Here is a 56,852-nt window from a genome sequence, read left to right on the forward strand (position 1 = left end):
CCAGTAGTTATCCAAAGAACAACCGCTGATGCTTTTTTACGCTGTGTATAAGTAGCAAAGTTGATCTCAGCTTATACGGATCAGGATCACCGATCATTCACAGTAAACGATCCTCGCTAATCCCCTGTTGCCACAGCGCTTTTCCGGGTTATCAACAGACAGGGGCGATCCTAATAAGAGATCTAACAGAGAGATCATATAAAAGACTTAAGATCCTTTCTTTTAAACCGCAGGATCCCGCGACTTTCGCCCTGAACAGAATTTCAGTAGAATCCACCGCCCAGGGCAACGATCCCTGTCCGAACACTAACGAGGACCCACTTCATGTTTTATCCAGATCCTTTTGACGTCATCGTAATCGGTGGTGGTCATGCGGGCACAGAAGCCGCGATGGCCGCTGCCCGAATGGGTCAGCAAACCCTGTTACTCACCCATAATATTGATACGCTGGGACAAATGTCCTGTAACCCGGCGATCGGTGGCATCGGGAAAGGACACCTGGTTAAGGAAGTGGATGCCTTAGGCGGTTTGATGGCCAGCGCGATCGATCAGGCCGGTATTCAGTTTAGGATACTAAACGCCAGCAAAGGCCCGGCGGTGCGTGCCACGCGTGCACAGGCAGACCGGGTACTGTATCGCCAGGCGGTACGCACTGCGCTGGAAAACCAGCCGAACCTGATGATCTTCCAGCAGGCGGTTGATGATCTGATTGTGGAGAACGATCGCGTTGTCGGCGCCGTGACCCAGATGGGCCTGAAGTTCCGGGCGAAAACCGTCGTTCTGACGGTGGGCACTTTCCTGGACGGCAAAATCCACATCGGCCTCGATAACTACAGCGGTGGTCGTGCAGGCGATCCTCCGTCGATTCCGCTGGCTAAACGTCTGCGTGCGCTGCCGCTGCGCGTAAACCGCCTGAAAACCGGTACGCCACCGCGTATCGATGCCCGCACCATCGACTTTTCGGTGCTAACGCCGCAGCACGGGGATGACCCGATGCCGGTGTTCTCGTTTATGGGCCATGCCGGACAGCATCCGCAGCAGGTGCCATGCTGGATAACCCACACCAATGAGCAGACACATGAAGTGATCCGCAATAACCTCGATCGCAGCCCGATGTATGCCGGGATCATCGAGGGGATCGGGCCACGCTACTGCCCGTCGATTGAAGACAAAGTGATGCGCTTTGCCGATCGTAACGCACATCAGATTTTCCTTGAGCCGGAAGGGCTGACCAGCAACGAAATCTACCCGAACGGTATCTCCACCAGCCTGCCGTTTGATGTGCAGATGCAGATCGTGCGCTCGATGAAAGGTCTGGAGAACGCGAAGATCGTGCGTCCGGGCTACGCCATCGAGTACGACTTCTTCGATCCGCGCGATCTCAAGCCGACGCTGGAGAGTAAATTTATCCATGGCCTGTTCTTTGCCGGCCAGATCAACGGCACGACCGGTTATGAAGAAGCGGCGGCGCAGGGGCTGCTGGCCGGCCTTAACGCTGCGCGTCAGTCTGCGGACAAAGAGGGCTGGGCGCCGCGTCGCGATCAGGCCTATCTTGGCGTGCTGGTCGACGATCTGTGTACGCTGGGCACCAAAGAGCCGTATCGCATGTTTACCTCGCGCGCCGAGTATCGTCTGATGCTGCGCGAAGACAACGCCGATCTGCGCCTGACCGAAACCGGACGTGAACTCGGCCTGGTCGACGACGCGCGCTGGGCTCGCTATAACCAGAAGCTGGAAGCGATTGAGCAGGAGCGTCAGCGTCTGCGTGACCTGTGGGTGCATCCGAAGTCTGAAAACGTCAGCGAAGTGAACACGGTAATCAGCGCGCCGCTGACCAAAGAGGCCAGCGCGGAAGATCTGCTGCGTCGTCCGGAGATGACCTACGAACTGCTGATGTCGCTGCCGAGCTACGGTCCGGCGCTGGCGGATGAGCAGGCCGCAGAGCAGGTAGAGATTCAGGTGAAGTATGAAGGTTACATCGCGCGTCAGCAGGAGGAGATCGATCGCCAGCAGCGCAATGAAAACACCTTACTCCCGGCCGACCTCGACTATCGCCAGGTGAATGGGCTGTCGAATGAAGTGATCGCCAAACTCAACGACCACAAACCGACCTCCATTGGCCAGGCATCGCGTATTTCCGGCATCACGCCGGCGGCGATTTCAATTCTGCTGATTTACCTGAAAAAACAGGGCCTGCTGCGTAAAAGCGCCTGATCGACCCCCGGGGCGGGCACGCTCGCCCCTGTTAATGGAATTCTCGTCGTGATTAATAAACTCTCCCGGCTGCTGCAAGCGGCAAACATTTCCCTCTCCGATCAGCAAAAACAGCAGCTGGTGGGTTATGTCGAACTGCTGCACAAGTGGAATAAAGCCTACAACCTGACCTCGGTGCGCGATCCGCAGCAGATGCTGGTGCGCCACATTCTCGACAGCATCGTGGTAGAACCCCACCTGCAGGGTGAGCGCTTTATTGATGTCGGTACCGGACCGGGCCTGCCGGGGATCCCGCTGGCGATTGTCCGCCCGCAGGCGCACTTTACGCTGCTGGACAGCCTCGGGAAACGCGTGCGTTTCCTGCGTCAGGTGCAACATGAGTTAGGGCTTACTAACGTCACGCCGGTGCAGAGCCGGGTGGAAGAGTTCCCGGCTGAGCCGCCGTTTGACGGGGTGATCAGCCGCGCCTTTGCGTCGCTGGAGGACATGCTGAACTGGTGTCACCATCTGCCGGGCGCGACAGGCCACTTCTATGCGCTGAAAGGCGTCAGGCCGGATGACGAAATTGCCGCGCTGCCTGCCGGCTTCGCCATCGAAAAAATTGCGCCACTGCGGGTGCCGGAACTGGAAGGTGAGCGTCATCTGGTGGTGATCAGGCGGCAATAGTCGCGCAAACGGTGTGGATTTATCGCGATTCATGCCGTTTGGCTTAGCGCCGCAGCCGGCTAAAAAAACAGCGGTTGAACGCGTCACGATAAACGCTTTTATTCAACAGGGCAGGGGAAGCGGGTTAACATCCGCCGCGGAAATTATCCGAAAATCTCTGTTACATTTAACGAATAATTCACATTTCATTATCAGTTACATCACTTTAACCGCTGTATTTACTGTGCCGAATAGTCACGGCGGAAAATATAACTCTGCAATAAATCGGCGGACGTAATATCAGTTTTACGTTTTTATTGCGGTGGGTGATGTCAATAGAGTGTTTTTATCGAAAATCTGGCGCTAATCCTGGAGCAATAATTCTATCTTACTGATAGAAAAGTAAATTACGGGTTTCATTAATTGCGCGGCAGGGGTTAAAAAGCAAATTATCGCTGCCGGGGGTGCTTATAATGTGATCTGAAGCACGCTTTAAAAGCAAGTCTGCCGGGCAATTTCAAGCCTGTTTCGCCAGGCAGGCCGAAGCGGATGTTTTGAAAAATAGCCCTCCAGAAAGAAATTTAAATAATTGTTCACCTTTTCGCTACTTACCGATTGAAATCGCAGGTGCGGCCCGTATAATTTGCACGGCTTTTGCTGCTTGACTCAAAAGAGTAAAGGCAGTCTTATACGACACGCGACATACCCCGTTCGGGGCAGGAGAGTTAAGCGTCATGTCAGTGTCTCTTTACAGTGTGAAATTAGCCCGAACCGTGCTGGTGATCCAGCTGGTGACCTTTGTCGTAATCGGTGCGCTGTTTGCCCTGAAAGATGTCACCTGGGGCGCCTCTGCCATCGCGGGTGGTGCGGCAGCCTGGCTGCCAAACGTACTATTTATGTTTTTAGCCTGGCGCCTGCAGGATCAAACTCCGGCAAAAGGGCGTGTCGCCTGGAGCTTCGCCTTTGGTGAAGTGCTCAAGGTGTTTGCCACCGTTGTTTTTCTCGTTGTGGCGTTAGGTGGATTTGGAGCGGTCTTCTGGCCACTCGCAATCACCTGGTTATCGGTGCTGGTGGTACAAATCGTCGCGCCGGCTGTAATTAACAACAAAGGGTAAGAGGCATCATGGCCGCAGGAGAGATCTCAACGCCGCAGGAATACATAGGTCATCATCTGACACATCTTCAGATGGACCTGCGTACTTTCGAGCTGGTGAATGCACACGACGCGCCAGCAACGTTCTGGACGTTAAACCTGGACTCCATGTTTTTCTCTGTTGTACTGGGACTGGTGTTCCTGGTGCTGTTCCGTAAAGTGGCGAAAAGTGCCACCAGCGGTGTGCCAGGGAAAATGCAGGCGGCTATCGAGCTGGTCGTTGGTTTTGTTGATAGCAACGTCCGCGACATGTACCACGGTAAGAGTAAAGTTATCGCCCCGCTGGCTCTGACGATTTTCGTCTGGGTCTTCCTGATGAACTTCATGGATCTGCTGCCTATCGATTTGCTGCCGTTTATCGGCGAGCACTATCTGGGCCTGCCGGCGCTGCGCGTCGTGCCGTCTGCAGACGTGAACATCACGCTGTCTATGGCGCTGGGCGTATTTATTTTGATTCTGTTCTACAGCATCAAAATGAAAGGTGTAGGTGGCTTCGCCAAAGAGCTGACGCTGCAGCCTTTTAATCACCCGATCTTCATCCCCATCAACCTGATTCTTGAAGGTGTTAGCCTGCTGTCTAAACCGGTTTCGCTCGGTCTGCGACTGTTCGGCAACATGTATGCGGGTGAGCTGATCTTTATCCTGATTGCCGGTCTGCTGCCGTGGTGGTCGCAGTGGGTGCTGAATGTGCCATGGGCCATTTTCCACATCCTGATTATTTCGCTGCAGGCTTTCATTTTCATGGTCCTCACGATTGTCTATCTGTCGATGGCATCTGAAGAGCATTGATTTTTATCTCAACAACTTAGCTTTTAACTGAAACAAACTGGAGACTGTCATGGAAAACCTGAATATGGATCTGCTGTACATGGCTGCCGCTGTGATGATGGGTCTGGCGGCAATCGGTGCTGCGATCGGTATCGGCATCCTCGGAGGTAAATTCCTGGAAGGCGCAGCGCGTCAGCCGGATCTGATTCCTCTGCTGCGTACGCAGTTCTTTGTTGTAATGGGTCTGGTGGATGCAATCCCAATGATCGCTGTTGGTCTGGGTCTCTACGTGATGTTTGCTGTCGCCTAAAGCCTGTAGCCGTGGTTCACTCATGGCACACAGTGTGATGAGGAACGGATTCTGCCGTTTATCGCTGATAGCGGCAGAGCAAGTTAACTTAATAAGAGGCATTGTGCTGTGAACATTAATGCAACAATCCTCGGCCAGGCCATCGCGTTCATCCTGTTTGTCGCGTTCTGCATGAAGTACGTATGGCCGCCGATTATGGCTGCCATCGAAAAGCGCCAGAAAGAAATTGCTGAAGGCCTTGCTTCTGCTGAACGCGCGAAGAAAGATTTGGATCTCGCGCAGGCCAATGCGACCGACCAGCTGAAAAAAGCCAAAGAAGAAGCTCAGGTCATTATCGAGCAGGCGAACAAACGCCGTGCCCAGATTCTGGACGAAGCCAAAACTGAAGCTGAGACTGAACGTAACCGCATCGTGTCTCAGGCGCAGGCAGAAATCGAAGCCGAGCGCTCACGTGCACGTGAAGAGCTGCGTAAGCAAGTCGCGCTGCTGGCCTTAGCTGGCGCCGAGAAGATCATCGAACGTTCCGTGGATGAAGCTGCTAACAGCGACATCGTTGATAAACTGGTCGCTGAACTGTAAGGAGGGAGGGGCTGATGTCTGATCTGATTACTGTAGCTCGCCCCTACGCCAAAGCAGCTTTTGACTTTGCTGTTGAGCATCAAAGTATCGACCGCTGGCAGACCATGCTGGCGTTTGCCGCAGAAGTGGCTCGCAACGAACAGATGGCAGAACTCCTTTCCGGTGCATTGGCACCGGAAGCCTTGTCTGCTTCTTTCAACGCAGTCTGTGGTGATCAACTTGATGAACACGCTCAGAACCTGATTAAGGTTATGGCGGAGAACGGACGTTTGACAGCGCTTCCAGCGGTACTGGAACAGTTCATTCAACTGCGTGACGCTTATGAAGCGACAGCCGAAGTTGATGTGATCTCCGCCAGTGCGCTGAGTGACAGCCAGCTGAGTAAAATCAGCGCCGCGATGGAAAAACGTCTGTCACGCAAAGTTAAGCTGAATTGCAAAATTGATAAGTCTGTAATGGCAGGTGTGGTTATCCGTGCGGGTGACCTGGTGATTGATGGCAGCGTGCGCGGCCGTCTTGACCGTCTGGCAGACGTCTTGCAGTCTTAAGGGGACTGGAGCATATGCAACTGAATTCCACCGAAATCAGCGAACTGATCAAGCAGCGCATTGCTCAGTTCAATGTCGTGAGCGAAGCTCACAACGAAGGTACTATTGTTTCTGTAAGTGACGGTATCATCCGCGTACACGGCCTGGCCGATGTAATGCAGGGTGAGATGATTGCTCTGCCGGGCAACCGTTACGCTATCGCACTGAACCTCGAGCGTGACTCTGTAGGTGCAGTAGTGATGGGTCCGTACGCTGACCTCGCCGAAGGCATGAAGGTGAAGTGTACTGGCCGTATCCTGGAAGTGCCGGTTGGCCGTGGCCTGCTGGGCCGCGTGGTTAACACCCTGGGTGCACCGATCGACGGTAAAGGCGCTATCGACAACGATGGCTTCTCACCAGTTGAAGTGATTGCACCAGGCGTTATCGACCGTCAGTCAGTCGACCAGCCTGTTCAGACCGGTTACAAATCTGTCGATGCGATGATTCCAATCGGCCGTGGCCAGCGTGAGCTGATCATCGGTGACCGTCAGACCGGTAAAACTGCGATGGCCATCGACGCCATCATCAACCAGCGCGATTCTGGCATCAAGTGTGTCTACGTCGCGATCGGTCAGAAAGCCTCTACCATCTCTAACGTGGTACGTAAGCTGGAAGAGCACGGTGCGCTGTCTAACACCATCGTGGTTGTCGCTTCCGCTTCTGAATCCGCTGCGCTGCAGTACCTGGCTCCGTATGCCGGTTGCGCGATGGGTGAATACTTCCGTGACCGCGGTGAAGATGCGCTGATCGTCTATGATGACCTGTCTAAGCAGGCTGTTGCTTACCGTCAGATTTCTCTGCTGCTGCGCCGTCCGCCGGGTCGTGAAGCATTCCCGGGCGACGTGTTCTACCTCCACTCTCGTCTGCTGGAGCGTGCATCACGCGTAAGCGCTGACTACGTTGAGCGTTTCACCAACGGTGAAGTGAAAGGCCAGACCGGTTCTCTGACCGCGCTGCCGATCATCGAAACCCAGGCGGGTGACGTTTCTGCGTTCGTTCCGACCAACGTAATCTCGATTACCGATGGTCAGATCTTCCTGGAATCGAACCTGTTCAACTCCGGTATTCGTCCAGCCGTTAACCCGGGTATTTCGGTATCCCGTGTTGGTGGTGCTGCACAGACCAAGATCATCAAGAAACTGTCCGGTGGTATCCGTACCGCGCTGGCACAGTATCGTGAACTGGCAGCGTTCTCTCAGTTCGCTTCCGATCTGGACGATGCAACGCGCAAACAGCTGAGCCACGGTCAGAAAGTGACCGAGCTGCTGAAGCAGAAACAGTATGCACCGATGTCTGTTGCACAACAGGGTCTGGTACTGTTCGCTGCCGAGCGCGGCTTCCTGAACGACGTTGAACTGGCGAAAATCGGCAGCTTCGAAGCCGCTCTGCTGGCGTTCGCCGATCGCGAACACGCGGAGCTGATGGCTGAAATCAACCAGGCGGGTAACTACAACAACGAAATCGAAGAGAAGCTGAAAGGCCTCCTCGAAACGTTTAAAGCAACCCAGTCCTGGTAATGTCTGGCGGCTTGTCTGAAAAGGCAGGCCGCAAGGCTTTGAGGAGAAGCTAATGGCCGGCGCAAAAGAAATACGTACCAAGATCGGAAGCGTGAAAAACACGCAGAAGATCACCAAAGCGATGGAAATGGTCGCCGCCTCCAAAATGCGTAAAACGCAGGAACGCATGGCGGCCAGCCGTCCGTATGCAGATACCATGCGCAAAGTGATTGGTCACCTTGCTCTGGGTAATCTGGAATACAAGCACCCTTACCTGGATGAGCGCGACGTTAAGCGCGTCGGCTACCTGGTCGTTTCGACTGACCGCGGGCTTTGTGGTGGTTTGAACGTTAACCTGTTCAAAAAATTGCTGGCAGAAATGAAAGGCTGGTCTGATAAAGGCGTGCAGAGCGATCTGGCGATTATCGGTTCCAAAGGCGTTTCTTTCTTCGGCTCTGTAGGTGGCAACGTCGTGGCTCAGGTTACCGGCATGGGCGATAAGCCTGCGCTGTCCGACCTGATCGGCCCGGTAAAAGTGATGTTGCAGGCTTATGATGAAGGCCGCATCGACAAGCTGTATATCGTCAGCAATAAGTTTAATAACACCATGTCTCAGACTCCGACCATTACCCAACTGCTGCCGTTACCGCCAGCGGAAGGTGAAGAAGAGATGAAGGCGAAGACCTGGGATTACCTGTACGAACCCGATCCGAAAGCGCTGCTGGATACCCTGCTGCGTCGTTATGTCGAATCGCAGGTTTATCAGGGTGTGGTGGAAAACCTGGCCAGTGAGCAGGCTGCACGTATGGTGGCCATGAAAGCGGCAACCGATAACGGCGGAAACCTGATCAAAGAGCTGCAGTTGGTGTACAACAAAGCTCGTCAGGCCAGCATCACTCAGGAACTTACCGAGATCGTCTCGGGAGCCTCCGCGGTTTAACCAGGCATATATCCCGTCGCGCGAGCGCGGCCGGATATTCTCGTATTAGGTAGAGGATTCAAGATGGCAGCTGGAAAGATTGTCCAGATTATCGGCGCCGTAGTTGACGTCGAATTCCCTCAGGACGCGGTACCGCAGGTATACAGCGCTCTCGAGGTAAAAAATGGTGATGCTCGTCTGGTGCTGGAAGTTCAGCAGCAGCTGGGCGGTGGCGTGGTGCGTACCATCGCCATGGGTTCTTCTGACGGCCTGAAGCGCGGTCTGGAAGTCACCGACCTGAAAAAACCTATCCAGGTTCCGGTTGGTAAAGCAACACTCGGCCGTATCATGAACGTGCTGGGTGAGCCAATCGACATGAAAGGCGACCTGAAAGAAGAAGACGGCAGCGCTGTAGAGGTTTCCTCTATTCACCGCGCAGCGCCTTCTTATGAAGATCAGTCAAACTCGCAGGAACTGCTGGAAACCGGCATCAAGGTTATCGACCTGATGTGTCCGTTCGCGAAGGGCGGTAAAGTCGGTCTGTTCGGTGGTGCGGGTGTAGGTAAAACCGTAAACATGATGGAGCTGATCCGTAACATCGCGGCTGAGCACTCAGGTTATTCGGTCTTTGCCGGCGTGGGTGAGCGTACTCGTGAGGGTAACGACTTCTACCACGAAATGACTGACTCCAACGTTATCGATAAAGTAGCGCTGGTGTATGGCCAGATGAACGAGCCGCCGGGTAACCGTCTGCGCGTGGCACTGACCGGTCTGACCATGGCGGAAAAATTCCGTGATGAAGGCCGTGACGTTCTGCTGTTCATCGACAACATCTACCGTTACACCCTGGCCGGTACAGAGGTTTCTGCACTGCTGGGTCGTATGCCATCGGCGGTAGGTTATCAGCCAACGCTGGCTGAAGAGATGGGTGTGCTGCAGGAGCGTATTACCTCCACCAAGACCGGTTCAATCACCTCCGTACAGGCCGTTTACGTTCCTGCGGATGACCTGACTGACCCGTCACCAGCAACCACCTTTGCTCACTTAGACTCAACCGTTACGCTGAGCCGTCAGATCGCGTCACTGGGTATCTACCCGGCCGTTGACCCGCTGGACTCTACCAGCCGTCAGCTGGATCCGCTGATCGTCGGTCAGGAGCACTACGACGTCGCGCGTGGCGTTCAGTCGCTGCTGCAGCGTTACCAGGAGCTGAAAGACATCATCGCCATCCTCGGTATGGACGAGCTGTCTGAAGAAGACAAACTGCTGGTGGCACGTGCGCGTAAGATTCAGCGCTTCCTGTCTCAGCCGTTCTTCGTAGCAGAAGTCTTCACCGGTTCTCCGGGTAAATACGTGACGCTGAAAGACACCATCCGTGGCTTCAAAGGCATCATGGAAGGCGAATTCGACCACCTGCCAGAGCAGGCGTTTTACATGGTCGGCGCGATCGAAGAAGCTGTCGAAAAAGCGAAGAAACTGTAATAACGGTTTCCCAGGAGGAGTGGTATGGCTATGACTTATCATCTGGACGTGGTCAGCGCGGAGCAGCAAATGTTCTCCGGTCTGGTGCAGCGTATCCAGGTGTCAGGTAGCGAAGGTGAGCTGGGTATTTACCCGGGCCACGCCCCGCTGCTGACTGCCATCAAGCCTGGTATGATTCGCATCGTTAAACAGCACGGCGAAGAGGAGTATATCTACCTCTCTGGCGGCGTGCTGGAAGTACAGCCGGGCAGCACGACCGTTCTGGCCGACACTGCAATTCGCGGTGAAGACCTCGACGAAGCGCGCGCGCTGGAAGCGAAACGTAAAGCAGAAGAGCACATGAACAGCAGCCACGGCGACGTGGACTATGCTCAGGCCTCTGCGGAGCTGGCGAAAGCTATCGCGAAACTGCGCGTCATCGAGCTGACCAAAAAAGCGATGTAATCAGGCTTTATGCGTCACGAAATGCCAGCCCCCGGGCTGGCATTTTTTTTGCCTGCTGCCGGTGCGCATAAATGCGCACCCTACGAATAGCTATGCTAGTGGGCGCCATTCATGGCGACCAAATGTCGGTGCGCATAAATACGCACGCTGTCCAAAACCGCACAATTACCCCGCAGGGGCGCCATTTATGGCGACCGAAAATGGCACAACGCCCTTACCTTATGCCCTCCCCGGCGACCCATGCTGACCACTCGCCGCCGCTCATCCTCTTCCGCTAATTTCGCACGGAGAAAAATGTAGTAATCTCAGGGGTAAACCTTACACTTTCGAAAGCTAAATTGAGTCAGGATAGTTATGTCGACAAGCGCAATGAGCGTGGTGATCCTCGCCGCTGGCAAAGGCACCCGCATGTATTCCGATCTGCCTAAGGTGCTGCACAGCCTGGCAGGTAAACCGATGGTGCAACACGTTATTGATGCCGCTACCGGCCTCGGCGCACAGCATGTGCATCTGGTCTACGGCCACGGCGGTGAGTTGCTGCAGGAGAAACTGGCGCATAACCCGCTGAACTGGGTGTTGCAGGCGGAACAGCTCGGCACCGGCCATGCCATGCAGCAGGCGGCACCGTTCTTCGCTGATGACGAAGATATCCTGATGCTGTACGGCGATGTCCCGCTGATCGCCCAGGAAACCCTGCAGCGTCTGCGCGACGCCAAACCCGCTGGCGGCATCGGGCTGCTCACCGTGGTGCTGGATAACCCCACCGGCTACGGACGCATCGTGCGTGAAAACGGCACCATCACCGGCATCGTGGAGCAAAAAGATGCGTCAGCCGAACAGCTGAAGATTCAGGAGATCAACACCGGCATCCTGATCGCCAACGGTGCCGATCTGAAGCGCTGGCTGGCGCAGCTCAACAACCACAATGCGCAGGGTGAGTTCTACATTACCGATATCATCGCCATGGCGCATCAGGAAGGCCGCGTGATCAACGCAGTGCACCCGGCGCGCATCAGCGAAACCGATGGCGTGAACAATCGTCTGCAGCTTTCCACTCTGGAGCGCACTTATCAACGCGAGCAGGCAGAAAAGCTGCTGCTGGCTGGCGTCATGCTGCGCGATCCGGCGCGCTTCGATCTGCGCGGTACGCTGCAGCACGGTCGTGATGTCGATATTGATACCAACGTGATCATTGAAGGCAACGTCACGCTGGGCCATCGGGTAAAAATTGGCGCTGGCTGCATCATCAAAAACAGCGTGATTGCCGATGACTGCGAAATCAGTCCTTATTCGGTGATTGAAGATGCCACGCTGGCCGCCGCCTGCACCGTCGGGCCGTTTGCGCGCCTGCGTCCGGGCAGCGAACTGGCTGAACAGGCGCACGTCGGCAACTTCGTCGAGATGAAGAAAGCGACGCTGGGCAAAGGCTCAAAGGCCGGCCATCTGTCGTATCTCGGGGATGCCGAGATTGGCGCGGGCGTGAATATCGGTGCCGGCACCATCACCTGCAACTACGACGGTGCCAACAAGTTTAAAACCATTATCGGCGACAACGTGTTTGTCGGCTCGGACACCCAGCTGGTGGCTCCGGTCAGCGTGGCGGCGGGCGCCACCATCGCCGCCGGCACAACGGTGATGAAAGATGTTACCGCTGCCGATCTGGTCTATAACCGCAAAGAGCAAAATCAGAAGTCTGGCTGGCAGCGTCCGGTTAAGAAAAAATAAATGTAAGGGCCGGCAAAGATCGGCCCGGTATTAAAAACCCGACATATTCCGGTTTTCAGGCAGCTAACGCACCTGCAACCTGGAATAGGAAGGGATATCCCCCACTCTCTACAAGGCTCGGGGAACAATCAGGTCAGATGACAACGCAATGGCCGAAAGCCATGACGTCAGGAAATTACTATGTGTGGAATTGTTGGTGCAGTAGCGCAGCGTGATATCGCAGAAATTCTGCTGGAAGGGCTGCGTCGTCTTGAGTATCGCGGTTATGACTCTGCCGGTCTGGCGGTTGTCGATCGCCAGGGCCACATGACGCGGTTGCGTCGTCTGGGTAAAGTGGCCAATCTGGCAGAAGCGGCGGAACAGCAGCCGCTGATTGGCGGAACCGGCATCGCGCACACCCGCTGGGCGACGCACGGCGAGCCGTCGGAAGCCAATGCGCATCCGCACGTCTCAGAGCACATTATCATTGTGCACAACGGCATCATTGAGAACCACGAACCGCTGCGTGAGCAGATGATCGCACGCGGTTACCGCTTTGCCTCCGAAACTGACACCGAAGTGGTGGCGCACCTGGTGCACTGGGAGCAGAAACAGGGCGGTACGCTGCGCGAAGTGGTACTGCGGGTGATCCCGCAGCTGCGCGGGGCGTATGGCATGGTGATCATGGACAGCCGCGATCCGTCGGTGCTGGTGGCTGCGCGTTCCGGCAGCCCGCTGGTGATTGGCCGCGGCGTGGGCGAAAACTTTATCGCTTCCGATCAGCTGGCGCTGCTGCCGGTGACCCGCCGCTTTATCTACCTCGAAGAAGGGGATATTGCCGAAATTACCCGTCGCGAAGTGACGATTATCGATCGCCACGGTAACCAGGCACAGCGCGCGGAGATCGAATCCAATGCGCAGTACGATGCCGGCGACAAAGGCGTCTACCGCCATTACATGCAGAAAGAGATCTACGAACAGCCGAACGCCATCAAAAACACGCTGGCCGGCCGCTTTCATGACGGCATTGTTGATCTCAGCGAACTGGGCGCTAACGCGGAAACGCTGCTGAGCCAGGTGGAACATATTCAGATCATCGCCTGCGGCACCTCCTACAACTCCGGCATGGTGTCGCGTTACTGGTTTGAGTCGCTGGCCAACATCCCGTGTGACGTGGAGATCGCCTCCGAATTCCGCTATCGCAAATCTGCGGTGCGTAAAAACAGCCTGCTGATCACCCTGTCGCAATCCGGTGAAACCGCCGATACGCTGGCAGCGCTGCGCCTGTCCAAAGAGCTGGGCTATCTCGGTTCGCTGGCCATCTGCAACGTGGCGGGTTCGTCACTGGTGCGTGAGTCAGATCTTGCGCTGATGACCAAAGCCGGCACCGAAATCGGCGTGGCCTCGACCAAAGCGTTCACCACCCAGCTGACGGTACTGCTGATGCTGGTGGCGAAGCTGGGCCGTCTGCACGGCATGCGCGCTGAAACCGAGCATGAGATTGTTCATGCACTGCAGGCGTTGCCGAGCCGCATTGAACAGATGCTGGCGCAGGATAAAGTGATCGAGAATCTCGCCGAAGGCTTCTCTGACAAGCATCACGCGCTGTTCCTTGGCCGTGGCGATCAGTATCCGATTGCCATGGAAGGGGCGCTGAAGCTGAAAGAGATCTCCTACATCCACGCCGAAGCCTATGCGGCGGGCGAACTGAAGCACGGTCCGCTGGCGCTGATTGATGCCGATATGCCGGTAATTGTGGTGGCACCAAACAACGAACTGCTGGAGAAGCTGAAATCCAACATCGAAGAGGTGCGCGCGCGCGGCGGTCTGCTGTATGTGTTTGCCGACCAGGATGCCGGTTTCAGCGACAGCGAAGGCATGAAAATCATCCCGCTGCCGCACGTTGAAGAGGTGATTGCCCCAATCTTCTACACCGTGCCGCTGCAGCTGCTCTCCTACCACGTGGCGCTGATCAAAGGCACCGACGTCGACCAGCCACGTAACCTGGCGAAATCGGTTACGGTGGAATAAGCGTAGCCCGGTCTGGAAACAGGCCGGTTTTTTTAACTCATTGTTGTTCCGATTAAATTAATCGTGAATTCTGTGAACGTTGTGAATTAATTTTTCCCTGATATGTGAAATCAACTTTCATAATTCTCTGGCTCTCCTTCACTTCTGTTTTGTTTAACTTTAATTTAACCTTTCAGTCATAAGCTTTCTGATGCATGTAGCAAGCCAAACTCGTTCTCTGCATGTAGGAATTTATGGCGCGTTATTTCATATTTACTTTTTTTGTCTGGTGCTTTTATCCGATGCACTGGCATCGTCATTCAGTGTGAATATTTCTGGTAACGTGATGGTACCTGCCGACTGTAAAATAAATAATGGTATGCCGATCAGTGTTAATTTCGGCGATGTGCGCACCGATAAAATAGATGGGAAAGCGTATCAGCAACCTGTGTCATTTACGCTTTCCTGCACTAATCTTCCCTCTAATGCGCTTAAACTCCAGCTACAGGGGAATGCAGCCAGCTTCGATAGCGGCGCGTTACGCGCATCAGTTAGCGGTTTAGGTATTGCGTTTTTTAAGTCTAACGCTGAAAGGTTAAATATTAATACCAGCTGGGTAAACTTTACTTATCCCGCGCTGCCGGTTATTACTGCCGTCCCGGTGAAAGATAAAAGCAGCAGTTTAACGGGCGGAAGTTTTACTTCAGCGGCAACACTGGTAGTGGAACTGCAATAAATGAAACGAACGTGGTTAATGGCACTATTGCTGCCCGCTATGTTGAAGTATAGTGCAGTGGCTGCTTTCAGCGTGCAGGCTAACTTCAGTGGACAGCTAATCGAACCACCGTTATGTCAGATTAACGGCGAAAAGCCAATTATAGTGGAGTTTGGTTCAGTGGTTATTTCCCAAATCAATGGCGACAGCTACAGAAAACCTGTTTCCTGGACGTTAACCTGTAGCAATAATCCCGATAAGAGTATGCGTGTACAAATCAGTGGCACCGGAAGCGCATTTAATGCTGCTTTGCTGGCGACCAGCCAGCGTGATTTGGCGATTCAGATATTAAGCGGTAAAAATGGCGAAAACGCCCTGGCACTGAATAACTGGCTGCCGTTTACCTTTCCTGCGCTGCCCGTCATTCAGGTGGTACCGGTGAAGAAAAACGCCGCGGTCTTAACCAGCGGTGACTTTTCTGCTTTTGCTGCGCTGGTGGTTGAGTACCAGTAGATGATCGGCGTTGACGCAACCACAGGATTAGACCAATGCTAACAGGGCTTGTTTTCCGCTATCTGGCTTTTTTCGCTGGCCTGCTGCTGTTCTTTTCAGCGCAGGCGATGGAAGCCCCGCGCGTGGATGGCATTCGCTGGGTCAACGCAAGCCAGGTTGAAATTACCTGGTCAGTGGTGGATGTCGGTATGATATCAGGCTATGCCCGCTGTAACTCTTCAGAGAGAACCTGCGCAGCAGGCATTGGTGTCAGCGCCTGGTTTATCGGGCATGGCACCGTATTCAGCGCTGCGGGCGGGCCGCAAATTTACGTCGATCAGGGCGAGAGCCTTGCCTCGGTGGCTGAACGTTTTATCCGTTTTAATGGTCGGGGTGGCAAGTTTCTGCGTAACTCAGATACCCGTTATTACAGTTCATACTGCGGCAGCTTTGTGACAGCCTCCGCGACCGTAACTGACTATTCCGGAATGGTTGCGCCCTGGGCACCTTGCGTCAACATTCCGGTGGTGCCGGTATCCTGTTCGGTAAGCGGAGCCGCGCTGAATATTAATCATGGTACGCTGGCCCCGGCCGCCGTTAATGGCGCCAAAGCCAGCGTTAACTTCTCGCTTTTCTGCAACCGTGATGTGAATATCAGTTTTGCGCTTGCCGGTGGGATCAATATCCTCAAACTGAGCAACAACATCAGTACGCTGTTATCACTGGCTGACGGGAGCCTGAATAAACCGCAATTAGTGCGGGCTAACGTGACAACGCCGTTCACGCTGATTTCGACGCTCTCCTCAACAACCCCCAGTCCCGGTAACTTTACTGGCAGCACGGTGGTTTTCATTAATTACCTCTGATTTGCCAGCCGACCCGGTTGTCATATAACTGTCACAATTCGTACATTTCACTGTCATCAAACTGTCCTATTTTGCCTCCAGCAGCAATCAATGACTCTTACTAAAACGGCGTCAAGCCTGATTTTTAATCCCCTGGAGGGAACATGACACTGATGCGTAGCACCGTAGCCCGAATTCTCGCCGCCACCTTCGCAGTAAGCGCGGTTTCTGCTTTTGCAGCCACCGACCTGACAGGCGCAGGCGGGACGTTCCCGGCACCGGTTTATGCCAAGTGGGCAGCAGAGTATCAGCAAGCCACCGGTAGCAAAATCAACTATCAGGGTATTGGTTCCTCGGGTGGCGTGAAGCAAATCATCGCCAAAACCGTGGATTTCGGTGCGTCCGATGCGCCGATGAAAGAAGAAGATCTGCAGAAAAATGGCCTGTTCCAGTTCCCGACGGTGATCGGTGGCGTGGTGCTGGCGGTGAACATTCCCGGCGTTAAATCTGGTGAGCTGACGCTCGACGGTAAAACGGTCGGCGACATCTATCTCGGCACCATCAAAAAGTGGAACGATCCGGCGATCACCAAACTGAACCCGGGCGTGAAGCTGCCAGACACCAACATCAACGTGGTGCGCCGCGCAGATGGTTCCGGCACCTCTTTCGTCTTCACCAGCTACCTGTCTAAAGTGAACGAGACCTGGAACAGCAAAATCGGTAAAGGCAACACCGTTAACTGGCCAACCGGCTTGGGCGGTAAAGGTAACGACGGCGTGGCCGCGTTTGTACAGCGTCTGCCGGGCTCGATTGGCTACGTAGAGTACGCCTACGCCAAACAGAACAACCTGACTTACACCAAACTGGTTGATGCCGATGGTAAGCCAGTGGCACCGAGCGAAGCCAGCTTTGCTAATGCCGCCAAAGGCGCTGACTGGAGCAAAACCTTTGCCCAGGATCTGACCTTCCAGAAAGGCAACGATGCATGGCCGATCACCTCAACCACCTTCATCTTGATCTACAAAGAGCAGGCGAATGCGGAGAAGGGCAGTGAAGTGCTGAAGTTCTTTGACTGGGCGTACAAAGGCGGCAGCAAAACCGCTACGGCGCTGGATTACGCAGCGCTGCCAGAGAGCGTCGCGAATCAGATTCGTGCTGCCTGGAAAGCCAACATCAAAGACAGTTCCGGTAAAGCGCTGTACCAGTAAGTGTATGACTCGGCCAGCGCCCGCGCTGGCCAGCCTGATGGGCGGCCTCGTTGCCGCCCTGATTACCCTCTGAGATCGAGAATTCTATGGCTGCCACTAAGCCGACGTTTAAAGCACCGGGCAAGCAAGGCGACATGATATTCGGCGCGCTGGTGAAGCTCTCCGCGCTGATTGTGTTACTGCTGCTGGGTGGCATTATCGTCTCCCTGATTTTCTCCTCCTGGCCGAGCATCCAGAAATTTGGCTTCTCCTTTCTGTGGAGCAAAACCTGGGATGCGCCAAACGAAGAATTTGGTGCGCTGGTGCCGATTTACGGCACCCTCGTAACCTCACTGATTGCCTTAATCATCGCGGTGCCGGTGAGTTTCGGTATTGCCCTGTTTCTGACCGAGCTGGCACCAAACTGGCTGCGCCGTCCGCTGGGTACCGCGATTGAGCTGCTGGCGGCCATTCCCAGCATCGTGTACGGCATGTGGGGCCTGTTTATCTTTGCTCCGCTGTTCGCGGAGTATTTCCAGACGCCGGTTGGCGACGTGCTGGCAAATATCCCGATCGTCGGCGCGCTGTTCTCCGGTCCGGCCTTCGGCATCGGCATTCTGGCGGCGGGCGTGATCCTCGCCATCATGATTATCCCTTACATCGCCTCGGTGATGCGCGATGTGTTCGAACAGACGCCGGTGATGATGAAAGAGTCGGCCTACGGCATCGGCTGCACCACCTGGGAAGTGATCTGGCGCATCGTGCTGCCGTTTACCAAAAACGGCGTGATCGGCGGCGTGATGCTGGGTCTCGGCCGCGCGCTGGGCGAAACCATGGCGGTCACCTTTATCATCGGTAATACCTACCAGCTGGACAGCGCGTCGCTGTTTATGCCCGGCAATAGTATCACCTCGGCGCTGGCGAACGAGTTCGCCGAAGCCGAATCCGGCGTGCACGTGGCGGCGCTGATGGAGCTTGGCCTGATTCTGTTCGTGATTACCTTTATCGTACTGGCGATCTCCAAACTGATGATCCTGCGTCTGGCGAAGAGTGAAGGAGCCCGTTCATGACAGCAATTGAAATGCAGGCGCGCGCCGAGCTGGAAGCCTCACGCCGTAAAATGCAGGCGTGGCGCAGCACCAAAAACAAAATTGCCCTGACGCTTTCGCTGCTGACCATGGCGTTCGGCCTGTTCTGGCTGATCTGGATTCTGTTCACCACCGTCACGAAAGGGATCGATGGCCTGAGCTGGACGCTGTTTACCGAATCCACGCCGCCGCCCAACACCGCGGGCGGTGGTCTGGCGAACGCCCTGGCGGGCAGCGGCCTGCTGATCTTCTGGTCCACCTTCTTTGGCACGCCGCTGGGCATTCTGGCGGGTATCTACCTGGCAGAATATGGCCGCAAGCACTGGCTGGCGGAAGTGATTCGCTTCATTAACGACATCCTGCTGTCCGCACCGTCAATTGTGGTCGGCCTGTTCGTGTACACCATCGTGGTGGCGCAGATGCAGCACTTCTCCGGCTGGGCCGGTGTGATAGCGCTGGCGCTGCTGCAGGTGCCTATTGTGATTCGTACCACCGAAAATATGCTGCGGCTGGTGCCGGACAGCATGCGTGAAGCGGCATATGCGCTGGGCACGCCGAAGTGGAAGATGATCTCGGCTATTACGCTGAAAGCCTCGGTCTCCGGCATCATTACCGGTGTGCTGCTGGCGATTGCGCGCATTGCCGGTGAAACCGCACCGCTGCTGTTCACCGCGCTGTCGAACCAGTTCTGGAGCACCGACATGATGCAGCCGCTGGCCAACCTGCCGGTGACCATCTTCAAATTCGCCATGAGCCCGTTTGCCGAATGGCAGAGCCTGGCGTGGGCCGGTGTGCTGATTATTACGCTGTGCGTGCTGCTGCTGAACATCGTGGCGCGCGTGATTTTCGCCAAAGGCAAACACTAATTTTCCGGCGCGGCTTCGGCGGCGCTGCACATGAGAGATGAGCAATGAGTATGGCAACTCCTTCTGCCGGTAAAATTCAGGTGCGCAATCTGAACTTCCACTACGGTAAGTTCCACGCGCTGAAGAACATTAATCTGGATATCGCCAAAAACCAGGTGACGGCGTTTATCGGTCCGTCGGGCTGCGGCAAATCCACCCTGCTGCGCACCTTCAACAAAATGTACTCGCTCTATCCGGAGCAGCGTGCTGAGGGTGAAATTCTGCTGGATGGCGACAACATTCTGGCATCGCATCAGGATATCGCCCTGCTGCGCGCGCGCGTCGGCATGGTGTTCCAGAAGCCGACGCCGTTTCCGATGTCGATTTATGACAACATCGCCTTTGGCGTGCGGCTGTTTGAGAAGCTGTCGCGTGCCGATATGGACGAGCGCGTGCAGTGGGCGCTGAGCAAAGCCGCGCTGTGGAATGAAACCAAAGACAAGCTGCACCAGAGCGGTTACAGTCTCTCCGGCGGTCAGCAGCAGCGCCTGTGCATCGCGCGCGGCATCGCGATTCGCCCGGAAGTGCTGCTGCTGGATGAGCCATGTTCGGCGCTGGATCCGATCTCTACCGGACGCATCGAAGAGCTGATCACCGAGCTGAAGCAGGATTACACCGTGGTCATCGTGACCCACAACATGCAACAGGCGGCGCGCTGTTCCGATCACACGGCGTTTATGTATCTGGGCGAGCTGATTGAGTTCAGCGACACCGACACGCTGTTTACCAAGCCAGCGCAGAAGCAGACAGAAGATTACATCACCGGTCGTTACGGCTGATTCAGGAGAGAAACATGGATAATTTAAATCTGAACAAACATATCTCCGGTCAGTTCAACGCGGAGCTGGAGCACATTCGTACTCAGGTGATGATCATGGGTGGCATGGTGGAGCAGCAGCTTACCGATGCCATCACCGCGATGCATAACCAGGATGGCGAACTGGCGCGCCGGGTGATCGATGGTGACCAGAAGGTCAACATGATGGAAGTGGAGATCGATGAAGCCTGTGTGCGCATCATCGCCAAGCGTCAGCCTACCGCCAGCGACCTGCGTCTGGTGATGGCGATCATCAAAACCATTTCGGAGCTGGAACGCATCGGCGACGTGGCGGAGAAGATCAGCCGTACCGCGCTGGAGAAGTTCGGTCAGCAGCACCTGCCGCTGCTGGTGAGCCTTGAGTCGCTCGGGCATCACACCGTGCAGATGCTGCACGACGTGCTGGATGCCTTCGCGCGCATGGATCTCAACGAAGCCATCAAGATCTACCGCGAAGACAAAAAGGTGGATAAAGAGTATGAAGGTATCGTGCGCCAGCTGATGACCTACATGATGGAAGATCCGCGCACCATTCCCAGCGTGCTCACCGCGCTGTTCTGCGCGCGCGCCATCGAGCGCATCGGTGACCGCTGCCAGAACATCTGCGAAATTATCTTCTATTTCGTGAAAGGTCAGGATTTCCGTCACGTTGGCGGTGACAAGCTGGATGAACTGCTGTCGGGCGACGACGGCAGCAATAAACCCTCCTGATTGACGTGATGACTGCCTGTTAGCGCTGAGGCTGACAGGCAGTGCGCTTGATTTCTGCCTGTTCTCAACCTGCCGCTCTCTTTATACTTGGCGCACATTTTTCTGCCAGGTGCTGTTTTATGTCCTCTGCAAATAACAACAAAACCGCCGTTACGCCGGCGAAAGCAATGGTGGCTGCCGTCAGCGGCTATGCCATGGATGGATTTGATCTGCTGATTCTGGGATTTATGCTGCCGGCGATCAGCGTGTCGCTGGCGCTGGATGCGTCGCAGGCCGGTTCGCTGGTGACCTGGACGCTGATCGGCGCGGTGGTCGGCGGCATTGTGTTTGGTCATCTGAGCGATCGCTACGGCCGCATCCGCATTCTGACCGTGACGATCCTGATGTTCTCGCTGTTTACCGGGCTGTGCGCCGTGGCGCAGGGCTACTGGGATCTGCTGGCGTATCGTACGCTGGCCGGCATGGGGCTGGGCGGTGAGTTTGGCATCGGCATGGCGCTGATTGCCGAAGCCTGGCCGAAGGAGAAGCGCAACCGCGCCTCGGCGTGGGTCGGTATCGGCTGGCAGCTCGGCGTATTGCTGGCGGCCTTTATCACGCCGCCGCTGCTGAGCGTGATTGGCTGGCGCGGTATGTTCCTGGTTGGCCTGCTGCCGGCACTGGTGTCGTTTGTGATTCGCCGCAGCATGGGCGAGCCGGAAGCCTTCACCCGCCATGTGGAAAAAGCCCCACAGCTCTCCTTTTCCGCGCGCATTAAACTGCTGTTTGCCGATCGCGCCACCAGCAAAGCCAGCCTCGGCATTTTGATTCTTTGTTCGGTGCAGAATTTTGGCTATTACGGCCTGATGATCTGGATGCCAAGCTATCTCTCTTCCAGCTTCGGCTTCAGCCTGACCAAATCCGGCCTGTGGACGGCCGTTACGGTGGTGGGCATGACGTTCGGCATCTGGCTGTTCGGCGTGCTGGCGGACCGCTTTGCGCGCTGGAAGATTTTCCTGCTGTACCAGTTTGGTGCCGTGGCGATGGTGGTGGTTTACGCCCAGCTGCGCGACCCGACGGTGATGCTGTTTACCGGTGCCATCATGGGGATGTTTGTTAACGGCATGATTGGCGGCTACGGCGCGCTGATCTCGGACACTTTCCCACCGCAGGCGCGCGCCACTGCGCAGAATGTGTTGTTTAACCTCGGCCGCGGCGTCGGCGGTTTCGGCCCGCTGGTGATCGGCATACTGGCCACGCATATTTCGTTCACCGCTGCGATTACGCTGCTGGCGCTGATTTATCTGCTGGATATTGTCGCTACGCTGTTCCTGCTGCCAAAAAGCCAGGGCAATGAGGATTCGCTGGGCGCGATTGGGTGATTTTTTCCCCTCACCCTAACCCTCTCCCGCAAACGGGAGAGGGAACTGTCTGGTGCGGTATGTGGGTGGGCACTTTTGTTCAGCCCCGCCCGATCGGCCCCTTCTTCGGCAAACGGGAGAGGGAACTGTCTGGTGCGGTATGTGGGTGGGCACTTTTGTTCAACCCCGCTCGATCGGCCCCTTCTCCCGCTGGCGGGAGAAGGCTGGGATGAGGGGGCTGCGCGCACTTACCTGACCAAATCCCAGCCACGTGCACGCCATAGCGCTGGCAGCTGCGCCATATCGTCAAAACGCGTCACCAGCGGGTGATCAATCACCGGATTGTGTGCATCGGCACAGTAGTAAAACACCGGTATGCCAGCGGCGATGCCAGCCCGCGCGCCAGCCTCTGAATCATCCACCAGAATGCACTTTTCAATCGGCACCTGCATCTGTTCCGCCGCGTGATACATCAGCTCCGGATCCGGCTTCCAGTGATTAATGTCATAGCCACTGTACAGGTGTCCGCTCAGATACGGCAGCATGCCGGTCAGCCCCAGTGAATGCTCCATCTTCTTCACCGTACCGTTCGACACCACGCACATCGGCACCTTCACGCGCTCCACCAGCGCTCTGGCGCCGGCAATCGGCTGCAGATCAAGATCAAACAGGCGCGCCACTTCCGCGCGGTAGGCACTTTCCACCTCAGCCAGCGGCAGTGTCACCTGATGCTGTGCCGTCACATCGCGGATGATGTCGTAAAGCTTCACCCCTTTGTACTGCTCAAACATCTGCTGCAGCGAGAGTTCGATACCGTAACGGGCAAAGGTGTTGACGTAGGACTGCGTGCAGATCACTTCGCTGTCGACCAGCGTGCCATCGCAATCAAAAAAGATACATTCAACTGACATCGCGCCTCATCCTTTTAGTAAACAATAAGCTGTCACTCTAGCGCACTCAGTGCAGAAAGCGACCCCAGGCAACCGGTTGCGAAAAATCAGTGTTTTGCGGCGCTAAAGTCTATAGGATACGCGGCGATAAATTTTTCATCGGAACAGCGAAATGAACGAGCAGGGCCTTTTGCAGCGTATTTTCAGGCTGCAGGAACACGGAACCACCGCGCGCACTGAAGTGATTGCCGGTTTCACTACTTTCCTGACGATGGTGTATATCGTCTTCGTTAACCCGCAGATTCTTGGTGCCGCAGGCATGGACACCCAGGCGGTGTTTGTCACCACCTGCGTGATTGCTGCGTTCGGCAGCATCCTGATGGGGCTGGTGGCCAATTTGCCGGTGGCGCTGGCACCGGCCATGGGCCTCAACGCCTTCTTTGCCTTTGTGGTGGTGGGTGCGATGGGCTACTCGTGGCAGGTTGGCATGGGCGCGATCTTCTGGGGGGCGCTGGGGCTGCTGATCCTGACGCTGCTGCGCGTACGCTACTGGATGATCGCCAATATTCCGCTCAGCCTGCGCGTGGGCATCACCGCCGGTATCGGTCTGTTCATCGCCATGATGGGGCTGAAAAACGCCGGTATTATTGTGCCCAACGCGGACACCATCGTGACCGTCGGCAACCTGGCCTCGCACAACGTGCTGCTTGGTGCGCTCGGCTTCTTTATCATTGCGATTCTGGCGTCGCGCAACATCCACGCGGCGGTGCTGGTTTCTATCGTAGTGACCACCGCGATCGGTCTGCTGCTGGGCGACGTGAAGTTTACCGGGCTGTTCGCCGCGCCGCCGGCCATCACCTCGGTGGTCGGCCAGGTCGATATCAAAGGCGCGTTCAACGTGAGCATGGCGGGCGTGATCTTCGCCTTCATGCTGGTCAATCTGTTTGATTCATCCGGTACGCTGATTGGCGTAACCGATAAAGCGGGCCTGACCGATGAGAAAGGTACTTTTCCGCGCATGAAACAGGCGCTGTACGTAGATAGCATCAGCTCCGTCACCGGTTCGCTGATCGGCACTTCTTCGGTGACGGCGTACATCGAAAGCTCATCCGGCGTGGCGATTGGTGGCCGTACCGGCCTGATGGCGGTAGTGACCGGTATCCTGTTCCTGCTGGTGATGTTCCTGTCGCCGCTGGCAGCCATGGTGCCCGCCTATGCGGCGGCCGGCGCGCTGATTTATGTCGGCGTACTGATGACGGCTTCGCTGGCGCGCGTGCGCTGGGACGATCTCACCGAAGCGGTGCCGGCGTTTGTCACGGCGGCGATGATGCCGTTCAGCTTCTCGATCACCGAAGGTATTGCGCTCGGTTTTATCTCCTACTGCGTGATGAAACTCGGTACCGGACGCTGGCGTGAAATCAGCCCGTGCGTGGTGGTGGTGGCGTTGCTGTTTGTGCTGAAAATCGCTTTTATCGACGGGCACTAAACGCAACAGGCCGCGGGTGCGGCCTGGTTATCCGGGATGCCTGACTTCCGGCTGACTGGCGACACGCTCGCCGGGCAGGCTGGTGAGGCGCAGGGTGCGCGGCCCGATGTTGGGTTTGCTCATCTCCACATCGCGCAGCGACTGCCACTGCTGCTGCGCATCAATCTCCCACAGCCGTAAACGCTCAGTGCCGGGCGACAGCGCGCAGGACCATACCAGCGTCGGCTCGGCATCACACACTGCCTGAATATCGGGATAGACGCTGGATCGCAGCCGGCCGGCCGCCGGATGCAGCCGCAGTGCATCAATACCGCTGTTGGCTTCGCCGGTCAGTTTGAGGATGCTCTGGCGTAGCGTCCAGATCTGCGTCACCGCTTCCATAAAATCCTGCTGGGCGTTAATCCACGCCTTTTCACCCGATGACAGCCCCTGCGTAAGGGCATCCTGCGCCTGACGGCTATGCGCCCGAACGATTTCCATATCCAGGCCAGCGCGCCCGCCTTCTTCTGCCAGCAGCACGCCGACCATGTTACCGGCATAGGAGATACTGAAGTCAGGCAGATTAGGATCGGCGAAGCAGGGACGACCGCTGCTGCTGGCGATCAGCGGTGGCAGGTCACGAATACCATAGACGCGCAGCATCAGCTGGGCCAGCAGCGCGCGTGCGGCAAGAAAGCGGCCGCGGCGCTTATCAGGCAGGTGCCCGGCGCTGGTCATCACATCCTGTGGAACCCGCATGGTCTCTGGGGTGAGGGGCGGGCTAACCACCCAACGAACAAAATGACTAGCCATCTGTCGCTCCGTGAAAATGGTCGGATAATCATCAGGGCTATTGTAAGAATTTTCTCATGGGTTTGCATCCGGCTTACGCTGGATAGCCAGTAAATTCAGATAAGGACGAGGCGAATCTCATTGCCATGAGCTGCAATTGAATATGAGGCTTTTGCACATTGGTGTCGGATAGGGTGCCGAAGCGGCGGATGTGGTGTAGGATTTGGACAGGAAAGAGCTGCACAATGAAGTGCTTAAATTATTCACCTATCTGCCAATCGTGCGCATCGCAAACCATGCACGTCGGAGTTGTTATGTCTGTTACCTCTCTTGCTCGCCAGGAATCGATCTCGCTGGATGAATTTCGTCACGGCATGCGCCGTCTCACTGCCGGTGTCTCGCTGGTGACCACCTCATCCAGCGGAGAAAAGTTCGGGCTGATCGCCACCTCGGTCAGCTCGCTGGCAGCGGAACCGCCCAGCCTGCTGGTCTGCGTTAACCGCAGCGCATCAAGCCACGATGCCATTCTGCAGGCGGGCTACTTTGCCGTGAACGTTCTGCGCGAGCAGCACGATGACCTGTGCGCGCAGTTCAGCTCGCCGACGCGCCGCGCTGAGCGTTTCCAGAGCGGTGAATGGCAAACCCTGAATACGGGCGCGCCCGTGCTGGCTGATGCGCTGGTGAGCTTCGATTGTCAGCTGGAAAAAACGGTGGAGTGGAACACCCACAGCGTGCTGCTGGCGCGTATCGTGGGTATTGCGCTGCCGGGCGAAGCGACAGCGCCGATGGTCTACTTCAACAGCGGTTTTCACTCGCTGGGCTAAGTCATGGCGCAGCGCGTCGTGCGGCTGCGCTGCTTAACGTATCAGGCAAATTTGCTGGCTTCGTCAAAGCTCAGACGCGGCAGGCGCGGATGCAGCTTACTGGCTTCGCCATAGCCAAGGTTGATCAGTAAGTTGACCTGCCAGTTATTTTCGCTGAAGAACGCGGCGTTAACTTTAGCCGGATCAAAACCGGACATCGGGCCGGCATCCAGTCCCAGCGAGCGGGCCGCCAGAATCAGATAGCCCGCCTGCAGGCTGCTGTTGCGAAACGCGGTCTCTTTGGCCAAATCCGGGCTGCTGGTAAACCAGCTGCGTGCATCGCCATGCGGGAACAGTTTTGGCAGTGCTTCATAAAAGGTCGGATCCCACGCCACAATCACCGTCACCGGTGCCGCCATGGTCTTATCCACATTGCCTGAGGAGAGCGCCGGTTTCAGCTTCTCTTTACCTTCCTGAGACGTCACGAACACAAAGCGGCCCGGCGAGCAGTTGGCTGAGGTCGGCCCCAGAGCCGTCAGCGCATAGAGCTGCTTCAGCACCTCCTGCGAAATCGGTTTATCCTGCCAGTAGCTATGTGTGCGGGCTTCAGTAAACAGCGCGTTCAGCGCCACGCTGTCGAGCGGTGTACTCATGTTTCTCTCCTGTTCAGGCAACAACCTGCGCCTGATTTTTAGCATGAATAATGGATGTGGCCGCTGCGTTTACGCGGCGACCCTCAACCGTTATACGACAAAGGCGAAGGCGCGCCAAATAACAAACACGCATGACAACCGTTGAACGTTTACTGCTTCAGACGCGCGGCCCGCGCCTTAAAGCCATTGAGGATGGTCTGGCTCACGCGTAACGGGAAGGCTGCAGGGATTTGCTCCTGCACGCGTTGGATCACTTCTGGCGTTCTGGCTCTGAACTCATCGAGGATGTGTGCCATCGCCGTCAGGGCAAATTTTGTCGTTTTTGCGGTTTCTATAAAATGGCGGGGAAAAATGTGTTCGATGGCGGCTTTCCGGCCTTTGCTCCCGTTCAGTCCCATTGCCAGCTTTGCATCACGAATGTGTAATCCCGCACCGCCAATCACGGGATAAATGGAAAGAATGTCGTAAAACGGCGTCAGGCGAAAACGTCCTTCCGCTTCGATAAAAATAGAAAAGTTTTTGGCATGGCCATCGGTGGCCGCCAGCAGCCAAAACAGGACCTGAGCTTTCATGAAATCATATCGATCCTGTTCTGCATTAACTGAATTCAGGAGATAATCCATAATCGCAGAAATGCCCGGGCCGCCGTGGCTTTCATATTTTCCTGCTGCGGGCACATTCAGCACCTGACAAAAATCTTCCTGGGGTAACCGCATGATCCACTGTCCATCCGATGCATAACGCCGATCAAACCGCTCCACGGCCAGTGCTTTAATTTTCCCGGTGTTTACGATAAAGCAAGGGGGAACTGCCAGGCCAAATTCTCTGGCAATCAGCGTACAAAGCCACTCATTCTCCACGCTATCTGAAAGATCGATGCGATGCGAATGGCTCTGAATATTGCCAATCGGCAATTTTAAAATGTGGGTGGTGGGCGTATTGCCCTGCGGCAGGCACCACTGTTGATCGATGCGTAACAGCGCCGTTTTCTCCTGCGCGCCAGCCAGTGAAATACGAAAATCCGTCAGCTCTTCCAGCATGCCAAGCGGTGCGCCTGACTGATAGCCTGAAAGGATTTTTTCCAGTTCGCTATCGCTTAACCGGCGGTAATCGATCGTTCGGACAGTGTGCGGTTTACTGTCAGGCGGTAACAATTGCAGCGCACCAATGGTGTCGCTGCCGACTTTTGCGAGTAAGTCAAAGGGCTGGGTGGAGCTGGCCTGATAGCGAGACAGAATACGTGCGCGAATTTCAGGGTTATCAGGCAGCAGGTTATCAAAAAAGTTATAGACCTCCGCGCCCTTGTAAGGCTGGTGGCGCAAAGGCATGGAGAGGGATATCGGTCGGCTACCCGGCTGATTCAGCCAGCTCTCATAATATCTGAAGGTGTGTGCACCGGTTGCTGCCCTGCTGAAAACGCCTGTCCGATAGCCGTTCATGTAGACATCCAGTTCTGTCATCACCACTCCTCCTTCCAGCCGTCCGGGTCCTGTTTGGCCGATAGCAAACCACGGGGTTTTATCTCCATTTCCAGATCCAGAGCAGCGAGAATACGAAACAGTGTGTCCAGTCGGGTGGTTTCTGGCTGTAGCTCGAAGCTCGAGACGGTATCCTGGCGTATACCAATTTTGCTGGCGACTTTCGCTTGCGAGAGTGCCTCTGTGAGTCTTCTATCTTTGAGATATGAACTTAATTGTTTGGCGCTGGTGATTTTCATAGCGGCGCTCCAGTCTGGCAATCGTGATACCATTACACGCTATTGCGTGTGAAGCAAGGTTTACCCGCTATCGCAGGTAAGCCCGGCTTCACGCGCAACTGGCGGTAGTGAACTGGGGTTAACGCGGGTTAATAATACCGGGAAGAACAGCGTGGAGTGGCTGACGAACGGTAAAGACGCCGCCAGCCATTAATATAAAGGTTTGTTTTACTTACCAATACAAAAGCTGGAAAAAATCCGGCCCAGCAGATCGTCGGAGGTAAACTCGCCGGTGATTTCACTCAGCGCCTGCTGCGCCAGCCGTAGCTCTTCGGCCAGCAGTTCGCCCGCCCAGGCTCCCAGCAGCTGATCTTTGCCTTGCTGTAAGTGAGTGGCTGCTAACTCCAGCGCCTGCAGATGGCGGCGACGCGCGAGGAAGCCGCCTTCCATATTGCCGGCGAAGCCCATGCTCTGTTTCAGGTGCTCGCGCAGCGTATCGACGCCAGCGCCGGTGCGCGCCGACAGGCGAATAAGTGAGTGGCCATTTACTTCTGTCAGGCCCAGCGTTTCACCGGTCATGTCCGCTTTATTACGTACCACGGTAATTGGCAACGCGGCCGGTAAGCGCGCCACGAAATCAGGCCAGATGGCGGCGGCTTCAGTGGCGTCAGTCGTGGTGCCATCCACCATGAACAGGACGCGATCCGCCTGCTCAATCTCCTGCCAGGCGCGTTCAATGCCGATACGTTCCACTTCGTCGCTGGCTTCACGCAAACCGGCGGTATCGATGATGTGCAGCGGCATGCCGTCGATGTGGATGTGCTCGCGCAGCACGTCACGCGTGGTGCCGGCGATATCCGTCACAATCGCCGCTTCGCGTCCGGCCAGTGCGTTGAGCAGGCTCGATTTTCCGGCGTTGGGACGACCGGCAATCACCACCTTCATCCCTTCACGCAGCAGGCTGCCCTGACGCGCTTCGGCGCGCACGCCGTTGAGATCGCCGATCACCGCATTCAGCTGCGCTTCGATTTTGCCGTCGGAAAGGAAGTCGATCTCCTCATCCGGAAAATCAATCGCTGCTTCTACATAGATGCGCAGGTGAGTGAGTGCTTCCACTAACGCATTAACGCGCAGTGAAAAGGCACCCTGCAGCGAGTTGACGGCGGAGCGGGCGGCCTGCTCGGAGCTGGCATCAATCAGATCGGCAATCGCTTCTGCCTGCGCCAGGTCGAGCTTGTCATTCAGAAAGGCGCGTTCCGAGAACTCGCCCGGCTGCGCAATACGCACACCCGGCAGCGCCACAATGCGCTTCAGCAGCAGATCGAGAATCACCGGACCGCCGTGGCCCTGCAGTTCCAGCACATCTTCACCGGTGAAAGAGTTAGGACCCGGGAACCACAGCGCGATGCCCTGATCCAGCACGCTGCCATCAGCATCGTTAAAGGGCAGATAGTCGGCGTAGCGCGGCTTCGGCAGCTTGCCCAGCACGGCCTGCGCCACCTCAGCGGCTTTGCCACCGGAAATACGCAGAATACCGACGCCACCACGGCCGGGAGGCGTCGCCTGGGCAACAATAGTGTCACTGTGGCTCATAAGTACCTTCTTCCAAAAAAAACAGGGCGGCATAAATGCCGCCCCTGGAGATGTTGCGTCCTGCTCAGCGTTGCCGGGCGTTACGCTTTCTTCTTGTCGCGGCTGTGTAAACCACGCTTTTCCAGCCCGCGATAAATCAGCTGCTGCTGGAGAATGGTTACCAGGTTGCTGACGATGTAGTACAGCACCAGACCTGACGGGAACCACAGGAAGAACACGGTAAAGATAACCGGCATGTAAGTCATGATCTTCTGCTGCATCGGATCGGTCACGGTGGTCGGTGACATCTTCTGAATGAAGAACATGGTGATACCCATGATGACCGGCAGAATATAGTACGGATCCTGCGCAGACAGGTCATGGATCCACAGTACAAACGGAGCATGACGCAGTTCAACGGAACCGGACAGCATGTAGTACAGCGCCAGGAAGATTGGCATCTGGATAACCAGTGGCAGACAGCCGCCCAGCGGGTTCACTTTCTCCGCCTTATACAGCGCCATCATCTCCTGGCTCTGCTTCTGCTTATCATCACCCAGACGTTCACGCATGGCCTGAATCTTCGGCTGCAGCATACGCATCTTGGCCATCGAGGTGTACTGCGCTTTGGTCAGCGGGTACATGATGCCACGCACGATGAAGGTGATAACGATAATGGAGAAGCCCCAGTTACCGATAAAGCTGTGCAGGAATTTCAGCAGCTTAAACAGCGGCTGAGAGATGAACCACAGCCAGCCGTAATCCACAGTCAGATCGAGGTGCGGCGCGATAGCGGCCATTTTGTCCTGGATTTCCGGACCGACCCACAGGGTGGCACCGAGATCCTGCTGCGCGCCGGCGGCGATGGTCACAGGCGCCGACTTATAGCCGATTGCCGCCACACCATTGCCGAGATTGCTGGTGTACAGCGTATTGTTACCCTGAGTGCGCGGCACCCATGCGGTCGCAAAATACTGCTGCAGCATCGCCACCCAGCCGTTGCTGGTGGTGGTGTTCAGGTTCTCGTTATCAGCGATGGTATCGAATTTGTATTTTTCATACTTCGCATCGCTGGTCGAGTAAGCGGCACCACGGAAAGTGTGCAGCGCAAAGTTATTGCTGCCGGTATCGCGATGCTTCGGCAGATCGATCGTCTGCTTCAGCTGACCAAACATCGCCACTTCCAGCGGCTGCTGCGAGGCGTTATTGATGTTGTAGTCGACGTTAACCGCGAATTCGCCACGTTTGAACACGAAGGTTTTGGTGTAAACCACGCCGTTCTCACCAGTCCAGCTCAGCGGCACGCGCAGCTCGGTCTGGCCATCGGCCATCTCGAAGTGATCCTGGGAAGCGGTATACAGCGGACGTGCGCCGTTGTTCGGGTTATCCGGACCGTTACGGCCGGTTAAGCCGCTCTGCGCCTGATAAACGAAGGCCGGGGTGGTTTCCAGCAGCTGGAACGGTGCGTCTGAACCCAGTTTGTCCGGGTAAGTCAGCAGCTGTGCCTGCTCGATATCACCGCCGCGGGTATTAATGTTGAGTGACAGGACATCAGTCTTAACGGTGATCGTTTTGCCCTGGCCGCTAGCCGGCACGCCGGAAGAGGCGGCATCACCCGCTGCGCTGCTTGTGTTCTGCGTGGTCTGGGTCTGCTGTGGCTGCGGAGCGTGGTCCGTCTGCCAGGCTTGCCAGATCATAAAAGACACGAACAGAAAAGCGATGAGAAAGAGATTGCGTTGCGAATCCATCGTTAATGTTCTCTGGTATCAAAGGTTTTTGGCGGCACCGGATCGTCGCCACCCGGGTTCAAAGGGTGGCATTTTAATACGCGTTTAATCGTCAACCAACTGCCTTTTAACATGCCGAAGCGGCGTACAGCTTCCACCCCATACTGCGAGCAGGTGGGATGGAACCGGCAATGAGGTCCCAGCAGTGGGCTGATGGCGCGTTGATAAACGCGTATCAGGGCGATCAGGAGCCGCGCGCCAGGCGACAGTGACGACGCCATAATTTCTCCAACGCTTCCGTCAGTGCACGGTTATCGAGGTCAGCAATCCCTTTTTTCGCCACGATGACAAAATCCATCGGCGGTAGCTCGTGTTGACGCAAACGAAAGCTTTCGCGGGTCAATCGCTTGATCCGGTTGCGTTCATGGGCGCGTTTCACGTGCTTCTTGGCGACGGTAAGACCGATGCGGGGATGCCCCAGCGAATTAAGGCGGCCGAGGATGGTGATTTGCGGCGTGCCAGCCCGAAGAGGTTGCTGGAAGACGAAAGTGAAATGAGCGGGAGTTAACAAACGTAACTCCCTGGGAAATGCGAGCTTAACCACGAGGGTTAGCTTTTATTACTTAGAAACGGTCAGACGAGCACGGCCTTTAGCACGACGACGTGCCAGAACCTGACGACCATTTTTAGTAGCCATACGAGCACGGAAGCCGTGAGAACGGTTGCGCTTCAGTACGGACGGTTGAAAAGTGCGTTTCATGGCGATTTCTACCTAAACTTGAAAAATTTCACTGGGTGACGCGTTTTCGGGCCAGTAAAACGACCGACGCCTCAATGTGTCTTTAATAAAGAGGCGGGATTGTAATAATTGTACAGTCCGGAGTCAATTTACTTCGCTGGGCGCGAGACCTGAAAACTCTGATACAGCCCGCTAATTCCGGGCATCAAAGCTTCACGCGCCAATGCCGGGTGGGGAATTATACGGGCTATAAAGGAAAGCGCAAGGATCGTCCAGGATCTTCTTGCGATCGCCGCGCCGATCGTAACGGCAAAAATGCGAGCGCGGTGGAAAATTTCTCGCTTTCAGCCTGATCCCCGCTCGCTTTTTCCGCAGACGGCGTAAACTGATGCATGCCTGGACACCCTGTGGATAAAATGGATCAAAACTGTGTAGAAAGGGAAGATCTCTGAGGCGCTTTGCGCTATGATCCGCCCTTCCGCTGACGATCCTCCTTGCGATCGCCGGGGATGACTACCGCGGATAGCGGTCGCAGGCGCTTTCTGACCGCCTGTGTCAAAAAAGACAGTTTCTATTATTAGCGCCTGAAATTCTTATCGATTTTGTACGAGTGGAGTCCGCCGTGTCACTTACGCTTTGGCAACAGTGTCTTGCCCGTTTGCAGGATGAGCTTCCTGCCACCGAATTCAGCATGTGGATTCGTCCGCTGCAGGCTGAATTGAACGACAATACGCTGGCCTTGTATGCACCAAATCGGTTTGTACTCGACTGGGTTCGGGATAAATATCTCAATAGTATCAATGGGCTGCTGAATGAATTCTGCGGTGCGAACGTGCCGCTGCTGCGTTTTGAGGTCGGCACGCGCCCGGTTGCGCCGGTGGCTGCTACGCAACCCGCCATGGCCAGCAGCGTCAGCGCGCCTGCACCGGCTGAGAATCGTCCGGCACCGGCACAGCCGCTGCGCCCGAGCTGGGATTCGGTTCCGGCACCGGCTGATGTGACCTACCGCTCGAACGTGAATAACCGCCACAACTTCGACAACTTCGTTGAGGGTAAGTCCAACCAGCTGGCGCGCGCGGCGGCACGTCAGGTGGCGGATAATCCTGGTGGCGCTTATAACCCGCTGTTCCTGTATGGCGGCACCGGCCTCGGCAAAACGCACCTGCTGCACGCGGTGGGCAACGGCATCATCGCGCGCAAGCCGAATGCCAAAGTGGTTTATATGCACTCTGAACGCTTCGTGCAGGATATGGTGAAAGCGCTGCAGAACAACGCCATCGAGGAGTTTAAGCGCTACTACCGTTCGGTGGACGCGTTGCTGATCGATGATATTCAGTTCTTTGCCAATAAAGAGCGCTCGCAGGAAGAGTTTTTCCACACCTTCAACGCGCTGCTGGAAGGTAATCAGCAGATCATCCTGACCTCGGATCGTTACCCGAAAGAGATCAACGGGGTGGAAGATCGTCTGAAATCACGCTTTGGCTGGGGATTAACCGTGGCGATCGAGCCGCCTGAGCTGGAGACGCGTGTCGCGATCCTGATGAAAAAGGCGGACGAAAACGACATCCGTCTGCCGGGCGAAGTGGCCTTCTTTATTGCCAAGCGTCTGCGCTCTAACGTGCGTGAGCTGGAAGGGGCACTGAATCGTGTGATTGCCAATGCCAACTTTACCGGGCGTGCCATTACCATCGATTTTGTGCGCGAAGCGCTGCGCGACCTGCTGGCACTGCAGGAAAAGCTGGTGACCATCGACAACATCCAGAAGACGGTGGCCGAGTACTACAAAATTAAAGTGGCGGATTTGCTGTCGAAGCGCCGTTCGCGCTCGGTAGCGCGTCCGCGTCAAATGGCGATGGCGATGGCCAAAGAGCTCACCAACCACAGCCTGCCGGAAATTGGCGATGCGTTTGGTGGCCGTGACCATACCACCGTGCTTCATGCCTGCCGTAAAATCGAGCAGCTGCGTGAAGAGAGCCACGACATCAAAGAAGATTTCTCTAACCTCATTCGAACATTATCTTCCTGACGCATATGAAATTTATTGTTGAACGTGAGCAGTTGCTGAAGCCGCTGCAACAGGTGAGTGGCCCGCTTGGCGGACGCCCGACGCTGCCGATCCTCGGAAATTTACTGCTGCAGGTGAATGAAGGCACGCTGCTGCTGACCGGTACCGATCTTGAGATGGAGATGGTGGCGCGCGTGGCGCTGACCCAGCCGCACGAACCGGGCGCGACCACCGTGCCGGCGCGTAAGTTTCTTGATATCTGCCGTGGTCTGCCTGAAGGCGCAGAGATCAGTCTGACGCTGGAAGGTGACCGCATGCTGGTGCGCTCCGGCCGCAGCCGCTTTTCGCTGTCGACGCTTCCAGCCAGCGACTTCCCGAATCTCGACGACTGGCAGAGCGAAGTGGAATTCACGTTGCCGCAGGCCACGCTCAAACGCCTGATTGAAGCCACGCAGTTCTCCATGGCGCATCAGGATGTGCGTTACTATCTCAACGGCATGCTGTTTGAGACCGAAGGCGAAGAGCTGCGCACCGTTGCTACTGACGGCCATCGCCTGGCAGTCTGTTCGATGCCTGTCGGACAGGCGCTGCCGAACCATTCGGTGATCGTACCGCGTAAAGGTGTGATTGAGCTGGTTCGTCTGCTGGACGGCGGTGAGACGCCGCTGCAGGTGCAGATTGGCAGCAGCAACATTCGCGCGCATGTCGGCGACTTTATCTTTACGTCGAAGCTGGTTGATGGCCGTTTCCCGGATTATCGCCGCGTATTGCCGAAGAATCCTGACAAAGCGCTGGAAGCGGGCTGCGATCTGCTGAAACAGGCTTTTGCCCGCGCGGCAATCCTGTCGAACGAAAAGTTCCGCGGCGTTCGCATCTATATCACCGAAAATCAGCTGCGCATCACCGCTAATAACCCGGAGCAGGAAGAGGCGGAAGAGATGCTGGATGTGTCGTACAGCGGCACCGAGCTGGAGATTGGCTTTAACGTCAGCTACGTGCTGGATGTGCTGAACGCGCTGAAGTGCGAAAACGTGCGTCTGCTGCTGACGGATTCGGTTTCCAGCGTGCAGATTGAAGATGTAGCCAGTCCGGCTGCGGCCTACGTCGTGATGCCCATGCGCCTGTGATCGTCTGGCGGGCTAACTTACTCGCTATTTTGCACCCGGGCAGTGCTCGCCCCTGGTCACATACTTCAGTATGCTCCCAGGGTCTGTGCGCTGGCCGTGCGCAAACTAGCTTCGCCGTTAACGCCCTCGATTGCAGGGTTAGGTGAACACCACTTCTTAATGCGCAGCTGGATTCGTTCATGGCTTTAACCCGCCTCCTGATTAAAGATTTTCGTAATATCGAGCAGGCCGATCTCACGCTGGCGCCGGGCTTCAATTTTCTTGTGGGCGCCAACGGCAGCGGTAAAACCAGCGTGCTGGAGGCGATTTATACGCTGGGCCACGGCCGCGCATTCCGCAGTTTGCAGGCCGGACGCGTAATTCGTCACGATCAGGACGCGTTTGTATTGCACGGGCGGATTGAAGGCAGCGAGCGCGAGCTGGCGGTCGGCCTGAGTAAAAACCGCGCCGGCGACAGCAAAGTCCGCATCGACGGCAGCGACGGCCACAAAGTCGCCGAGCTGGCGCAGCTGCTGCCGATGCAGCTGATTACGCCAGAGGGGTTTACTTTGCTCAACGGCGGCCCCAAATACCGTAGAGCCTACATCGACTGGGGCTGCTTTCATGCTTATCCCGGTTTCTTTCTGGCCTGGAGCAATCTGCGTCGCCTGCTGAAACAGCGCAACGCGGCGCTGCGCCAGGTCGCGCGCTACAGCCAGATCCGGCCATGGGATCAGGAGCTGGTGCCGCTGGCAGAACAGATCAGCGCCTGGCGCGCTGAATACAGCGCAGCCATTGCCAGCGAAATCACCGTCACCTGCAGCCAGTTTTTACCGGAGTTTGCGCTGAGCTTCTCCTTCCAGCGTGGCTGGGACAAAGAGAGCGACTTCGGCGAGCTGCTGGAGCGCAACTTCGAGCGCGATCGTGCGCTCACCTACACCGCCAGCGGTCCGCACAAAGCCGATTTTCGGATTCGTGCTGAAGGCACGCCGGTGGAAGATTTACTCTCACGCGGTCAGTTAAAGCTGCTGATGTGTGCGTTGCGGTTAGCGCAGGGCGAGTACCTGACGCGCAGCAGCGGACGTCGCTGTTTATACCTGATTGACGACTTCGCCTCCGAGCTGGATGACACCCGTCGTCGCCTGCTGGCGGAACGCCTGAAAGCCACGCAGGCTCAGGTGTTTGTCAGCGCCATTGGTGTCGAGCATGTAATCGATATGAGTGACGAAAAGGGCAAGATGTTCCGCGTGGAACAGGGTAAAATAGCGGTTCAACCTGAAGATTAAATGAGCGAGAAACGTTGATGTCGAATTCTTATGACTCCTCAAGTATCAAAGTCCTGAAAGGGCTTGATGCGGTACGCAAACGCCCGGGTATGTACATCGGCGATACGGATGACGGCACCGGTCTGCATCACATGGTATTCGAGGTCGTGGATAACGCCATCGACGAAGCGCTCGCCGGCCACTGTAGTGATATCGTGGTCACCATCCATGCCGACAACTCTGTCTCCGTACAGGATGACGGCCGTGGTATTCCGACCGGTATCCACCCGGAAGAGGGCGTCTCTGCTGCCGAAGTGATCATGACCGTACTGCATGCCGGCGGTAAGTTTGATGACAACTCTTATAAAGTTTCCGGTGGTCTGCACGGCGTCGGCGTATCGGTGGTGAACGCCCTGTCGCAGAAGCTGGAACTGACCATTCGTCGCGACGGCAAAGTGCATCAGCAAACCTACGTGCACGGTGTGCCGCAGGCGCCGCTGGCGGTGACCGGCGATACCGACGCTACCGGTACGCGCGTGCGTTTCTGGCCGAGCCACGATACGTTCACCAACGTCACCGATTTTGAATATGAAATCCTGGCGAAGCGTCTGCGCGAGCTGTCATTCCTTAACTCCGGCGTGTCGATTCGCCTGGAAGACAAGCGCGACGATAAAAACGATCACTACCACTACGAAGGTGGTATCAAAGCGTTCGTTGAATATCTCAACCGCAACAAGAACCCGATTCACCCCAATGTGTTCTACTTCTCCACCGAAAAAGACGGTATCGGCGTTGAAGTTGCACTGCAGTGGAACGACGGTTTCCAGGAAAACATCTACTGCTTCACCAACAATATTCCGCAGCGCGACGGCGGAACGCACCTTGCCGGTTTCCGCGCGGCGATGACGCGTACGCTCAACGCCTACATGGATAAAGAAGGTTACAGCAAAAAAGCCAAAGTCAGCGCTACCGGTGACGACGCGCGTGAAGGCCTGGTGGCAGTAGTTTCGGTGAAAGTACCGGATCCGAAATTCTCCTCTCAGACCAAAGACAAGCTGGTCTCTTCCGAGGTGAAATCGGCGGTGGAACAGCAGATGAACGAACTGCTGAGCGAATACCTGCTGGAAAATCCGTCTGACGCCAAAATTGTGGTCGGCAAAATTATCGATGCCGCGCGTGCGCGTGAAGCCGCACGTCGTGCACGTGAAATGACCCGTCGTAAAGGCGCGCTGGACCTGGCGGGCCTGCCGGGCAAGCTGGCAGACTGTCAGGAGCGCGATCCGGCGCTGTCTGAAATCTACCTGGTGGAGGGTGACTCTGCAGGCGGTTCCGCCAAGCAGGGACGTAACCGTAAGAACCAGGCGATTCTGCCGCTGAAAGGTAAAATCCTTAACGTGGAGAAAGCGCGTTTCGACAAAATGCTCTCTTCACAGGAAGTCGCCACGCTGATCACCGCGCTGGGCTGCGGTATCGGCCGCGATGAGTACAACCCGGACAAGTTGCGCTATCACAGCATCATCATCATGACCGATGCGGACGTCGATGGTTCGCACATCCGTACGCTGCTGCTGACCTTCTTCTATCGCCAGATGCCGGAAATCATCGAGCGTGGCCACGTCTACATCGCGCAGCCACCGCTGTACAAGGTGAAGAAGGGCAAGCAGGAGCAGTACATTAAAGATGACGACGCGATGGATCAGTATCAGATTGCCATCGCGCTGGACGGCGCAACGCTGCACACCAACGCCAGCGCACCGGCGCTGGGCGGCGAGCCGCTGGAAAGCCTGGTGGCGGAATACAACAGCACCCAGAAGATGATCAAGCGTATGGAGCGCCGCTTCCCGTCTGCGCTGCTGCGCGCGCTGGTTTATCATCCAACCCTGAGCGATCTCAGCGATCAGACGGCAGTGACCGCATGGCTGGAGAGCCTGGTGGCTTACCTGAACGAGCGCGAAGCGCATGGAAGCAGCTATGTGGCACAGGTGCGGGAAAACCGCGAACAGCAGCGCTTTGAGCCGGTGCTGCGCGTGCGTACTCACGGCGTTGATACCGATTATCCGCTGGACAGCGAGTTCATTGACGGCGCGGAATACCGCAAAATCTGTGCACTCGGCGCGCACCTGCGTGGTCTGATTGAAGAGGATGCCTACATCGAGCGCGGCGAGCGCCGTCAGCCGGTTGCCAGCTTCGAGCAGGCGATTGACTGGCTGGTGAAAGAGTCGCGCCGCGGTCTGTCAGTGCAGCGCTATAAAGGTCTGGGCGAGATGAACCCGGATCAGCTGTGGGAAACCACCATGGATCCGGACAGCCGCCGCATGCTGCGCGTCACCATCAAAGACGCCATCGCCGCCGACCAGCTGTTCACCACGCTAATGGGCGATGCGGTTGAACCGCGCCGCGCCTTCATCGAAGAGAACGCGCTGAAAGCCGCCAACATCGATATCTGATATCGCAAAACCCTTCCCAAACGGGAAGGGTTTTTTGTTTTATTAAACGCGCAGAATTCTTCCACCCGAGCCGTCCGGCATTTCAATCAGCAGGCTTAGCTTGCCGCCCATCGCTTCAATGTAGCGCTTAATGGTGATCAGACGCTGATCGGCGCCGCCCTGCTCAATTTGCGTGATACGTGGCTGCTTAACGCCCATCGCTTCCGCAACGGTTCTCTGCGATAACGCTAACTCTTCCCGCAGCAGTTGCAGGCCGGTTTCGAGAATCAGCTCATCTGCCATCAGCTGAATGTCAGCTTGCTCAGCTTCAGTAAACTCACTCTCGATAAATTTTTGTAAGTCGTTCATGAATGATTTTCCTCTGCGTTATTGAGGTAAGCCGTGAACAATTGATCTGCAAGGCATATCATCCGCGCATAAAATTGTTTGTCTCCGGATTTATTGCCAGCACACAAAATGACCGCTTTGCGTTGCGTGTTGAATGCGTATAGCGCCCGAATTGGCTGACCAGCGTACTGTATTCTCAGTTCTTTCATGTTGTGGAAGCGTGATCCGTTAACCGTATCGGCATAGGGCCGTGGCAACAACGGGCCATAATGCTGCAGGTTTAACAGGGCCGCAGCGATGCGTTTTTTCAGTTTGTTATCCTGTGCCCGCAACCATTCCCGGAAGGTGTCGGTAAAAATGATTTCCCACATAGCGCAATCTCCATATAAGTGATTGCTTATAGCAATTTATAAGCAATCACTTATATGATCAAGCGAGTCAGCAGAAGTAAAACACCAAATGCTCAAACTGGATAATGCTGCACAAAGCATGACAGGCGTTATCTGCCGATTAACTGGTCAATGTGAGCTGAATCGCGCTAGCATTAAAGCCAGACCCTGAATTAACCGAGGACGTTATGGCGATAAAACTGATTGCGATCGATATGGACGGCACGCTGCTGAATCCGCAGCACGAAATCACGGCGGGCGTCAAAGCGGCGATTGGCCGGGCGCGGGATAAAGGTGTGTCGATCGTGCTGGCCACCGGACGTCCGTTTGTTGGTGTGGAGCGCTACCTGATGGAGCTGGATCTGCGTCAGCCGGGGCAGTATTGCATCAGCAACAACGGCGCACTGGCGCACAGCGCGGACAGCGGTGAGGTGGTGGCCGAGAAGATGCTTGGCTTTGATGACTATCTCTACCTGGAACAGCTGGCGCGCGACCTTGGGGTACATTTTCAGGCGTTCGACAAATCCTTCCTCTACACGCCAAATAAAGACATCAGCGAATACACCATCCACGAAGCCAGCCTGACCGGAATTCCGGTACGCTATCGCGCTGTAGAAGAGATGGATCCGGCGACGCGCTTCCCGAAACTGATGATGATCGACAAACCGGAGCTGCTGGATAAAGCCATCGCCGCCTTACCGGCGCGCGCCCGCGACAGTTATACCATTCTGAAAAGTGCACCTTACTATCTCGAAATCCTTAATCCGCTGGTCAACAAAGGCTACGGCGTAAAAATGCTGGCGGAGAAACTCGGCCTGCAGCCGTCAGAAGTGATGGCGATTGGCGATCAGGAAAACGATCTGGCGATGATTGAATACGCCGGCACAGGCGTGGCGATGGGCAATGCGATTGATTCCGTGAAGCAGATTGCGCAGTTCGTGACCAAGACCAATATGGAAGATGGTGTCGCGCACGCCATTGAAGAGCTAGTGCTGTAACCCTCCTCTGATGCGGGCGGCGTTCTGCTGCCCGTCACTTCTCTGCTGAATTTTTTGCTGCCAGTGTGCTGACGGGTTGTCTGTTTTGTGATCCACATTGTAGTACAAACAATCTATATGGTACTACAATCGCCGCTACAGGATGCGTCAGGGATTGGGCTTTGCACTACGAAAGCAGTAATCTGATTTCTCACGCCTTTCATGGAATCGAACACGATGACGCAGGAACCACTGAGTAAAACAGAGCGCATCATCCAGACGCTGGGTGAAGAGATTGTTGCGGGAAAATATGTGCCGGGCGCCGCGCTGCCGGCGGAAGCGGAGCTGTGCGAGCGATTTTCAACCTCGCGCAACATTATCCGCGAAGTGTATCGCTCCCTGATGGCTAAACGCCTGATGGAGATGAAGCGCTATCGCGGCGCGTTTGTCACCTCACGTAACCAGTGGAACTATCTCGACAGCGATGTACTGCAGTGGGCGCTGGCGCACGATCACGATCCGCGCCTGATTGCGGCCATGAACGAGGTACGCGTGCTGGTGGAGCCGCAGATTGCGCGCTGGTCGGCCGAGCGGGCAACGTCGACCGATCTGGCGGCGATTGAACTGGCCTACAACGAGATGGTGGCCAACCACCTCAACCGTGATGCCTTTAACGACGCAGATATCCGCTATCACGAAGCGGTGATGGCCTCGGTGCATAACCCGGTGCTGCAGCAGCTCAATGTGGCGATCAGCCAGCTGCAAAAAGCGGTGTTTGCGCAAACCTACATGGCGGACTCCGGCAATATGCCGCGCACGTTAGCCGAACATAAAGCGCTGTTCGATGCCATTCGCCACCAGGATGGCGATGCGGCGGAACAGGCGGCGAAGGCGATGATTGCCAGCTCAACCGCCCGACTCAAGGAGATTTTGTGACGCGTTATATCGCCATTGACTGGGGCTCCACCAACCTGCGCGCCTGGTATTACCGCGCCGGTGAATGCGTCGATGAGCGCCGTTCGGAAGCGGGCGTGACGCGCCTCGGCGACCGCACGCCTGCTCAGGTGTTTGCCACCATTACCGACGGCTGGCCGGTGGCCGAAGTCCCGGTGATCATGGCCGGTATGGTGGGCAGCAACGCCGGCTGGCTGGCAGTGCCTTATCTCGCCTGTCCGGTGGCGCTCAATGCATTAAGCGATCGCCTGACCTGCGTGGAAGGAAAAGCGTGGATTGTGCCGGGACTGAGCGTCGAACGTGACGACAACTACAACGTAATGCGCGGTGAAGAAACCCAGCTGCTTGGCGCTGTCACGCTGCAGCCCGCGCCGCTGTATGTCATGCCGGGCACGCACGCCAAGTGGGTGCAGATGGAACAGGATCGCGTCATCGATTTCCGCACCGTGATGACTGGCGAGCTGCACCATTTATTGCTGAAGCAGTCGCTGATTGGTGCCGGTTTACCTGTGCAGGAAGCCAGTCCGGACGCGTTCCGGGACGGTTTGCAGATGGGCAGCCACGACCGCTCAATTCTGGCGCGCCTGTTTGAAGTGCGTGCCGCCCACGTGCTCGGCGCACGCGATCGGCGCCATATCAGTGATTTTCTCTCTGGCCTGTTAATCGGCCATGAAGTGGCGCAGATGACGCAGCAGTTAACGCATAGCCGCCAGCCGATTGTCATTATCGCCGGCAGCGCGCTGGCACAGCGTTATCAGCAGGCGCTGGCCTTTATCGGAACAGATTCAGTCACGCTGGAGGGCGATCGCGCTTTCCAGCACGGAATAAGGAGTATTGCGCATGTCCTGGCCCACTAAACTTCCGCTGATCGCCATTCTGCGTGGCATCACGCCGGATGAAGCTGAAGCGCACGTCGCGGCGTTAATCGACGCCGGTTTCGACGCGATTGAAATTCCGCTCAACTCGCCAGAGTGGGCGAAAAGTATCGGCGCGATGGTGCAAACCTTCGGCGATAAAGCACTGATCGGTGCCGGCACCGTGCTGCAGGCGACGCAGGTCGATCAGCTGGCGGCGCTCAACAGCAAGCTGGTGGTGACGCCCAATACCGATGCTGCGGTGATTCGCCAGGCCGTGGCGCACGGTATGCTGGTTGCCGCAGGCTGTGCCACCGCCAGCGAAGCCTTTACCGCGCTGCAGGCTGGGGCGCAGGCGCTGAAAATTTTCCCGTCGTCGGCGTTTGGTCCGGGCTACATCAAAGCGCTGAAAGCGGTGCTGCCGCCGGAGGTGCCGGTCTTTGCCGTGGGCGGCGTCACGCCGGAAAACCTGCATGAATTTATCGCCGCCGGTTGCGTCGGGGCTGGCCTGGGCAGCGATCTCTATCGCGCCGGTCAGCCGCTGTCGCGCACCGTGGAGAAGGCCCGCGCATTTATTGCTGCCTATAAGGACGCTGTACGATGAAAATTACGAAACTGACCACTTATCGCCTGCCGCCGCGCTGGATGTTCCTGAAAATCGAAACCGACGAAGGCATCATCGGCTGGGGCGAGCCGGTGATTGAAGGGCGCGCGCGCAGCGTCGAAGCGGCGGTGCATGAGCTGTCGGAATATCTGATTGGGCAGGATCCGGCGCGGATTAATGATCTGTGGCAGGTGATGTATCGCGGCGGTTTTTACCGCGGCGGCCCGATTTTAATGAGCGCCATTGCCGGTATCGATCAGGCACTGTGGGATATTAAAGGCAAAGCGCTGGGCGTGCCGGTGTATCAGCTGCTGGGCGGTCTGGTGCGTGACAGCATCAAAGCCTATAGCTGGGTAGGCGGCGATCGTCCGGCTGAAGTGATTGATGGCATTAAGAAATTACGTGGTATCGGCTTTGACACCTTCAAACTCAACGGCTGTGAAGAGATGGGCATCATCGACAATTCTCGTCAGGTCGATGCCGCTGTTAACACCGTAGCGCAGATCCGCGAAGCCTTTGGCAGTGACATTGAGTTTGGCCTCGATTTCCACGGTCGCGTCAGCGCGCCGATGGCCAAAGTGCTGATCAAAGAGCTGGAGCCGTATCGCCCGCTGTTTGTTGAAGAACCGGTGCTGGCCGAGCAGGCAGAATACTATCCGCGCCTGGCGGCGCAGACGCACCTGCCGATTGCCGCAGGCGAACGCATGTTCTCCCGCTTCGAGTTCAAGCGCGTGCTGGAAGCCGGTGGGCTGGCGATTCTGCAGCCGGATCTGTCGCACGCCGGCGGCATCACCGAATGCTACAAAATCGCGGCGATGGCCGAGTCCTACGACGTGGCGCTGGCGCCGCACTGTCCGCTGGGGCCGATTGCGCTGGCTGCCTGTCTGCACGTGGATTTCGTGTCGCGTAACGCGGTGTTCCAGGAGCAGAGCATGGGCATTCACTATAATCAGGGCGCTGAACTGCTCGATTACGTGATCAATAAAGATGATTTTAAAATGGATGACGGCCATTTCTATCCATTAAATAAACCCGGCCTCGGTGTGGAAATAAATGAAGAGCTGGTGATTGCGCGCAGTAAAAATGCGCCAGACTGGCGTAACCCATTATGGCGCTTTCCGGATGGATCGGTAGCCGAGTGGTAATAACCGTGGTAATGCACCCGGTCGCTGCGTTTACCGCTTTATAACAGCACCGATTATCAGGCGATTAAACATCTGACTATTTAAACCATGTGCGGAATATATAAGGCACAGGGCAGCGCTCAACCTGTTTTCACCGCGCTGCCAGTTTACCGCTGCTGCGGCTTTTATCTTCGATAACCTTACCCTGCGTTGGCTGCGGCGTGTTTCGGCACGTCTGCCAGCTGACATCTGACGGAGAAACACCATGGATCTCTCTGCTGTTCAGGCGAAACCTACGCGTCGCCGTTATATTACGCTGCTGATGATTTTTATTACGGTGGTCATTTGTTATGTCGATCGCGCTAATTTAGCCGTGGCCTCGGCGCATATTCAGCAGGAATTTGGCATCAGCAAAGCAGAAATGGGATATGTGTTTTCTGCTTTTGCCTGGTTATATACCCTGTGCCAGATTCCCGGCGGCTGGTTTCTCGATCGCGTAGGTTCACGCCTGACCTATTTTATCGCTATTCTCGGCTGGTCGGTGGCGACGTTATTGCAGGGATTCGCCAGCGGCTTATTATCGCTGATAGGTCTGCGCGCCATTACCGGTATTTTTGAAGCGCCGGCTTTCCCGACCAATAATCGCCTGGTTACCAGCTGGTTCCCGGAACAGGAGCGCGCTTCGGCCGTCGGTTTTTACACCTCCGGTCAGTTTGTCGGCCTGGCGTTTCTCACGCCGCTGCTAATCTGGATTCAGGAACTGCTGAGCTGGCACTGGGTGTTTATCATCACCGGCGGGATTGGCATTATCTGGTCGCTGGTGTGGATGAAGGTTTACCAGGCGCCGAGCCAGAGCAAAGGCATCAATCAGGCCGAGCTGGATTACATTCGTGCCGGTGGCGCGATGGTCGACGGCGATGCGCCCGGCGAGAAAAAAGCACGCGTTATACTCACCGCGGCCGACTGGAAACTGGTGTTTCATCGCAAGCTGTGCGGCGTGTATCTCGGCCAGTTTGCAGTGACTTCAACGCTGTGGTTTTTCCTCACCTGGTTCCCGAACTACCTGACGCAGGAGAAACATATCGCCGCGCTGACGGCCGGCTTTATGACTACCGTGCCGTTTCTCGCCGCCTTTGTTGGCGTGATCCTCTCCGGGATGGTGGCCGATCGTCTGGTGCGCAGCGGTCGCTCGCTTGGTTTTGCCCGCAAGACGCCGATCATCTGCGGCCTGCTGATCTCCACCTGCATTATGGGCGCAAACTACACCAACGATCCGCTGTGGATTATGGTGCTGATGGCGCTGGCCTTCTTCGGCAACGGGTTTGCGTCCATCACCTGGTCACTGGTCTCGTCACTGGCGCCGGTACGCCTGATTGGCCTGACCGGCGGCATGTTTAACTTTATCGGCGGCCTCGGTGGCATCACGGTACCGCTGGTGGTGGGGTATCTGGCGCAGGATTACGGCTTTGCGCCCGCGCTGGTGTATATCTCCGTCGTTGCGCTGATTGGCGCGCTCTCTTACATCCTGCTGGTGGGGGATGTGCAGCGCGTGGGCTAAGCTTCCGGGTGCGCATGCCTGCGCACCCGCATTAGCTGCTCAGCTTTTGCTTAACTGAACGGCATCACGTAATTTGTCCGGCAACGGTTACATCTGAGGTTGCCCCATGTCAGAAAAACAACTCACCTTTACTCAGCGCCATCATCAGCTGACCAATATCAACGTCTGGACCGCCGACAGCCAGTGGCTGGCATTTGATGTGCGGCCGTCCGGCGCCTCGTTTACCAGCCTGACCATTGAGCGCGTCAACGTGCACAGCGGCGCGGTCGAGGTGCTTTATCAGGCGCGCGATGGCGCGTACGTCGGCGTGGTGACCGTGAGTCCGGATCTGCCGCCGCGCTATGTCTGTATTCATGGGCCGGAGCATCCCGATGCGCACTGGCATTATGACTTTCATCACCGGCGCGGCGTGATTGTTCAGCAGGGCATCGCAGAGAACCTCGACGCCTGCGATATCACCGCGCCCTATACGCCAGGTGCGCTGCGTGGTGGCTCGCACGTGCATGTGTTCAGTCCGGATGGCTCGCGGCTGAGCTTTACCTATAACGATCACGTGATGCATGAGCGCGATGTGCGTGACGACCTGCGCAACGTCGGCGTGGCGGTGCCGCTGCATCCGGTGTGCCCGCCGAAGCAGCATCCGCGCGAATATGACGGCAGCCACTACTGCGTGCTGGTGAGCCACACCCGGCGCGATCCACAACCGGGCAGCGATCAGATTGACCGCGCTTATGAAGAGTGCTGGATCGGTGAGCGTGGCTATCAGAAAGCGGACGGCAGCTGGCAGCGCTGGGCCATCGCCTTTATCGGCGATACGCGCAATGCCAGTGGTGAAAAAGTGCCGGAAGTGTTTGTGGTCGATCTGCCTGAGGCGCTGGCGGACTATGCCAGAGCCGGCAATGCACCGCTGCAGGGCACGGCAGAGCAGCTGCCGGCACCGCCGGCTGGCGTGCAGCAGCGGCGCATCACGCACGGTAAAGGGCTGGCGCTGCAGCCGCGCCACTGGTTGCGCGCTGCGCCGGATGGCAGCGCAATCGCCTTTTTGCAGGCTGACGAGCAGGGCATTGTGCAGCTGTGGACAGTCTCACCCAACGGTGGCGCGGCGCGTCAGATCACCTCACTGCGCAGCAGCATTCAGTCTGCTTTCAGCTGGCAGCCGGACGGCGCAGCCATCGCCTTTATCTGTGATAACAGCGTGATGCGTTGTGAGATAGCCAGCGGACAGTGTACGCGCCTTACCGCGCGCAGCGCGCAACCGCCGGGCGGCGACGCGGTGGTGTGGTCGCCGGACGGGAAGCAGATCGCCTACATGCGCGAGGTTGACGGCTGGCGACAGCTGTTCTGCGTCAGTGCGATTCCGCCGGCATAGCCGCCGCGGTGGCCAGGCTGGCCTGGGTGCCAGCCATCTTCTCGCTCTGCAGCACGCGTTCGCGCGGCGAATCTTTGGTTTTATCGTCGTCGGCGCGGAAGTAATCCCACGGCAGCAGCAGCGTATCCATCACCGCCGAAAAGGGCAGATCGATCAGCGCCAGCGGTTTAATCGCCCAGCTGGTATTGTCATCGGTCAGCATCTCTGCGCTGGCGCGCGTGCCGGGGTAGTAACCCTGGCTGGCACCGGTATGCGACATCACGCTGGAGCAGCCTGATGTGGCACAGGCGCAGCAGACCAGCAGGCCGGTGAGCGGAAAGCGTTTCATCATTTTCATCATCATCATCCCTACAGTCATGGCATGGCCCTGGCTGGAGTGTGTCACCTGACATCCGCATAACTCTGTGGTTATGTCCTTCCCGTCAGGCGAAGCGTCCCCTGAGTGTATGCCATATCGTCAGAATTGCTGCAAAAAAAAGCGCATTGCCCCTTGAAAGCGACCTGAGCGCACCCATCTTTAAGCTACGGTCACGACGCGGTCGCCGACAGGGACACCGACGGGCCGGACAACCTGTCCATGGTGGAAGGTTGCCAAAACTTGCTGATTATCAGGAGTCTTATTATGCGTAACTTTGATCTCTCTCCGCTTTATCGTTCTGCTATTGGTTTCGACCGTCTGTTTAACCTGCTTGAGTCCAATCAAAACCAGGCCAACGGCGGCTACCCTCCGTACAACGTCGAGCTGGTAGACGAAAACCACTATCGCATCACCATTGCCGTCGCCGGCTTTGCGCAGAGCGAACTGGATATCACCGCCCATGACAACATGCTGGTGGTGCGCGGCGCCCACCCTGAAGAGCAGCAGGAACGTAAATACCTGTACCAGGGCATCGCAGAACGTAACTTCGAACGCAAATTCCAGCTGGCCGATCACATCGTGGTGCGCGATGCGCGTCTCGAACTGGGCCTGCTGAGTATCGATCTGGAACGCATCGTCCCGGAAGAGGCGAAACCACGCCGGATTGAAATCCTGAAATAAGGCTAACGAAGTAAAGAAAAACGCCGCTGCAACGCGGCGTTTTTTTATGGCTGCATCATCAGGTACGTACCAGCAGGCGCTGGCTCACCATACCGCCAAACACATTCACCAGCAGCCCGAGAATGATCACCGACGCGCCGAGAATCTCCTGTGCCGACAGAGTTTCGCCGAGGATCAGCGCGGCGCTGAGAATACCGACCACCGGCACCAGCAGCGACAGCGGCGCCACGCGCCAGGTTTCGTAGCGGCTGAGCAGATTGCCCCAGATGGCGTAGCCAATGATGGTGGCGAAAAACGCCAGATAGAGCAGTGCCAGCACCGTCTGCAGCGAAATATCCAGCAGGCTGGTGACAATGGCGGATTCGCCCTCGAACCACCACGAACAGGCAAAGAACGGTGCAATCGGCACCAGCGCGCTCCACACCACCAGCGACATCACCGGCACCTTGCGGTTGCGCAGGATAATCTTGTTAGTGATATTGCCCAGCCCCCACGACAGCGCCGCCGCCAGCGTCAGCATCATGGTGGTCAGCGTGATGCCCGCGGTTGTCTGGCCCTCCATACCGGCGGTTGCCAGCATAAACATGCCGAGCGTGGCGACCAGAATGCCGGCGATGTGGTTCCAGCGCAGCTTCTCGGCCAGCAGCAGCGCGCCGAGCAGCAGGGTGAAAAATGCCTGCGCCTGCAGCACCAGCGAAGCCAGCCCGGCTGGCATGCCAAGCTTGATGGCGAGGAACAGAAACGCGAACTGACCAAAGCTGATGGTCATGCCATACACCACCAGCCAGCGCAGCGGAATTGCCGGACGACGCACGAAAAAGATCGCCGGAAACGCCACCAGCGTAAAACGCAGTCCCGCCAGCAAAAAGGGCGGCATGCCCTGCAAACCCAGCTTAATCACCACAAAATTTACGCCCCACGCCACCACGACGCACAGGGCTAACAACATATCTTTCACGGACATACGCATTCCTCAGCGCGGCAATCAGGCGGTTGCCGTCACCGGTGTGGCGATCTCTGCACCGCAGTCATCGCCGATCAGTCGAAAATAATCATCCACATCCAAAGCTACCGAGCGGTCCAGCGCACCGGCGTTAAACCACAGCGTCCCGACATCACGCAGCCGCGCATCCACGCGCAGCGCCAGTCGGTCATCAAAACTAAACGGCGGCACCGCGCCCATCACACACTGCGTCAGCGCTTGTGCCTGCTCAGGGGTGGCAAACGTCGACTTCTTACCGCCAATGGCACGCGCGGCGTGTTTGAAGTTGATTTTGCAGTCGCCGGGTACGATCGCCAGCAGATAGCGCGGCGCGGCGCCGTCCGGCATAGTGACTTCCAGCACCATCGCTTTGGCCGCCTGCTGGAGATCGTTTCCGCGGATGGCGCTGATCACCTCGGTCTGGCCGATGGCCTCATGCTCCACCACGCGGTAGCGGGCCTGCTGCGCATCCAGCAGCGCAATCACTTTGTCATAGGTTGTCATACTGTCTTCCTCGTCTAAGGCCGGGATTAACTCCAGGCAATGGCGTGCTTCATTTTTTTGTCGGTCAGGCCAAAGAAAAAGCCCATGGTGATGCGCGTGTCGCCTTCAACGCGATCGATTTCATGATAAAACGCGGGATTAAACAGATAGATATCGCCACTGCGCGGCGCGAACTCGCAGGTCTCGCTGCCGGCGATGACGCCGCTCTGGTAGCCCAGCTCGCCGGGCGTTTTAAAGCGCTCGTCTTCCGGCTGCCATTTCTTATTGAAGATGCGCAGCGCGCCGCCGGCGTTGCACTCCTGCAGGCACACCACGCAGCTCAGCTGATGCAGAATGTGCGTCACCGCCAGACCGCTGCCAGCGGCATCGCGCACGATGTTGTCGTTATGCAGCGGATTAGCGACGCCGTCAGCGTGGAAACGCACAATCGAGCCGGCGTAATCACCCAGTGCCGGTTCGGTGGCGGTTTGCAGACTCTCAAGGCGCAGCGCATGCTGCACCCAGTGGTAAATCTGCGCGCGCAGTGCGTGCAGCGAGGCCGGCAGCGCCGGCTGGATGTCGCGAAGTTCGGTGAAATAGTTTTCCGGCGCGGCGGTATGCTTCGCCAGATACGGGCCGAGCGTGGTCAGCGCGCCATTTGGATAGTGAGAAACCCGTACCTGCTCGCGGCACTGCTGGAGATCAGCCACCACCGCGTTGCGCACCTCTGGCGTGAGGAAATTGCGCAGTACCAGCAGCGGCACGCGCGCGGTGACGATGTCATCCAGCCAGGTGCTTTCGACGAACATATTGGGGTTAATGACGCGAATCTGATTGAAAATGGCCATGGGTTCACTCTCCAAAAGGAATTTCATGAAGTTCATGGTTGCTCATACGGTGCCATGCTGACGCCGTGCCCAGTGTTGAAACAGGTTCAGAGGAGATAAAGGTGCTGTTGTTCTGCTGACAACGATGCAGGGTGAAATAGTCGGGGTAAGGCGTGTCATCAGGATGCCATTGCCATGCCCAGGCCTTCTCGCGGGTGACGAAAATGGCGTTCGCCGCGCTGCCACCCGGCGCCACCCGGGCCATTTTTTCGCGCAGATAGTCGCGGGTGAAATCGGCGGGCGTGACGCGGTCGACGATATATTCCAGATATTCAGCGGAATCAAAGCGCGACTGCGTCATGCCCAGCTGCGCATAGACGGTCGGCAAAAAGCCGTTGTGCATCATGTACCACTGGGTGGTGCCGCTGGTGCGCCGCAGCGGATGGGAGAACGCAATGCCCTGGTTTTTGCTGAGCGTGGCGTGACGCACGTGCACCGCCAGAAAGCGGCTGTGCTGCATACGCGTGACGTCAATGCCAGGCAGTGCTTCGGCAAAGGTGCCGGTGCCATGCAGCGTACGGATCTGACCGTGCTCCAGCCACAGACAGCCCCAGCCGTTGGGATGTTGTTTAATCGGGCCATCGTGCGCGGCGGTTTCACCGCAGCTCATGGCGCGTGCGGCGTCCAGTACCGCAGCGGCGTCAAACTGGCCGTGTGCCAGAATCATTCTGCACATAGTAAATCTCTCCGTGAGGTCAAAGCGGGAACAGCAAGAAGGGCGTGAAACACCGCCAGAATTTCGTCGCGACTGGCGGCAGGCAGACGCAGCGTGGCGAGAATCCCGGCGTGGCGCGTCAGATCGGCGTACAGTGATGAGCGCGGTGAGACCTCCAGCGCCGGTAAGTTGAGCGGCGGTAACAGCTGGCCGCGCTGGTGGTCGGCAATCCAGCGCTCGGCGGCGTCATACTGCAGCCGCTGGCGCAACCGCAGCCGGCCGACGGCCGGTGACGGTGAAGCGAAGTGCAGTTCAGGCAGGCCGCGTCCGGCTTCAACCTGAAAGGCCACCTCGGCCCAGTTGATGCCGGTGACCTCTTCCACCAGGTTCACCACGCCCATGCCGGACAGGCGAAAGCCCATTTCGAGAAAGTGCGGCTCGCCGTTCACCATAATGAAATCAATGTGGAAAGCGCCGCGCCGGTAGCCGAAGGTTTCACAGCAGAAGCTCATCAGGCTGGTGAAGGCGGCGGGCAGCTGCTGCGCCGCCATCGCCACATGGCCGGATTCGTAAAAGCTGATACAGCCGTCGGCCTCGGTATGCTGCTCAATCACCTTCTGGCAGCAGGTCAGCGCTACCGCGTGTCCATTCTCCACCACGCCCTGCAGCGAATATTCGTCGCCGGCCAGCCAGCTTTCGACGATAAAGCCGGTAAAGCCGCGTCCGCCATAGTTCATGGTGTCGAGCAGCCGGGCAATCACCGCATCCAGCTGGCTGGCCTCTTCCACCAGCCAGATGCCCAGTCCGCCGCCGCCGTCGACCGGTTTGATCACGCAGGGATAAAGCAGCGCATCCCGCGCATCGCCAATGCTGAGCGGTGAGGCAAAGAAGCGAAACTCCGGTTGCGGAAAACGCGGCCAGGCTTTGCGCAGCGCCATGCGCTGTGCGTATTTATCCGGCGGGATGAAGCCCGGACCGGCATCCGGGCCGGCCAGCAGTTCACGCACCCGGCCAGCGCTGGCGTTGTAAGCCTCAAAACCGGCCAGCACCACCTGTGGATGCTCCAGCAGACCGGCGTGCAGACAGGCATTGAGGACATCCCACGGATTTTCCGGGCGATCGAGACGCACAATCAGATCGAACGGCAGGGCGATGCTGAGCGATTGATAGTCGACAAAATCCCCCATTTCGGCCAGTACGGTAAAATAGCCTTCGCGTTTTGCCACCGCGCAGTAGGGATTTTGCCCGTCGCGCGTGGCGCCAATCTGCAGAAAAATCTTTCTCATCGCGTCGCCTTACCGGGTTAACGCCCGGAAATCACTTCAGTAACGATGTCCTGTAACGCACCGTTGTTAACCTGAATCACCGCTTTGTGCGGGTCGAAACGCAACACGCGCGACAGCGCATCGCCGCGTGCGCCGTCCAGCAGCGAACTCACCGCCGCGCTGCGCCAGCAGTGCCGCATCTGCGCCACGCTGAGGCCCGACAGCTGCGTGAGCTGCTGCGCCAGCGCCACATCCTCGCTCTCTCCACTCAGCAAGGCGCGCACTGCGGCTTCTTCCGGCGCGGCCGGCAGCTGCAGCAGCCAGGCTTTCAGCTGCTGGCCGGCGGCGATAAACGGTGAATAGATCATGCATACCAGCTGGGTTTCACTGAGGCCGAAAGCGTCGAGTGCGAACTGCGCGGCGCGCTGGCGTGCGCGGGCAATCGCGGCATCGTCCTGATAGCGCGCGGCCATCTCATCGATCAGCTGCGGCGGAAAGTCCTTCTGCACCATCAGGCCGAGCGCAAAGCGCACATATTCGCGAATGCCTTCGGCGTAGCTGCGCTGCAACAGCGTCTCCGCACGCAGACCGCGAATATGTGCCATTAATGTCGGATTGCCGCAGTCCGACTCGGAGAAGCTGAACATCAGCTCATCGAAGCGGAAATGCATGAATTCGGTCAGCAGCGCCCAGTGCGCGCCAGCCTCATAAGCGGTGTCCTGATAGATGTTGAAGAACAGCGGGTCGCGCGCCAGCTGCCAGGTAATGCGATGTGCCGGCGTGACCTGGTCAGCGCCGTAAATGTCGGCGAAGTAACGCGCCGCCACGCCGTCCAGCGTGTGCAGAAAGCCGCTAAAGCCGCGCGACTTATCGGCCATCGGCGCATCAAACAGTTTTGACAGGTGGCGCGCCCACGCAAGGTAAGCGGTCTGTTCCTGCGGCGAATCGCCGGTGATGATCACATCGACGCCGCCATCGTAATGCGCCGCCAGGCCAAACGAATTCACCATGCTCAGGTTGCAGGCGTTGCAGAAGGTGGAGCGCGCGTCGGCACGGAAGCGGTGACCATTCATCAGCACATCGTCGCGGTTCTGCTGGCGCACGCTCTGCGGCATCGGCAAATGGCGATCGAAGAGACGAATCTGCAGCCCGTCGGTCACCAGGCACTCGGTGAACGCGTCGTCATGGATACGCAGCGCACGATAGACGCGATCGATGTTTTCCATCACGCTATCGTTCATGGCGGCATGGCGGTTAGTGCTGATGCGCAGCTGAAACGTGCTGTTGCGCTGTTGCCAGATTAACCCCTGAATGTAACGTACGTAGGCCACCATATAGCTGCTGTCTTTGCCGCCGCCATAGGCCAGCAGTACGCGGTTACGTTCGGGATGGTCGGGATCGGGCAGGGCGGCGAGCAGTCGCTGAGCACAGTGCTGGGCGGAATCGAGAATCGCGGGCGTCAGGTATTCTTCAATTTCACTCATCATCGCGGACAGATTATTCATTTTTCACTTCATCCTTTGGCTAATAAAATCGCCGCTGCCGTGCGGGCGACAACGGGCTGGAAAACGGGCCACGAAGGTGCTGCGTGAAGCTGAATTAACAGATGCAGCCTAAAGTACTTTGAATGTAATCTGATGAATACGCACAGATCAGCACGATATGGGGTGGAACAGATGGCGGGTGAAACGCAGGAACAGGAGAGTCAGAGCAGTCGTTACCGTCAGATCGCTGAGCAGATAAAACAGGCCATTCACAGCGGATCGCTGCCGCCCGACAGCCGTTTGCCGTCGGTGCGCACGCTGGCGACGCAGTATCGCGTCAGCATGACCACTGCGCTGAAAACATTACGCACGCTGGAGGATGAGCACTACGCGGTGGCGCGGCCGAAGTCCGGCTTTTTTGTCGCACCGCGTCCCACAGAGAAAAAAGTGCCGGCGGTATTCAGCGAGCAGCCGCGCGAAGTGGCGCCGCTGGATGAGCAAACCGAACTGCACCTGGCGATGCTGGGATCGGACTGCCGCGTGCGGCTCGATCTGGCCAACGGCGACATCTCGCTCTATCCGGTGAAAAAAATTGGCCTGCTGATGCGGCAGATGGGTTACAGCAAACCGGCGCTGCTCGGTAATACGGTGAAAGGCACCGGCTATGCGCCGCTCAAGGCGGAAATTGCCCGGCGCGCGGTGGATTATGGCTGCAATATCAGCGCCGATGACATCCTGGTCACTAACGGCTGCATTGAAGCGATTTCGCTGGCGCTGCGCGCCACCACGCGGCCGGGCGATATCGTGGCGGTGGAGTCGCCGTGCTACTTTGTGCTGCTACAGATGTTGCACAATCTCAACCTGCGCGTCATTGAAGTGGAAGCCGGGCCGGAGGGTTACGTTAACGTCGCGAAACTCACCGGGCTGTTCCGGCGTAAAGCGGTGCAGGCCTATCTCACCATCAACAACATTAATAATCCGCTGGGCAAAAGCATCCCCAACGAGCACAAGGCGTATATCGCGCGCCAGGCCGATGAGAATGATGTGGTGATCATTGAGGACGATATCTTTGGCGATACGGCTTTCGGCGAGCGCCGGCCGTTTCCGATGCGCGCCTTCAGCCCCAATGCCATCCTGTGCAGCGGCTTTTCCAAAACCGTGGCACCCGGCATCCGTATTGGCTGGGTGCACAGCACCAAGTACATGCGCAAAATCGCCTCGCTGAAGTACACCACCAGCATGGGCACGTCGGTGCTGTCGCAGGCGGCGATTGCCGAACTGCTGCGCAGTGGCGGTTACGATGCGCACCTGCGCAAGCTGCGGCGCGAGCTGAAAAATCAGATTCACCATATGCGCCAGGCGGTGCTGCGCTACTTCCCGGCGGGCACGCGTGTGTCGGATCCGGAGGGCGGTTACGTGCTGTGGGTGGAGATGCCGCAACAGGCGCTGAACGTGCGCGCGCTGTTTCTCAAGGCGCGCAACGCGGGCATCGGCATCGCGCCTGGACACATCTTCGCCACCGATCACCGCTACGATCACTGCTTCCGGCTCAACGCCGGTTTTGGCTGGAATGCCGAAGTCGAACAGGCGATTCAGCAGCTGGCGCAGTGGTGCCAGCTGTCGTTAAGCGCGGATTAAGCGTTCCAGGCGTTATCCAGCTCTTCCGCCAGAATCTGTACCGCACGCTCAATCTTGTCGCTGTCCGGTACGTAATTCATGCGCATGCACTGATGGGTGTGCGGCCAGGCCTGTTCCAGCCCCGGGAAGAAGAAGTGGCCCGGCACCATCAGCACGCCGCGCGCTTTCAGGCGCTGATACAGCGCTTCGGTGCTGATCGGCAGGTCGCGGAACCACAGCCACAGGAAGATAGCACCTTCCGGTTTGTGGATCAGGCAGCGATCTTCGCTGATATAGCGGCGAATAATGGCGATAGTTTCGCTAACCTTGGCCTGATAGAACGGTTTAATCACTTCCTGCGACAGGCGCAGCAGATCGCCACGCACAATCATCTCAGTAGCAATCGCCGGACCGATGCTGCCTGGTGCCAGGCTGATAATGCCATTCATGTTACCAATGGCACCGATCGTGCTCTCATCGGCAACGATAATCCCGCAACGTGCGCCCGGCAGGCCCAGCTTCGACAGGCTCATGCACAGAATGGTGTTGGGGTTCCACAGCGGACGTGCCTCACTGAAGATGATGCCGGGGAACGGCACGCCGTAGGCGTTATCGATTAGCAGCGGGACGCCGTGCTGCTGTGCCAGCGCATCCAGCTGCAGCAGTTCGTGGTCGGTGATGACGTTGCCGGTTGGATTGGTCGGACGCGACACGCA

The 56,852-nt window shown here is 57.0% G+C and carries 57 protein-coding genes (1 of these 57 running past the window's edge); 37 read left to right on the forward strand and 20 right to left on the reverse strand.

The features are described from left to right. Positions 1-324 precede the first annotated feature (324 nt). From mnmG to AC6I8P_RS00110, 22 genes are all read left to right on the forward strand, one after another. Entirely contained in the window at positions 325-2,214 is a 1,890-nt protein-coding gene (gene mnmG / locus AC6I8P_RS00005) for a tRNA uridine-5-carboxymethylaminomethyl(34) synthesis enzyme MnmG (RefSeq protein WP_021508183.1), read from the forward strand. Between the two features lie 48 nt (positions 2,215-2,262). Then, positions 2,263-2,880, forward strand: a complete 618-nt coding sequence (rsmG, locus tag AC6I8P_RS00010; protein WP_021508184.1) for a 16S rRNA (guanine(527)-N(7))-methyltransferase RsmG — start codon at positions 2,263-2,265, stop codon at positions 2,878-2,880. Positions 2,881-3,593: 713 nt separating this feature from the next. Beyond that, the gene (gene atpI / locus AC6I8P_RS00015; RefSeq protein WP_021508185.1) at positions 3,594-3,974 is read left to right on the forward strand and encodes a F0F1 ATP synthase subunit I; all 381 of its coding nucleotides are present in this window, start codon (positions 3,594-3,596) and stop codon (positions 3,972-3,974) included. Positions 3,975-3,982: 8 nt separating this feature from the next. Next, positions 3,983-4,801: a F0F1 ATP synthase subunit A gene (atpB, locus tag AC6I8P_RS00020; protein WP_031279833.1), complete on the forward strand. Its 819-nt coding sequence runs from the start codon at positions 3,983-3,985 to the stop codon at positions 4,799-4,801. Positions 4,802-4,850: 49 nt separating this feature from the next. After that, on the forward strand, positions 4,851-5,090 hold the full coding sequence (gene atpE, locus AC6I8P_RS00025) for a F0F1 ATP synthase subunit C (protein ID WP_003849523.1): 240 nt from the start codon (positions 4,851-4,853) through the stop codon (positions 5,088-5,090). Between the two features lie 108 nt (positions 5,091-5,198). Further along, entirely contained in the window at positions 5,199-5,669 is a 471-nt protein-coding gene (atpF, locus tag AC6I8P_RS00030) for a F0F1 ATP synthase subunit B (RefSeq protein WP_021313757.1), read from the forward strand. A gap of 14 nt (positions 5,670-5,683) precedes the next feature. After that, a complete protein-coding gene (gene atpH, locus AC6I8P_RS00035) occupies positions 5,684-6,217 on the forward strand; it encodes a F0F1 ATP synthase subunit delta (protein ID WP_021508187.1) in 534 nt (177 codons plus the stop codon). 14 nt (positions 6,218-6,231) lie between these two features. Further along, positions 6,232-7,773, forward strand: a complete 1,542-nt coding sequence (gene atpA, locus AC6I8P_RS00040) for a F0F1 ATP synthase subunit alpha (RefSeq protein WP_021508188.1) — start codon at positions 6,232-6,234, stop codon at positions 7,771-7,773. Positions 7,774-7,825: 52 nt separating this feature from the next. Further along, positions 7,826-8,692, forward strand: coding sequence for a F0F1 ATP synthase subunit gamma (gene atpG, locus AC6I8P_RS00045; RefSeq protein ID WP_021508189.1), 867 nt, complete (start codon positions 7,826-7,828; stop codon positions 8,690-8,692). 63 nt (positions 8,693-8,755) lie between these two features. Next, complete coding sequence (atpD, locus tag AC6I8P_RS00050; RefSeq protein ID WP_021508190.1) at positions 8,756-10,153, forward strand: F0F1 ATP synthase subunit beta; 1,398 nt, start codon at positions 8,756-8,758, stop codon at positions 10,151-10,153. A gap of 24 nt (positions 10,154-10,177) precedes the next feature. Continuing rightward, positions 10,178-10,597 carry a F0F1 ATP synthase subunit epsilon gene (locus tag AC6I8P_RS00055; protein ID WP_021508191.1) on the forward strand — a complete coding sequence of 140 codons (420 nt, stop codon included), beginning with the start codon at positions 10,178-10,180 and terminating at the stop codon, positions 10,595-10,597. A gap of 354 nt (positions 10,598-10,951) precedes the next feature. Then, complete coding sequence (gene glmU / locus AC6I8P_RS00060) at positions 10,952-12,322, forward strand: bifunctional UDP-N-acetylglucosamine diphosphorylase/glucosamine-1-phosphate N-acetyltransferase GlmU (protein ID WP_159377273.1); 1,371 nt, start codon at positions 10,952-10,954, stop codon at positions 12,320-12,322. 180 nt (positions 12,323-12,502) lie between these two features. Continuing rightward, positions 12,503-14,332 carry a glutamine--fructose-6-phosphate transaminase (isomerizing) gene (glmS, locus tag AC6I8P_RS00065; protein ID WP_021506932.1) on the forward strand — a complete coding sequence of 610 codons (1,830 nt, stop codon included), beginning with the start codon at positions 12,503-12,505 and terminating at the stop codon, positions 14,330-14,332. A 190-nt stretch (positions 14,333-14,522) separates the two neighbouring features. Beyond that, a complete protein-coding gene (locus AC6I8P_RS00070) occupies positions 14,523-15,047 on the forward strand; it encodes a fimbrial protein (protein ID WP_498030898.1) in 525 nt (174 codons plus the stop codon). Next, entirely contained in the window at positions 15,048-15,539 is a 492-nt protein-coding gene (locus tag AC6I8P_RS00075; RefSeq protein ID WP_264441830.1) for a fimbrial protein, read from the forward strand. Between the two features lie 35 nt (positions 15,540-15,574). Continuing rightward, a complete protein-coding gene (locus AC6I8P_RS00080; protein ID WP_021506929.1) occupies positions 15,575-16,384 on the forward strand; it encodes an MrpH family fimbial adhesin in 810 nt (269 codons plus the stop codon). Positions 16,385-16,527: 143 nt separating this feature from the next. Next, positions 16,528-17,571, forward strand: coding sequence for a phosphate ABC transporter substrate-binding protein PstS (pstS, locus tag AC6I8P_RS00085; protein ID WP_127833474.1), 1,044 nt, complete (start codon positions 16,528-16,530; stop codon positions 17,569-17,571). Positions 17,572-17,657: 86 nt separating this feature from the next. Then, positions 17,658-18,620, forward strand: coding sequence for a phosphate ABC transporter permease PstC (gene pstC, locus AC6I8P_RS00090; protein ID WP_150059680.1), 963 nt, complete (start codon positions 17,658-17,660; stop codon positions 18,618-18,620). Beyond that, the gene (pstA, locus tag AC6I8P_RS00095) at positions 18,617-19,504 is read left to right on the forward strand and encodes a phosphate ABC transporter permease PstA (protein WP_021506926.1); all 888 of its coding nucleotides are present in this window, start codon (positions 18,617-18,619) and stop codon (positions 19,502-19,504) included. Before pstC ends, pstA begins: the two co-directional genes overlap by 4 nt. Positions 19,505-19,548: 44 nt before the next feature. Beyond that, positions 19,549-20,322 (forward strand): phosphate ABC transporter ATP-binding protein PstB, encoded by a 774-nt coding sequence (pstB, locus tag AC6I8P_RS00100; RefSeq protein WP_021506925.1) that lies wholly within the window; start codon positions 19,549-19,551, stop codon positions 20,320-20,322. A gap of 14 nt (positions 20,323-20,336) precedes the next feature. Then, positions 20,337-21,071 carry a phosphate signaling complex protein PhoU gene (gene phoU / locus AC6I8P_RS00105; RefSeq protein ID WP_021506924.1) on the forward strand — a complete coding sequence of 245 codons (735 nt, stop codon included), beginning with the start codon at positions 20,337-20,339 and terminating at the stop codon, positions 21,069-21,071. A 119-nt stretch (positions 21,072-21,190) separates the two neighbouring features. Further along, positions 21,191-22,429: an MFS transporter gene (locus AC6I8P_RS00110; protein WP_498030899.1), complete on the forward strand. Its 1,239-nt coding sequence runs from the start codon at positions 21,191-21,193 to the stop codon at positions 22,427-22,429. A 227-nt stretch (positions 22,430-22,656) separates the two neighbouring features. Here AC6I8P_RS00110 and yieH read toward each other — a convergent pair whose 3' ends face one another. After that, on the reverse strand, positions 22,657-23,319 hold the full coding sequence (yieH, locus tag AC6I8P_RS00115) for a 6-phosphogluconate phosphatase (protein WP_498030900.1): 663 nt from the start codon (positions 23,317-23,319) through the stop codon (positions 22,657-22,659). A 151-nt stretch (positions 23,320-23,470) separates the two neighbouring features. On the opposite strand from yieH, the gene AC6I8P_RS00120 reads away from it, so the two are divergent. Next, a complete protein-coding gene (locus AC6I8P_RS00120) occupies positions 23,471-24,784 on the forward strand; it encodes an NCS2 family permease (RefSeq protein WP_159377270.1) in 1,314 nt (437 codons plus the stop codon). A gap of 27 nt (positions 24,785-24,811) precedes the next feature. On the opposite strand, the gene AC6I8P_RS00125 is transcribed toward AC6I8P_RS00120, so the two are convergent. Next, positions 24,812-25,576 (reverse strand): 4'-phosphopantetheinyl transferase family protein, encoded by a 765-nt coding sequence (locus AC6I8P_RS00125; RefSeq protein WP_222951461.1) that lies wholly within the window; start codon positions 25,574-25,576, stop codon positions 24,812-24,814. Between the two features lie 293 nt (positions 25,577-25,869). On the opposite strand from AC6I8P_RS00125, the gene AC6I8P_RS00130 reads away from it, so the two are divergent. Beyond that, the gene (locus tag AC6I8P_RS00130) at positions 25,870-26,379 is read left to right on the forward strand and encodes a flavin reductase family protein (RefSeq protein WP_031279601.1); all 510 of its coding nucleotides are present in this window, start codon (positions 25,870-25,872) and stop codon (positions 26,377-26,379) included. Between the two features lie 41 nt (positions 26,380-26,420). Here the strand turns inward: AC6I8P_RS00130 and AC6I8P_RS00135 are convergent, their stop codons facing one another. The 8 genes from AC6I8P_RS00135 to rpmH all read right to left on the reverse strand — a co-directional run bounded on the left by AC6I8P_RS00135 (position 26,421) and on the right by rpmH (position 32,766). Continuing rightward, on the reverse strand, positions 26,421-27,011 hold the full coding sequence (locus AC6I8P_RS00135; protein ID WP_021506918.1) for a malonic semialdehyde reductase: 591 nt from the start codon (positions 27,009-27,011) through the stop codon (positions 26,421-26,423). 149 nt (positions 27,012-27,160) lie between these two features. Then, positions 27,161-28,471, reverse strand: a complete 1,311-nt coding sequence (locus tag AC6I8P_RS00140) for a type II toxin-antitoxin system HipA family toxin (protein ID WP_498030901.1) — start codon at positions 28,469-28,471, stop codon at positions 27,161-27,163. Continuing rightward, the gene (locus tag AC6I8P_RS00145) at positions 28,471-28,728 is read right to left on the reverse strand and encodes a helix-turn-helix domain-containing protein (RefSeq protein WP_481658050.1); all 258 of its coding nucleotides are present in this window, start codon (positions 28,726-28,728) and stop codon (positions 28,471-28,473) included. The genes AC6I8P_RS00140 and AC6I8P_RS00145 overlap by 1 nt, the downstream gene beginning before the upstream one ends. A 207-nt stretch (positions 28,729-28,935) precedes the next feature. Continuing rightward, complete coding sequence (mnmE, locus tag AC6I8P_RS00150; RefSeq protein ID WP_021506917.1) at positions 28,936-30,300, reverse strand: tRNA uridine-5-carboxymethylaminomethyl(34) synthesis GTPase MnmE; 1,365 nt, start codon at positions 30,298-30,300, stop codon at positions 28,936-28,938. A gap of 80 nt (positions 30,301-30,380) precedes the next feature. Continuing rightward, entirely contained in the window at positions 30,381-32,027 is a 1,647-nt protein-coding gene (gene yidC, locus AC6I8P_RS00155; RefSeq protein WP_021506916.1) for a membrane protein insertase YidC, read from the reverse strand. A gap of 2 nt (positions 32,028-32,029) precedes the next feature. Beyond that, positions 32,030-32,287, reverse strand: coding sequence for a membrane protein insertion efficiency factor YidD (gene yidD / locus AC6I8P_RS00160; RefSeq protein WP_071813586.1), 258 nt, complete (start codon positions 32,285-32,287; stop codon positions 32,030-32,032). After that, a complete protein-coding gene (gene rnpA / locus AC6I8P_RS00165) occupies positions 32,251-32,610 on the reverse strand; it encodes a ribonuclease P protein component (protein WP_040679622.1) in 360 nt (119 codons plus the stop codon). Before rnpA ends, yidD begins: the two co-directional genes overlap by 37 nt. 15 nt (positions 32,611-32,625) lie before the next feature. Then, positions 32,626-32,766, reverse strand: coding sequence for a 50S ribosomal protein L34 (gene rpmH, locus AC6I8P_RS00170; protein ID WP_000831330.1), 141 nt, complete (start codon positions 32,764-32,766; stop codon positions 32,626-32,628). Between the two features lie 601 nt (positions 32,767-33,367). On the opposite strand from rpmH, the gene dnaA reads away from it, so the two are divergent. From dnaA to gyrB, 4 genes are all read left to right on the forward strand, one after another. Then, positions 33,368-34,771 carry a chromosomal replication initiator protein DnaA gene (gene dnaA / locus AC6I8P_RS00175; RefSeq protein WP_031279599.1) on the forward strand — a complete coding sequence of 468 codons (1,404 nt, stop codon included), beginning with the start codon at positions 33,368-33,370 and terminating at the stop codon, positions 34,769-34,771. 5 nt (positions 34,772-34,776) lie between these two features. Continuing rightward, entirely contained in the window at positions 34,777-35,877 is a 1,101-nt protein-coding gene (gene dnaN, locus AC6I8P_RS00180; protein ID WP_010617831.1) for a DNA polymerase III subunit beta, read from the forward strand. Positions 35,878-36,056: 179 nt separating this feature from the next. Continuing rightward, a complete protein-coding gene (recF, locus tag AC6I8P_RS00185; protein WP_136546224.1) occupies positions 36,057-37,142 on the forward strand; it encodes a DNA replication/repair protein RecF in 1,086 nt (361 codons plus the stop codon). A gap of 17 nt (positions 37,143-37,159) precedes the next feature. Next, positions 37,160-39,568 (forward strand): DNA topoisomerase (ATP-hydrolyzing) subunit B, encoded by a 2,409-nt coding sequence (gene gyrB / locus AC6I8P_RS00190; protein WP_058758200.1) that lies wholly within the window; start codon positions 37,160-37,162, stop codon positions 39,566-39,568. 42 nt (positions 39,569-39,610) lie between these two features. On the opposite strand, the gene AC6I8P_RS00195 is transcribed toward gyrB, so the two are convergent. Beyond that, on the reverse strand, positions 39,611-39,916 hold the full coding sequence (locus tag AC6I8P_RS00195; RefSeq protein WP_058758199.1) for a helix-turn-helix domain-containing protein: 306 nt from the start codon (positions 39,914-39,916) through the stop codon (positions 39,611-39,613). After that, the gene (locus AC6I8P_RS00200; RefSeq protein ID WP_238561351.1) at positions 39,913-40,266 is read right to left on the reverse strand and encodes a type II toxin-antitoxin system RelE/ParE family toxin; all 354 of its coding nucleotides are present in this window, start codon (positions 40,264-40,266) and stop codon (positions 39,913-39,915) included. The genes AC6I8P_RS00195 and AC6I8P_RS00200 overlap by 4 nt, the downstream gene beginning before the upstream one ends. Positions 40,267-40,472: 206 nt before the next feature. On the opposite strand from AC6I8P_RS00200, the gene yidA reads away from it, so the two are divergent. The 7 genes from yidA to AC6I8P_RS00235 all read left to right on the forward strand — a co-directional run bounded on the left by yidA (position 40,473) and on the right by AC6I8P_RS00235 (position 47,724). Next, entirely contained in the window at positions 40,473-41,282 is an 810-nt protein-coding gene (gene yidA / locus AC6I8P_RS00205; RefSeq protein WP_159377266.1) for a sugar-phosphatase, read from the forward strand. A gap of 216 nt (positions 41,283-41,498) precedes the next feature. Next, positions 41,499-42,197, forward strand: a complete 699-nt coding sequence (locus tag AC6I8P_RS00210; RefSeq protein ID WP_058770730.1) for a FadR/GntR family transcriptional regulator — start codon at positions 41,499-41,501, stop codon at positions 42,195-42,197. Next, a complete protein-coding gene (locus AC6I8P_RS00215; RefSeq protein ID WP_498030902.1) occupies positions 42,194-43,072 on the forward strand; it encodes a 2-dehydro-3-deoxygalactonokinase in 879 nt (292 codons plus the stop codon). Before AC6I8P_RS00210 ends, AC6I8P_RS00215 begins: the two co-directional genes overlap by 4 nt. Further along, entirely contained in the window at positions 43,056-43,673 is a 618-nt protein-coding gene (locus AC6I8P_RS00220) for a 2-dehydro-3-deoxy-6-phosphogalactonate aldolase (protein WP_021506907.1), read from the forward strand. Before AC6I8P_RS00215 ends, AC6I8P_RS00220 begins: the two co-directional genes overlap by 17 nt. Continuing rightward, on the forward strand, positions 43,670-44,818 hold the full coding sequence (dgoD, locus tag AC6I8P_RS00225; protein ID WP_238561353.1) for a galactonate dehydratase: 1,149 nt from the start codon (positions 43,670-43,672) through the stop codon (positions 44,816-44,818). Before AC6I8P_RS00220 ends, dgoD begins: the two co-directional genes overlap by 4 nt. A 244-nt stretch (positions 44,819-45,062) precedes the next feature. Then, positions 45,063-46,355: an MFS transporter gene (locus AC6I8P_RS00230; RefSeq protein WP_238561354.1), complete on the forward strand. Its 1,293-nt coding sequence runs from the start codon at positions 45,063-45,065 to the stop codon at positions 46,353-46,355. A 106-nt stretch (positions 46,356-46,461) separates the two neighbouring features. After that, complete coding sequence (locus AC6I8P_RS00235) at positions 46,462-47,724, forward strand: YidR family protein (RefSeq protein ID WP_159377265.1); 1,263 nt, start codon at positions 46,462-46,464, stop codon at positions 47,722-47,724. On the opposite strand, the gene AC6I8P_RS00240 is transcribed toward AC6I8P_RS00235, so the two are convergent. Then, complete coding sequence (locus AC6I8P_RS00240) at positions 47,702-48,061, reverse strand: YceK/YidQ family lipoprotein (protein ID WP_040679624.1); 360 nt, start codon at positions 48,059-48,061, stop codon at positions 47,702-47,704. The two genes, AC6I8P_RS00235 and AC6I8P_RS00240, sit on opposite strands and share 23 nt — an antisense overlap. Before the next feature lie 285 nt (positions 48,062-48,346). On the opposite strand from AC6I8P_RS00240, the gene ibpA reads away from it, so the two are divergent. Further along, positions 48,347-48,763 (forward strand): small heat shock chaperone IbpA, encoded by a 417-nt coding sequence (ibpA, locus tag AC6I8P_RS00245; protein ID WP_010617843.1) that lies wholly within the window; start codon positions 48,347-48,349, stop codon positions 48,761-48,763. 58 nt (positions 48,764-48,821) lie between these two features. Here ibpA and AC6I8P_RS00250 read toward each other — a convergent pair whose 3' ends face one another. The 6 genes from AC6I8P_RS00250 to AC6I8P_RS00275 are packed head-to-tail and all read right to left on the reverse strand — an operon-like array spanning position 48,822 to position 54,540. Beyond that, on the reverse strand, positions 48,822-49,727 hold the full coding sequence (locus AC6I8P_RS00250; protein WP_021506902.1) for an EamA family transporter: 906 nt from the start codon (positions 49,725-49,727) through the stop codon (positions 48,822-48,824). Positions 49,728-49,748: 21 nt separating this feature from the next. Continuing rightward, on the reverse strand, positions 49,749-50,249 hold the full coding sequence (locus AC6I8P_RS00255; RefSeq protein ID WP_058775617.1) for a YbaK/EbsC family protein: 501 nt from the start codon (positions 50,247-50,249) through the stop codon (positions 49,749-49,751). Between the two features lie 26 nt (positions 50,250-50,275). After that, positions 50,276-51,076: a 2OG-Fe(II)-dependent halogenase WelO5 family protein gene (locus tag AC6I8P_RS00260; RefSeq protein ID WP_159377278.1), complete on the reverse strand. Its 801-nt coding sequence runs from the start codon at positions 51,074-51,076 to the stop codon at positions 50,276-50,278. Between the two features lie 4 nt (positions 51,077-51,080). Beyond that, positions 51,081-51,791 (reverse strand): class II glutamine amidotransferase, encoded by a 711-nt coding sequence (locus AC6I8P_RS00265; RefSeq protein ID WP_058775615.1) that lies wholly within the window; start codon positions 51,789-51,791, stop codon positions 51,081-51,083. After that, positions 51,779-53,056, reverse strand: coding sequence for an ATP-grasp domain-containing protein (locus AC6I8P_RS00270; protein WP_498027494.1), 1,278 nt, complete (start codon positions 53,054-53,056; stop codon positions 51,779-51,781). Before AC6I8P_RS00270 ends, AC6I8P_RS00265 begins: the two co-directional genes overlap by 13 nt. 17 nt (positions 53,057-53,073) lie before the next feature. Next, entirely contained in the window at positions 53,074-54,540 is a 1,467-nt protein-coding gene (locus AC6I8P_RS00275) for a hypothetical protein (RefSeq protein WP_058775613.1), read from the reverse strand. Positions 54,541-54,711: 171 nt separating this feature from the next. Here AC6I8P_RS00275 and AC6I8P_RS00280 point away from each other — a divergent pair, with 171 nt between their 5' ends. Next, entirely contained in the window at positions 54,712-56,157 is a 1,446-nt protein-coding gene (locus AC6I8P_RS00280; RefSeq protein ID WP_058775612.1) for an aminotransferase-like domain-containing protein, read from the forward strand. Here AC6I8P_RS00280 and AC6I8P_RS00285 read toward each other — a convergent pair. Beyond that, a protein-coding gene (locus AC6I8P_RS00285; protein WP_159377261.1) for a valine--pyruvate transaminase crosses the window boundary here: on the reverse strand, positions 56,154-56,852 show its 3' portion. Its footprint extends 549 nt past the window's final position; the window shows 699 of its 1,248 coding nt (coding positions 550-1,248); its start codon lies off the right edge, out of view; its stop codon occupies positions 56,154-56,156. The two genes, AC6I8P_RS00280 and AC6I8P_RS00285, sit on opposite strands and share 4 nt — an antisense overlap.

This window comes from gamma proteobacterium symbiont of Lampromicra miyakona, from assembly GCF_059730895.1.

Coding starts and splice junctions, on each gene's coding strand:
- mnmG (WP_021508183.1), top strand. CDS start 325: ATGTTTTATCCAGATCCTTTTGACGTCATCGTAATCGGTGGTGGTCAT.
- atpI (WP_021508185.1), top strand. CDS start 3,594: ATGTCAGTGTCTCTTTACAGTGTGAAATTAGCCCGAACCGTGCTGGTG.
- atpB (WP_031279833.1), top strand. CDS start 3,983: ATGGCCGCAGGAGAGATCTCAACGCCGCAGGAATACATAGGTCATCAT.
- atpE (WP_003849523.1), top strand. CDS start 4,851: ATGGAAAACCTGAATATGGATCTGCTGTACATGGCTGCCGCTGTGATG.
- atpH (WP_021508187.1), top strand. CDS start 5,684: ATGTCTGATCTGATTACTGTAGCTCGCCCCTACGCCAAAGCAGCTTTT.
- atpA (WP_021508188.1), top strand. CDS start 6,232: ATGCAACTGAATTCCACCGAAATCAGCGAACTGATCAAGCAGCGCATT.
- atpG (WP_021508189.1), top strand. CDS start 7,826: ATGGCCGGCGCAAAAGAAATACGTACCAAGATCGGAAGCGTGAAAAAC.
- atpD (WP_021508190.1), top strand. CDS start 8,756: ATGGCAGCTGGAAAGATTGTCCAGATTATCGGCGCCGTAGTTGACGTC.
- AC6I8P_RS00055 (WP_021508191.1), top strand. CDS start 10,178: ATGGCTATGACTTATCATCTGGACGTGGTCAGCGCGGAGCAGCAAATG.
- glmU (WP_159377273.1), top strand. CDS start 10,952: ATGTCGACAAGCGCAATGAGCGTGGTGATCCTCGCCGCTGGCAAAGGC.
- glmS (WP_021506932.1), top strand. CDS start 12,503: ATGTGTGGAATTGTTGGTGCAGTAGCGCAGCGTGATATCGCAGAAATT.
- AC6I8P_RS00070 (WP_498030898.1), top strand. CDS start 14,523: ATGCATGTAGCAAGCCAAACTCGTTCTCTGCATGTAGGAATTTATGGC.
- AC6I8P_RS00075 (WP_264441830.1), top strand. CDS start 15,048: ATGAAACGAACGTGGTTAATGGCACTATTGCTGCCCGCTATGTTGAAG.
- AC6I8P_RS00080 (WP_021506929.1), top strand. CDS start 15,575: ATGCTAACAGGGCTTGTTTTCCGCTATCTGGCTTTTTTCGCTGGCCTG.
- pstS (WP_127833474.1), top strand. CDS start 16,528: ATGACACTGATGCGTAGCACCGTAGCCCGAATTCTCGCCGCCACCTTC.
- pstC (WP_150059680.1), top strand. CDS start 17,658: ATGGCTGCCACTAAGCCGACGTTTAAAGCACCGGGCAAGCAAGGCGAC.
- pstA (WP_021506926.1), top strand. CDS start 18,617: ATGACAGCAATTGAAATGCAGGCGCGCGCCGAGCTGGAAGCCTCACGC.
- pstB (WP_021506925.1), top strand. CDS start 19,549: ATGAGTATGGCAACTCCTTCTGCCGGTAAAATTCAGGTGCGCAATCTG.
- phoU (WP_021506924.1), top strand. CDS start 20,337: ATGGATAATTTAAATCTGAACAAACATATCTCCGGTCAGTTCAACGCG.
- AC6I8P_RS00110 (WP_498030899.1), top strand. CDS start 21,191: ATGTCCTCTGCAAATAACAACAAAACCGCCGTTACGCCGGCGAAAGCA.
- yieH (WP_498030900.1), bottom strand. CDS start 23,319: ATGTCAGTTGAATGTATCTTTTTTGATTGCGATGGCACGCTGGTCGAC.
- AC6I8P_RS00120 (WP_159377270.1), top strand. CDS start 23,471: ATGAACGAGCAGGGCCTTTTGCAGCGTATTTTCAGGCTGCAGGAACAC.
- AC6I8P_RS00125 (WP_222951461.1), bottom strand. CDS start 25,576: ATGGCTAGTCATTTTGTTCGTTGGGTGGTTAGCCCGCCCCTCACCCCA.
- AC6I8P_RS00130 (WP_031279601.1), top strand. CDS start 25,870: ATGTCTGTTACCTCTCTTGCTCGCCAGGAATCGATCTCGCTGGATGAA.
- AC6I8P_RS00135 (WP_021506918.1), bottom strand. CDS start 27,011: ATGAGTACACCGCTCGACAGCGTGGCGCTGAACGCGCTGTTTACTGAA.
- AC6I8P_RS00140 (WP_498030901.1), bottom strand. CDS start 28,471: ATGACAGAACTGGATGTCTACATGAACGGCTATCGGACAGGCGTTTTC.
- AC6I8P_RS00145 (WP_481658050.1), bottom strand. CDS start 28,728: ATGAAAATCACCAGCGCCAAACAATTAAGTTCATATCTCAAAGATAGA.
- mnmE (WP_021506917.1), bottom strand. CDS start 30,300: ATGAGCCACAGTGACACTATTGTTGCCCAGGCGACGCCTCCCGGCCGT.
- yidC (WP_021506916.1), bottom strand. CDS start 32,027: ATGGATTCGCAACGCAATCTCTTTCTCATCGCTTTTCTGTTCGTGTCT.
- yidD (WP_071813586.1), bottom strand. CDS start 32,287: ATGGCGTCGTCACTGTCGCCTGGCGCGCGGCTCCTGATCGCCCTGATA.
- rpmH (WP_000831330.1), bottom strand. CDS start 32,766: ATGAAACGCACTTTTCAACCGTCCGTACTGAAGCGCAACCGTTCTCAC.
- dnaN (WP_010617831.1), top strand. CDS start 34,777: ATGAAATTTATTGTTGAACGTGAGCAGTTGCTGAAGCCGCTGCAACAG.
- recF (WP_136546224.1), top strand. CDS start 36,057: ATGGCTTTAACCCGCCTCCTGATTAAAGATTTTCGTAATATCGAGCAG.
- gyrB (WP_058758200.1), top strand. CDS start 37,160: ATGTCGAATTCTTATGACTCCTCAAGTATCAAAGTCCTGAAAGGGCTT.
- AC6I8P_RS00195 (WP_058758199.1), bottom strand. CDS start 39,916: ATGAACGACTTACAAAAATTTATCGAGAGTGAGTTTACTGAAGCTGAG.
- AC6I8P_RS00200 (WP_238561351.1), bottom strand. CDS start 40,266: ATGTGGGAAATCATTTTTACCGACACCTTCCGGGAATGGTTGCGGGCA.
- yidA (WP_159377266.1), top strand. CDS start 40,473: ATGGCGATAAAACTGATTGCGATCGATATGGACGGCACGCTGCTGAAT.
- AC6I8P_RS00210 (WP_058770730.1), top strand. CDS start 41,499: ATGACGCAGGAACCACTGAGTAAAACAGAGCGCATCATCCAGACGCTG.
- AC6I8P_RS00220 (WP_021506907.1), top strand. CDS start 43,056: ATGTCCTGGCCCACTAAACTTCCGCTGATCGCCATTCTGCGTGGCATC.
- dgoD (WP_238561353.1), top strand. CDS start 43,670: ATGAAAATTACGAAACTGACCACTTATCGCCTGCCGCCGCGCTGGATG.
- AC6I8P_RS00230 (WP_238561354.1), top strand. CDS start 45,063: ATGGATCTCTCTGCTGTTCAGGCGAAACCTACGCGTCGCCGTTATATT.
- AC6I8P_RS00235 (WP_159377265.1), top strand. CDS start 46,462: ATGTCAGAAAAACAACTCACCTTTACTCAGCGCCATCATCAGCTGACC.
- AC6I8P_RS00240 (WP_040679624.1), bottom strand. CDS start 48,061: ATGAAAATGATGAAACGCTTTCCGCTCACCGGCCTGCTGGTCTGCTGC.
- ibpA (WP_010617843.1), top strand. CDS start 48,347: ATGCGTAACTTTGATCTCTCTCCGCTTTATCGTTCTGCTATTGGTTTC.
- AC6I8P_RS00250 (WP_021506902.1), bottom strand. CDS start 49,727: ATGTCCGTGAAAGATATGTTGTTAGCCCTGTGCGTCGTGGTGGCGTGG.
- AC6I8P_RS00255 (WP_058775617.1), bottom strand. CDS start 50,249: ATGACAACCTATGACAAAGTGATTGCGCTGCTGGATGCGCAGCAGGCC.
- AC6I8P_RS00260 (WP_159377278.1), bottom strand. CDS start 51,076: ATGGCCATTTTCAATCAGATTCGCGTCATTAACCCCAATATGTTCGTC.
- AC6I8P_RS00265 (WP_058775615.1), bottom strand. CDS start 51,791: ATGTGCAGAATGATTCTGGCACACGGCCAGTTTGACGCCGCTGCGGTA.
- AC6I8P_RS00270 (WP_498027494.1), bottom strand. CDS start 53,056: ATGAGAAAGATTTTTCTGCAGATTGGCGCCACGCGCGACGGGCAAAAT.
- AC6I8P_RS00275 (WP_058775613.1), bottom strand. CDS start 54,540: ATGAATAATCTGTCCGCGATGATGAGTGAAATTGAAGAATACCTGACG.
- AC6I8P_RS00280 (WP_058775612.1), top strand. CDS start 54,712: ATGGCGGGTGAAACGCAGGAACAGGAGAGTCAGAGCAGTCGTTACCGT.